The 57,671-nt window shown below is 48.7% G+C and carries 54 protein-coding genes and 1 other annotated feature (2 of these 55 cut by a window edge); of the genes, 4 read left to right on the top strand and 50 right to left on the bottom strand.

Annotated elements, in window-relative coordinates:
- From rodA to ACKKE8_RS10315, 19 genes are all read right to left on the bottom strand, one after another.
- On the bottom strand, window positions 1-26 hold the beginning of the coding sequence (gene rodA / locus ACKKE8_RS10405) for a rod shape-determining protein RodA (RefSeq protein ID WP_409178111.1). It extends 1,105 nt beyond the left edge of the window; the window shows 26 of its 1,131 coding nt (coding positions 1-26); the start codon lies at window positions 24-26; its stop codon lies beyond the left edge, outside the window.
- A 57-nt stretch (window positions 27-83) separates the two neighbouring features.
- Window positions 84-878 carry a septum site-determining protein MinD gene (minD, locus tag ACKKE8_RS10400; protein WP_048032107.1) on the bottom strand — a complete coding sequence of 265 codons (795 nt, stop codon included), beginning with the start codon at window positions 876-878 and terminating at the stop codon, window positions 84-86.
- A 20-nt stretch (window positions 879-898) separates the two neighbouring features.
- Window positions 899-1,576, bottom strand: a complete 678-nt coding sequence (gene minC, locus ACKKE8_RS10395) for a septum site-determining protein MinC (protein ID WP_026042972.1) — start codon at window positions 1,574-1,576, stop codon at window positions 899-901.
- A 92-nt stretch (window positions 1,577-1,668) separates the two neighbouring features.
- Window positions 1,669-4,101: a peptidoglycan D,D-transpeptidase FtsI family protein gene (locus ACKKE8_RS10390; protein ID WP_409178110.1), complete on the bottom strand. Its 2,433-nt coding sequence runs from the start codon at window positions 4,099-4,101 to the stop codon at window positions 1,669-1,671.
- Between the two features lie 21 nt (window positions 4,102-4,122).
- Window positions 4,123-4,647, bottom strand: a complete 525-nt coding sequence (gene mreD / locus ACKKE8_RS10385) for a rod shape-determining protein MreD (protein ID WP_409178109.1) — start codon at window positions 4,645-4,647, stop codon at window positions 4,123-4,125.
- Window positions 4,647-5,606, bottom strand: a complete 960-nt coding sequence (gene mreC / locus ACKKE8_RS10380) for a rod shape-determining protein MreC (RefSeq protein ID WP_409178108.1) — start codon at window positions 5,604-5,606, stop codon at window positions 4,647-4,649. The genes mreD and mreC overlap by 1 nt, the downstream gene beginning before the upstream one ends.
- Before the next feature lie 14 nt (window positions 5,607-5,620).
- Window positions 5,621-6,664 carry a rod shape-determining protein gene (locus tag ACKKE8_RS10375; protein ID WP_409178107.1) on the bottom strand — a complete coding sequence of 348 codons (1,044 nt, stop codon included), beginning with the start codon at window positions 6,662-6,664 and terminating at the stop codon, window positions 5,621-5,623.
- 155 nt (window positions 6,665-6,819) lie between these two features.
- A complete protein-coding gene (gene radC / locus ACKKE8_RS10370; protein WP_007726662.1) occupies window positions 6,820-7,518 on the bottom strand; it encodes a RadC family protein in 699 nt (232 codons plus the stop codon).
- 101 nt (window positions 7,519-7,619) lie between these two features.
- Window positions 7,620-8,207 carry a Maf family protein gene (locus tag ACKKE8_RS10365; protein WP_409178106.1) on the bottom strand — a complete coding sequence of 196 codons (588 nt, stop codon included), beginning with the start codon at window positions 8,205-8,207 and terminating at the stop codon, window positions 7,620-7,622.
- Window positions 8,208-8,215: 8 nt separating this feature from the next.
- Window positions 8,216-8,455: a DUF4321 domain-containing protein gene (locus ACKKE8_RS10360; RefSeq protein ID WP_409178105.1), complete on the bottom strand. Its 240-nt coding sequence runs from the start codon at window positions 8,453-8,455 to the stop codon at window positions 8,216-8,218.
- A gap of 159 nt (window positions 8,456-8,614) precedes the next feature.
- Window positions 8,615-9,907 (bottom strand): hypothetical protein, encoded by a 1,293-nt coding sequence (locus ACKKE8_RS10355; protein ID WP_409178104.1) that lies wholly within the window; start codon window positions 9,905-9,907, stop codon window positions 8,615-8,617.
- A gap of 117 nt (window positions 9,908-10,024) precedes the next feature.
- On the bottom strand, window positions 10,025-10,459 hold the full coding sequence (locus ACKKE8_RS10350) for a prepilin peptidase (RefSeq protein WP_409178103.1): 435 nt from the start codon (window positions 10,457-10,459) through the stop codon (window positions 10,025-10,027).
- 107 nt (window positions 10,460-10,566) lie between these two features.
- Window positions 10,567-11,562 (bottom strand): ketoacyl-ACP synthase III, encoded by a 996-nt coding sequence (locus ACKKE8_RS10345; RefSeq protein WP_409178102.1) that lies wholly within the window; start codon window positions 11,560-11,562, stop codon window positions 10,567-10,569.
- 389 nt (window positions 11,563-11,951) lie between these two features.
- Window positions 11,952-13,334 (bottom strand): UDP-N-acetylmuramate--L-alanine ligase, encoded by a 1,383-nt coding sequence (gene murC, locus ACKKE8_RS10340; RefSeq protein WP_409178101.1) that lies wholly within the window; start codon window positions 13,332-13,334, stop codon window positions 11,952-11,954.
- 1 nt (window position 13,335) lies between these two features.
- The gene (locus ACKKE8_RS10335; RefSeq protein ID WP_409178100.1) at window positions 13,336-14,709 is read right to left on the bottom strand and encodes a bifunctional folylpolyglutamate synthase/dihydrofolate synthase; all 1,374 of its coding nucleotides are present in this window, start codon (window positions 14,707-14,709) and stop codon (window positions 13,336-13,338) included.
- Window positions 14,710-14,752: 43 nt separating this feature from the next.
- The gene (locus ACKKE8_RS10330) at window positions 14,753-17,425 is read right to left on the bottom strand and encodes a valine--tRNA ligase (RefSeq protein ID WP_409178099.1); all 2,673 of its coding nucleotides are present in this window, start codon (window positions 17,423-17,425) and stop codon (window positions 14,753-14,755) included.
- Between the two features lie 57 nt (window positions 17,426-17,482).
- Window positions 17,483-17,724: a binding site (T-box leader), on the bottom strand.
- A gap of 58 nt (window positions 17,725-17,782) precedes the next feature.
- Complete coding sequence (locus tag ACKKE8_RS10325; protein ID WP_007726674.1) at window positions 17,783-18,109, bottom strand: STAS domain-containing protein; 327 nt, start codon at window positions 18,107-18,109, stop codon at window positions 17,783-17,785.
- A 107-nt stretch (window positions 18,110-18,216) separates the two neighbouring features.
- Complete coding sequence (locus ACKKE8_RS10320) at window positions 18,217-19,455, bottom strand: ATP-binding protein (protein WP_409178098.1); 1,239 nt, start codon at window positions 19,453-19,455, stop codon at window positions 18,217-18,219.
- Window positions 19,456-19,480: 25 nt separating this feature from the next.
- Complete coding sequence (locus ACKKE8_RS10315; RefSeq protein ID WP_409178097.1) at window positions 19,481-20,683, bottom strand: PP2C family protein-serine/threonine phosphatase; 1,203 nt, start codon at window positions 20,681-20,683, stop codon at window positions 19,481-19,483.
- Window positions 20,684-20,932: 249 nt separating this feature from the next.
- Between ACKKE8_RS10315 and ACKKE8_RS10310 the strand changes: the two genes are divergently transcribed.
- The gene (locus ACKKE8_RS10310) at window positions 20,933-21,115 is read left to right on the top strand and encodes a hypothetical protein (RefSeq protein ID WP_007726679.1); all 183 of its coding nucleotides are present in this window, start codon (window positions 20,933-20,935) and stop codon (window positions 21,113-21,115) included.
- Between the two features lie 39 nt (window positions 21,116-21,154).
- Here ACKKE8_RS10310 and ACKKE8_RS10305 read toward each other — a convergent pair whose 3' ends face one another.
- From ACKKE8_RS10305 to ACKKE8_RS10255, 11 genes are all read right to left on the bottom strand, one after another.
- Window positions 21,155-22,150 (bottom strand): hypothetical protein, encoded by a 996-nt coding sequence (locus ACKKE8_RS10305; protein WP_409178096.1) that lies wholly within the window; start codon window positions 22,148-22,150, stop codon window positions 21,155-21,157.
- Entirely contained in the window at window positions 22,137-23,135 is a 999-nt protein-coding gene (locus ACKKE8_RS10300; RefSeq protein WP_409178095.1) for a phosphotransferase, read from the bottom strand. Before ACKKE8_RS10300 ends, ACKKE8_RS10305 begins: the two co-directional genes overlap by 14 nt.
- A gap of 14 nt (window positions 23,136-23,149) precedes the next feature.
- Window positions 23,150-24,634, bottom strand: coding sequence for a LysM peptidoglycan-binding domain-containing protein (locus ACKKE8_RS10295; protein ID WP_409178094.1), 1,485 nt, complete (start codon window positions 24,632-24,634; stop codon window positions 23,150-23,152).
- A gap of 92 nt (window positions 24,635-24,726) precedes the next feature.
- Window positions 24,727-26,136 (bottom strand): protoporphyrinogen oxidase, encoded by a 1,410-nt coding sequence (hemY, locus tag ACKKE8_RS10290; RefSeq protein ID WP_409178093.1) that lies wholly within the window; start codon window positions 26,134-26,136, stop codon window positions 24,727-24,729.
- Window positions 26,137-26,148: 12 nt separating this feature from the next.
- Window positions 26,149-27,081, bottom strand: coding sequence for a ferrochelatase (gene hemH / locus ACKKE8_RS10285; protein ID WP_409178092.1), 933 nt, complete (start codon window positions 27,079-27,081; stop codon window positions 26,149-26,151).
- A gap of 16 nt (window positions 27,082-27,097) precedes the next feature.
- A complete protein-coding gene (gene hemE / locus ACKKE8_RS10280; protein ID WP_409178091.1) occupies window positions 27,098-28,135 on the bottom strand; it encodes a uroporphyrinogen decarboxylase in 1,038 nt (345 codons plus the stop codon).
- Between the two features lie 138 nt (window positions 28,136-28,273).
- Window positions 28,274-29,122, bottom strand: coding sequence for a DUF4097 family beta strand repeat-containing protein (locus ACKKE8_RS10275; RefSeq protein WP_409178090.1), 849 nt, complete (start codon window positions 29,120-29,122; stop codon window positions 28,274-28,276).
- A 1-nt stretch (window position 29,123) separates the two neighbouring features.
- A complete protein-coding gene (locus ACKKE8_RS10270; RefSeq protein ID WP_409178089.1) occupies window positions 29,124-29,675 on the bottom strand; it encodes an HAAS signaling domain-containing protein in 552 nt (183 codons plus the stop codon).
- Window positions 29,662-29,991 (bottom strand): PadR family transcriptional regulator, encoded by a 330-nt coding sequence (locus tag ACKKE8_RS10265; RefSeq protein ID WP_012685531.1) that lies wholly within the window; start codon window positions 29,989-29,991, stop codon window positions 29,662-29,664. The genes ACKKE8_RS10270 and ACKKE8_RS10265 overlap by 14 nt, the downstream gene beginning before the upstream one ends.
- A 105-nt stretch (window positions 29,992-30,096) precedes the next feature.
- On the bottom strand, window positions 30,097-31,971 hold the full coding sequence (locus ACKKE8_RS10260) for a bifunctional metallophosphatase/5'-nucleotidase (protein WP_409178088.1): 1,875 nt from the start codon (window positions 31,969-31,971) through the stop codon (window positions 30,097-30,099).
- A gap of 88 nt (window positions 31,972-32,059) precedes the next feature.
- Window positions 32,060-32,851: an alpha/beta fold hydrolase gene (locus ACKKE8_RS10255; protein ID WP_409178087.1), complete on the bottom strand. Its 792-nt coding sequence runs from the start codon at window positions 32,849-32,851 to the stop codon at window positions 32,060-32,062.
- Window positions 32,852-32,955: 104 nt separating this feature from the next.
- Here ACKKE8_RS10255 and ACKKE8_RS10250 point away from each other — a divergent pair, with 104 nt between their 5' ends.
- Complete coding sequence (locus ACKKE8_RS10250; protein ID WP_409178086.1) at window positions 32,956-33,642, top strand: alpha/beta hydrolase; 687 nt, start codon at window positions 32,956-32,958, stop codon at window positions 33,640-33,642.
- Here the strand turns inward: ACKKE8_RS10250 and ACKKE8_RS10245 are convergent.
- The 8 genes from ACKKE8_RS10245 to hemA all read right to left on the bottom strand — a co-directional run bounded on the left by ACKKE8_RS10245 (window position 33,639) and on the right by hemA (window position 41,447).
- Window positions 33,639-34,448, bottom strand: coding sequence for a hypothetical protein (locus ACKKE8_RS10245; RefSeq protein ID WP_409178085.1), 810 nt, complete (start codon window positions 34,446-34,448; stop codon window positions 33,639-33,641). The two genes, ACKKE8_RS10250 and ACKKE8_RS10245, sit on opposite strands and share 4 nt — an antisense overlap.
- A 133-nt stretch (window positions 34,449-34,581) precedes the next feature.
- The gene (locus ACKKE8_RS10240; RefSeq protein ID WP_409178084.1) at window positions 34,582-35,058 is read right to left on the bottom strand and encodes a GyrI-like domain-containing protein; all 477 of its coding nucleotides are present in this window, start codon (window positions 35,056-35,058) and stop codon (window positions 34,582-34,584) included.
- Window positions 35,059-35,178: 120 nt separating this feature from the next.
- The gene (hemL, locus tag ACKKE8_RS10235; RefSeq protein WP_173608503.1) at window positions 35,179-36,468 is read right to left on the bottom strand and encodes a glutamate-1-semialdehyde 2,1-aminomutase; all 1,290 of its coding nucleotides are present in this window, start codon (window positions 36,466-36,468) and stop codon (window positions 35,179-35,181) included.
- A 7-nt stretch (window positions 36,469-36,475) separates the two neighbouring features.
- Window positions 36,476-37,450, bottom strand: a complete 975-nt coding sequence (gene hemB / locus ACKKE8_RS10230) for a porphobilinogen synthase (RefSeq protein WP_056497623.1) — start codon at window positions 37,448-37,450, stop codon at window positions 36,476-36,478.
- Window positions 37,434-38,246, bottom strand: a complete 813-nt coding sequence (locus ACKKE8_RS10225; RefSeq protein ID WP_409178083.1) for a uroporphyrinogen-III synthase — start codon at window positions 38,244-38,246, stop codon at window positions 37,434-37,436. Before ACKKE8_RS10225 ends, hemB begins: the two co-directional genes overlap by 17 nt.
- A complete protein-coding gene (gene hemC / locus ACKKE8_RS10220; RefSeq protein WP_409178082.1) occupies window positions 38,243-39,172 on the bottom strand; it encodes a hydroxymethylbilane synthase in 930 nt (309 codons plus the stop codon). Before hemC ends, ACKKE8_RS10225 begins: the two co-directional genes overlap by 4 nt.
- A gap of 24 nt (window positions 39,173-39,196) precedes the next feature.
- The gene (locus ACKKE8_RS10215) at window positions 39,197-40,015 is read right to left on the bottom strand and encodes an inner membrane protein YpjD (protein ID WP_409178081.1); all 819 of its coding nucleotides are present in this window, start codon (window positions 40,013-40,015) and stop codon (window positions 39,197-39,199) included.
- Between the two features lie 67 nt (window positions 40,016-40,082).
- Window positions 40,083-41,447, bottom strand: a complete 1,365-nt coding sequence (gene hemA, locus ACKKE8_RS10210; protein ID WP_409178080.1) for a glutamyl-tRNA reductase — start codon at window positions 41,445-41,447, stop codon at window positions 40,083-40,085.
- A 233-nt stretch (window positions 41,448-41,680) separates the two neighbouring features.
- On the opposite strand from hemA, the gene ACKKE8_RS10205 reads away from it, so the two are divergent.
- The gene (locus ACKKE8_RS10205) at window positions 41,681-42,622 is read left to right on the top strand and encodes a DMT family transporter (protein ID WP_409178079.1); all 942 of its coding nucleotides are present in this window, start codon (window positions 41,681-41,683) and stop codon (window positions 42,620-42,622) included.
- Between the two features lie 48 nt (window positions 42,623-42,670).
- On the opposite strand, the gene ACKKE8_RS10200 is transcribed toward ACKKE8_RS10205, so the two are convergent.
- From ACKKE8_RS10200 to racE, 12 genes are all read right to left on the bottom strand, one after another.
- The gene (locus tag ACKKE8_RS10200) at window positions 42,671-44,023 is read right to left on the bottom strand and encodes a protein O-GlcNAcase (protein WP_409178078.1); all 1,353 of its coding nucleotides are present in this window, start codon (window positions 44,021-44,023) and stop codon (window positions 42,671-42,673) included.
- Between the two features lie 39 nt (window positions 44,024-44,062).
- Window positions 44,063-44,710: a ribosome biogenesis GTP-binding protein YihA/YsxC gene (gene yihA, locus ACKKE8_RS10195; protein ID WP_409178077.1), complete on the bottom strand. Its 648-nt coding sequence runs from the start codon at window positions 44,708-44,710 to the stop codon at window positions 44,063-44,065.
- Window positions 44,707-47,046 (bottom strand): endopeptidase La, encoded by a 2,340-nt coding sequence (lon, locus tag ACKKE8_RS10190; protein ID WP_409178076.1) that lies wholly within the window; start codon window positions 47,044-47,046, stop codon window positions 44,707-44,709. Before lon ends, yihA begins: the two co-directional genes overlap by 4 nt.
- Before the next feature lie 247 nt (window positions 47,047-47,293).
- Window positions 47,294-48,991, bottom strand: a complete 1,698-nt coding sequence (gene lonB, locus ACKKE8_RS10185) for an ATP-dependent protease LonB (RefSeq protein ID WP_409178075.1) — start codon at window positions 48,989-48,991, stop codon at window positions 47,294-47,296.
- Between the two features lie 195 nt (window positions 48,992-49,186).
- Window positions 49,187-50,452 (bottom strand): ATP-dependent protease ATP-binding subunit ClpX, encoded by a 1,266-nt coding sequence (clpX, locus tag ACKKE8_RS10180; protein WP_007722243.1) that lies wholly within the window; start codon window positions 50,450-50,452, stop codon window positions 49,187-49,189.
- Between the two features lie 20 nt (window positions 50,453-50,472).
- Window positions 50,473-51,054, bottom strand: coding sequence for an ATP-dependent Clp endopeptidase proteolytic subunit ClpP (clpP, locus tag ACKKE8_RS10175; protein ID WP_007722241.1), 582 nt, complete (start codon window positions 51,052-51,054; stop codon window positions 50,473-50,475).
- A gap of 132 nt (window positions 51,055-51,186) precedes the next feature.
- Complete coding sequence (gene tig, locus ACKKE8_RS10170; RefSeq protein WP_409178074.1) at window positions 51,187-52,479, bottom strand: trigger factor; 1,293 nt, start codon at window positions 52,477-52,479, stop codon at window positions 51,187-51,189.
- A gap of 125 nt (window positions 52,480-52,604) precedes the next feature.
- Window positions 52,605-53,144: a metallophosphoesterase family protein gene (locus ACKKE8_RS10165; RefSeq protein ID WP_409179090.1), complete on the bottom strand. Its 540-nt coding sequence runs from the start codon at window positions 53,142-53,144 to the stop codon at window positions 52,605-52,607.
- Window positions 53,145-53,174: 30 nt separating this feature from the next.
- Complete coding sequence (locus ACKKE8_RS10160; protein ID WP_409178073.1) at window positions 53,175-53,768, bottom strand: XTP/dITP diphosphatase; 594 nt, start codon at window positions 53,766-53,768, stop codon at window positions 53,175-53,177.
- Entirely contained in the window at window positions 53,761-54,522 is a 762-nt protein-coding gene (rph, locus tag ACKKE8_RS10155; protein ID WP_409178072.1) for a ribonuclease PH, read from the bottom strand. The genes ACKKE8_RS10160 and rph overlap by 8 nt, the downstream gene beginning before the upstream one ends.
- A gap of 249 nt (window positions 54,523-54,771) precedes the next feature.
- On the bottom strand, window positions 54,772-55,824 hold the full coding sequence (locus tag ACKKE8_RS10150; protein ID WP_409178071.1) for a GerMN domain-containing protein: 1,053 nt from the start codon (window positions 55,822-55,824) through the stop codon (window positions 54,772-54,774).
- 96 nt (window positions 55,825-55,920) lie between these two features.
- Window positions 55,921-56,733: a glutamate racemase gene (gene racE, locus ACKKE8_RS10145; protein ID WP_409178070.1), complete on the bottom strand. Its 813-nt coding sequence runs from the start codon at window positions 56,731-56,733 to the stop codon at window positions 55,921-55,923.
- A gap of 170 nt (window positions 56,734-56,903) precedes the next feature.
- Between racE and ACKKE8_RS10140 the strand changes: the two genes are divergently transcribed.
- Window positions 56,904-57,671, top strand: the 5' portion of a protein-coding gene (locus tag ACKKE8_RS10140) for a superoxide dismutase (protein ID WP_409178069.1). 264 nt of this gene lie beyond the right edge of the window; only the first 768 of its 1,032 coding nucleotides appear in the window; its start codon is at window positions 56,904-56,906; its stop codon lies off the right edge, out of view.

Genomic DNA, 57,671 nt, shown 5'->3' with positions numbered 1-57,671 from the left:
TTTAAATGACGTTTTTCCAGGTCCATCCGTTTCCTCCTAGAAAACGTGACTCCCCTCTATAGAAGAAGGGAGCCATGTATTACCTATTTTAATCCAAAGAATTTACGCATTTTGTGGAACACGCCCGCTTTTTCTTCCAATGGTTGCAATGGAACAGCTTCACCCAAAAGGCGACGAGCCACGTTCCGATAAGCGATGGAAGCACGCGATTCGTGATTCATTACAGCCGGCTCACCTTGGTTCGCGGATTTAATGATATGATCATCATCCGGCACTACTCCAATTAAGTCAATGGCTAACAAATCCAAAATGTCCTCTACATCCAACATGTCGCCATTTTTCACCATATGGGAGCGAACACGATTGATGACCAGCTTCGGCATTCCGATTTTTTCTCGCTCTAATAGGCCAATAATCCTATCAGCATCACGCACAGCGGCTTTTTCAGGTGTAGTCACGACGATTGCTTGATCAGCCCCTGCCACTGCATTGCGGAAGCCTTGCTCAATACCCGCAGGGCAATCGATGATGACATAATCATATTCCCGCTTCAGTTGCGTAATGATTTCCTCCATCTGCTCAGGAGTTACTGCTGATTTGTCTTTGGTCTGAGCAGCCGGGAGCAATGCCAGATTGTCAAACCGCTTGTCTTTGATCAGAGCTTGCGGCAGTCGGCATGCGCCTTCTGCAACGTCTACCAGATCATAAATAATTCGGTTCTCAAGTCCCATGACTACATCCAGATTGCGCAAGCCAATATCGGTATCTACCATGCACACTTTTTGTCCCAACAATGCGAGCGCCGTTCCCAAATTGGCGGAAGTGGTCGTCTTACCCACGCCGCCTTTACCGGAAGTTACGACAATTCCAATCCCCACGTCCGTTCCTCCTCTTTCCCTCAACCCTCACGCTTTTTCTCACCCAAATCAGGGCGAATTCGCGACAAGTAGTTCATTTTCGCTACCAGCATGATTTCATTTTCCAGATAGGCAAATTCTGTGCCTCCGGAATTATTCGTCCATTCCTCACCCGGCTTGCTGATCACATCTGCAATCCGCAACTGGGTAGGACTCATGACTGCAGCCGCAATAATTACCTGTGAGTCACCGGAAATACCTGCGTGCGCGTACCCTCTGAGATGCCCCAGCACGTAGATGCTTCCTGTACTGCGAACCGTCCCCCCGGGATTGACATCTCCCAATAAGAGCAAATCACCGTCAAACTCCAGTACTTGCCCAGAGCGTACCGTATTTACCTGTATGGAAAAATGGGTTTTCAGGCGTTCAGCCATAGCTTCTTCCCGCGTGATCAAATCAGATTCGATTGTATGGATCACCAGGTTGCCCTTCGTTCGAATAATTTGAGTCAACTGCTCTTGTTGCTCGGGTGAGCAGTATCGTTTTCCCAATTTTATAGATACCCGAATGAGTGGTCCCGACAAAATCTGTTGGTGGCTATGCTCTATTTTTTCACGCATATCGGCCAGCAGTTCGTCGAAGGAACAGGTATCATCCATAAAGAAGACGAGACCCTCTTTAGTCCCTTTGATCGTGACCTTGCTTTTCACAGTCGTCACCGGTTTCACCTCGACCGATACCATTCGCCATGCAGAAAGATTTTTCCTGCTCTGCGTGAAAAAATTGCCGAATCGGGTCAGATCGTGGAATTTTACTTCGCGGACGTTGGATTTGGCTTCGGAACCCCACCAGTAAGGACACCTGGATTCAATTCATTGTAAGCTTCGAGCAATCGACGCGAGATCGGACCAGTCGCATCAGAACTGGATGTACCGTCTCTCAAACTGTTCGGCGCAATGACGACGAAAACTAGTTGAGGATTTTCATAAGGCGCAAAGCCGACAACCAGTGCATTTTCCGCTGGTTGCGATGTTTGTGCCGTACCAGACTTGGCTGCAACCGTGAAAGGTAACCCATTGAATCGTTGAACGGTACCACCTGGCTGAGTAACCATCCGCATCCCTTCTTTTACCACCTGTATATGCTTCGGATCGATATCAACCCGGTTGAGCACTTGTGGTTCAATAACCGAGAGCGTTTGTCCTGGTTTCTTCGGATCGGTGGTTCCTTTACGAATTTCTTTCACAAGATGTGGGCGTACCCGATATCCTCCATTGGCAATAGTCGATACGTATTGGCCCAGCTGCATCGGCGTGAACAGATCGTATTGACCAATCATTACGTCTGCCAAATTTCCGTAGTAAAGGTTTTGGTTTTCCCAACCGGTATGTTCATTCGGCAGATCCACACCTGTTTTCACACCAAGACCAAACTGGGCATTGTAGTAATCGTAGACAGAAAACTGCTTCTCCCAGCCTTCTTTCCCTTTTCTTGCCAAGCGAATCGCCATTTCGTACATATACGTATTGTTCGATACCTGCAAGGCACGACGAGCGTTAACAGGTCCATGACCACTTGCCTTCCAGTTGCGTTTATACGTGTTACCGACATTCAAACCGCCTCGGTCATAGATCACTTCGTTCGGTGTAGTCAGACCCTCCTGAAGAGCAATCATGACAGACAGTGGCTTGTAGGTAGAAGCAGGTGGATACGGCGTATAAATGAATCGGTTTGATTCGTTCGGCAAAATGAGCGAGGCGTAATTCTCGTTGAATTTCTTACGGTCGTAATACAAATTCAAATTGTAATCTGGATAACTCGCCATCGCCAATATTTCACCCGTATTCGGATTCATCACCAATACGTGTGCGTCCTTAAATTCTTTTGGTGTAGTAGGGCGCTTCTTGAATGCTTCAAACTCTTCTTTCAAGATGGCCTCTACCTTGCTTTGATAACGCCAGTCCATAGCCAAAACGAGATCGTTTCCTGGCTCAGGGGCTTGGCGCATCTGCTTCTCTACCGTCTCCGAATTTTTGTTCACGTGCACTTCCATAATCCCGTTTTTACCGCGCAAATAACGTTCATAGGAGCTCTCCAGACCGGTTACACCGACACGGTCGATAGCGTTGTAGCCCTGTGCCTGATATTCTTTCAAGCTCTCAGGTCGAATCGCATTGATGTACCCAAGAAAGTGAGTACCAAATGCTGAACCATCCGGATCTTCGAAAATTTGGCGAACAGGCTCCAGCTCCACACTAATTCCCGGCAGTTCGGTACGTCGTTCTTCGATTTGGAACATTTCCTGCTCCGTGATGTTGACCTTGACACGTCTCGGAATGTAGCTGGCCATCTGCGGTGAACGCATCTCCTGCAGCAACGAGAGCTTGTGCCATTGAAATTGGCGTTGCTGCTCTGTCAACGGCAGTTTGATATCCATGTCGAACAACGAGGCATAGCGAAGCAAATCCATGTCGGACTTTTCTGCTAAGCCTTCAGGGGTTGGCAAAACTCCGATCTGATCCTTCACTTTTTTGGCAAGGTCATTGCGATCTTCCTTGTCCAATTTTAGAGTGAGGGTCATATTAGCGTTTATCGCCATTTTTAACAATTCGAAATCCGTAGTGTTTGCTTCCGTAATAGCGGGTGTACCCTTCTTGGCAGCATTCAGTTTCTTTATAAGGTCTGCTCTCTCCCTGTCATCAAAGGGAGAACGAACGCGCATCCCGATATACACAGCCGTTTTTACCAGCTCAAAGTCCGACATCTGATCGACGGTCTCTACTTTTGGAACGGCTTTTAACTTCGCCGCAACCTTTGTCTTGAGATCGTTTGTTTCTTGCGCATTGAAGGCAACGGGCAAGGTTGATCTCAGTTCAATCGTCTTCTTTAACAGTTCCTTATCCGTACCAATTTTGCCGCCATCGGGGATGAGGATTTTTGCCAGACGATCCGCGACTTTCTCTTCATCAATGTCCTGCCCTTGTTCTTCAACGTATTGAACGGTGTACACAGGTTTATTCGAAACGAGTACCTCGCCATTTTTATCCAAGATACGGCCACGAGGAGCGGAAATCGGCAGTTCACGAATACTGAACTTTTCCAATTCATGCTTGTACTGTTCGCCTTCCACCAGTTGCACAAAGGCTAGCCGTAAAATAATGGCGGCGAAGAACAAAAATACAATCACAAACAATATATTGAGCCGAATAGGTATGTCTGATTTCGGTTCTTTGACTTCTTCCACGAACTCTCCTCTCCTTTGCCCTTACTGCATGTGCATTTCCTTTTTCGCCAGAATCTTGTTGCATACATTCTTGATCGGAAAGTATACCAGTAAGCCAAAAGCGAGATTAAACAGCACACTAGGCAAAATTTGATGTGTCAAAATCCATTGAACATCGAAGGGGGCAGCGGAAAACAAGCGGAACAAGGAATACAAAAGCCACTCATGTCCGAACAAAATCAGGAAGCTGGTAATGAAAACCATCCCGAATCCTCTCTGGAACAAAAGAACGATCATCCCTGCAAAGTAGCTGGCCACCATCATGGACATGGTATAGATTCCAATTAGTTGCCCAAACAGGACATCCTGTAAAAATCCGAAGGCGATCCCGTAATACAAGCCCTCGCGCCTGCCGAGATACATCGAAATAAAGATGCAGCAGACAAGCGCAAACCGGGGTACCGTCATCCAAGACAGACCCCATGTACCAGGTGCAAATACTTGCATCACAGTTCCTTCCAAAACAAACATGACCACGACGCCCAACGTCAATAAAAACCGAGCCATTACTGACCACCCCCGCTAGCAGGTGGAGCCGGAGGTACAGTTGTCTGTGTTTGTGTCTGGCCGGCTGGCTGTTGCGGGATCAATTCACCATTAGGAGCGATTGTAAAATCTCGTTCCACAACCATGACTTCATTCAATTGTGAAAAATCAGCGCTTGGCTGGATGTAGGCGGTTTGAGTCAAGCCATAATCATCTGGCTCTACGCGAACAATATAGCCAATCGGCAAATTGCGAGGGACAACTCCTCCCAAACCGGATGAAATAACTTGCTGATCTTTTTTAATGGCCTGTCCCCAAGGGATTTTGCGCATGACGAGCAATCTCTTTTGCGGGTCGTACTCTTCAATGACACCACTAATTGGACGGAACACTGGCTTGCCATCGACTGTCTGCTCCGTCAAAATATCTGCTGAGATATGGTCACGTCGCTCGTAGCTCGTCAACAATTCAACTGTAGCTGAAAAATTGGCTACACTCTGTACGCGGCCGATCATCCCTTTAGCTGTTATAACCGCCATATCCTTCTTGATGCCATGTTTCAGTCCCTTGTCGATCGTGATGACGTTGTTCCATGTATCAGGGTTTCTCGCTACGACTTCCGCATAGCGGAGGCGGTAAGACTTGAGTGAATCTTTTGCCTGCAGCATTTCTCGAAGGCGATCATTCTCAGCCTTGAGCGTGTGCAGTTCAGCACTTAGTTGGGCGTATTGATCCAACCCTGCTTTGAGTGCCTTGTTTTCTTCATATACGCCGTACGCTTCTTCAATTTCCTGAAAAAAGCCAGAAACAGCCTGGGCAGGGCGATAGAAAAAGCCCTGCACCACGCTGAAGGTATCCTTGAAGAACATTTCTGGCCAGGTCAGGCTAACCCGTTCACGAGAAGTGAAGCCCACGACGGAGATAAGCAGGACCAAGCCTACAAGTACAATGATAAGCCGCTTATTCCCGAAAAACGACATGCCCTACCCTCCGTTTATTTACCCCGTTTTAGTCGGGAAGAGGTGATGCCTTGCTTGGATTTGAACAGGTGAATGTTCTCCAATGCACGACCTGTTCCGATCGCTACGCAATCCAGTGCGTTCTCTGCGACATGCACGGGCATACCCGTTTCCTTACTTAACAGGCGATCCATGTTACGCAAGAGCGCACCGCCGCCTGTGAGTACAATTCCACGATCCATGATGTCCGCCGCGAGCTCAGGCGGGCTTTTCTCGAGAGTCACCTTCACCGATTCCACGATAGCAGAAATGGTTTCCGCCAATGCTTCGGCAATCTCTGTGCTGCTTACCGAGAGCGTTTTTGGCAATCCAGTTACAAGGTCACGACCACGAATGTCTACGTTTTCGACCTCTTCAGGAGCAATCGCAGAGCCGATCTCCAGCTTCAATGTTTCTGCTGTACGTTCCCCGATCATCAAGTTGTAACGGCGCTTGATGTACTGAATGATCGCCTCGTCCATCTCATCCCCGGCCACACGAATGGAGCGGGATGTAACAATCCCCCCGAGCGAAATGATAGCAACTTCTGTTGTACCGCCGCCAATGTCAACGACCATACTACCAGTCGGTTCCCACACCGGCAGGTCTGCACCGATCGCAGCTGCAAACGGCTCTTCAATCGTATATGCTTCCTTCGCCCCAGCCTGCTTCGTAGCGTCTTCGACCGCGCGCTTTTCCACCGCAGTAATTCCCGAAGGTACACAGACCATTACGTTTGGACGACGTGTAAACAGCCCTTGATTTTTTTGTGCTTGATTGATGAAATAGCGCATCATTGTCGCAGTTGTATCAAAGTCAGCGATAACCCCATCTTTCATTGGGCGAACCGCTACGATATTACCTGGCGTACGACCGATCATACTTTTCGCTGCATTTCCTACTGCTTCAATGGAATTGTTATTGGTACGAATCGCTACAACAGAAGGTTCGCGCACCACAATTCCTTTACCCTTCACAAAAACAAGTGTATTGGCAGTGCCGAGGTCAATCCCCAAGTCACGTGTAAATCCACCAAACATAAAAAAACTCCTTCCAAATATTAATCCAAATGACAAGCATGAGAGAACCTCTATCGAGGCCTCTCCAGATAGCGCGACCGCGTTTTTGTGGAAGGTTTTCATGCGCACAATAATTTATAGACGTATCGATGATAAATCTTGCGCGAAAAAACATGCTACAAGTACCCTTGCTCTTTGAGACTAACGTACTTGCCTTCCCCGATAATAACATGATCCAACAATGAAATCCCCACCAGTTCACCAGCGTCACGCAATGTATGCGTAATCGCGATGTCTTCCCTGCTAGGTGTCGGATCACCGCTCGGATGGTTATGTAGGCATATCACCGATGCGCTGCTACGACGGATCGCTTCTTTAAAGACTTCTCTCGGGTGTACGATGGAAGCGTCCAGACTGCCTACGAAAATCGTCTGCTTGCCAATCACGTGGTTCTTGGTATTCAGAAAGAGACAGACAAAATGTTCCTGTGTCAAATGAGCAAGCTCTGGCGACATCAAATCAGCTACGTCCCGTGGTAAACGGATAGAAGCCCTATACTCTCGAGGGGCTCCCATCAATCTACGCCCAAGCTCAAACGCAGCATGCAATTCAATCGCTTTGACTGGACCAATTCCTTTTAGCTCTGTTAACTCAGCATGAGAGGCTTGGGCTAAACCACGCAGGTCTCCAAACCTGGCTAATAAGCGCTGAGCCAGCTGATGAGCCGTCTCTTGTTCCCTGCCTGTCCGCAGTAAAATGGCAAGAAGTTCAGTATCAGACAGATGGACCGCTCCTTCGCGAAGCAGTCGTTCACGTGGACGGTCATAGTAAGGGACGTTTTTCAACAGCATTTTGTTACAGGTATTTGTTGCCATTTTATATCCGCCTCCAGCCATATTCACATTATCGAAAACGGCTGACATGGAGAGGTTCATGAGGCGTATGGCCGTCGTCGCTTGCTTCAAGCATGACAACTTTACAATATCGGCATCCCAAAACGTGTCAAAAGAGTAGACGTCAGGCCTAACGGTAGACCAACAACTGTGAAGTAGTCTCCAGTTATTCCTTCCACGATCGTGGCTCCAATACCTTGAATGGCGTATGAGCCCGCTTTATCCATCGGCTCACCTGTCGCAATGTACGACTTGATTTCTTGCTCTGTTAAAGCTCGAATTCTTACGTGTGTTAGACTATGTGAGACTTCCGCACGGCCTGTCTCCACATCTATCAAGGCGACTCCACTATAAACGGTATGCTCTTGCCCCTGGAGCATGGACAACATACGATATGCGTCCATTTCATCAACAGGCTTGCCCAATATTTGGCCATCAAGCACGACTACCGTATCAGATCCTAAAACGACGCCTTCCGTCAAGCGAGAAGCCACTTCCTTGGCCTTGCGCAAAGACAATTCTTCTACTACTTCGTTCGCAGATAAATGCTCTGCTGTTGTCTCATCTACATCACTGGTGATGATGGTAAATGATAAGCCTAAAGTTTGCAGAAGCTCCCTTCGACGCGGCGAAGATGAAGCCAGAATGAGAGGAACATTTTTTTTCGTCATTTTTCAACCTACTTTATTCGTCGATGTATCCAAAATGCGAGGGCTAAGCCTCCGATACTGGCTAGATTTAGTTTTACCTGAAAGTTCAGTTCGTACTTCAAAATTTCTAAATCTGCCGCAGGCGACCAAGTAATCAATTTGCTCTTGGTCAAAAAAGGTAGCCAGGGACTTAAAATCTCCCCGATAATGCTGCCAAACAAAAGTCCACTCACCAACAGAAACACGAGAGTAAGCGTTTCTTTCCCCATTTTCCCAACTCCCTTTTTATAAGGGATTCTCTTTTTGCCAAACATAAGTTTAGCAAATGGGGAGAAACGAAACAATCCCTGATTGCTCTTGGTAGTTACTGTATAGAAAGAAAAGGCCTCCTGCAAGAAAACCTTGCGGAAGACCATATAAACATGCATTTATGTGGATGAACGTGCATTTTGAATCCAGCTCGCGTAGCTCTCGAAAAAGGCAAGGACACCCGCCTGTACTTGCCACGCATAGGATTCGGCACTTTCCACCTTTTTGCCCGCGCTCGCTTCTGCCATTTTGTCCCTTGCTGCCAGCGCTTGATTCACCCCATTTACCATCCCGTCTAGCAATGGCTTCCAGACTTCCTTGGCTTCCATTTTACGACTTTCCTCCAGAAATTGGCGGTGAATTTCTTTTAATTCTGCCGTTTCTTTTGCCGTTGGCGATAGTTGACCCGTCGTAATAATCAGTCCTGATTGTGCCGAAAGTGTTTGAACGAGTTTGACTCCGTGGGTGAAAAAGGCATTCACATTAGGGTCACCAGATGCGTTGGCGGCTTTTCCAACAGAGACAGCCCCTTCAAAAGCGGGAAAGGAAAATTCTTTGACGTATATATCCATGCCTTTGTTTTTCAGGCTGGCAGCAAAGCCTAGCACAGCATCTCTTGTTGGGGCAGCGGCGGCGAACATGTACTGCTTGCTTGCGTCCTTATAAAGCAGATGAGGAATGCCAGCTTTCTCCAGTGGTTCTACAGCTGTTTGCGGGGATGCATCCGGTTGGAATACACCTGCTTGTGCAACGTACATGTTTACGGCTGGCAGTTGTAAAGCTATCGAATTTTGACCCACTGCGTTACCATTCGTCGGCGTCTCTTGTGTTGGCTGGCTTTCATTAGGCAAAGCGGGACCTGCCACGCCATTTTTCCCAGCCGTTTGTTCATTGCCTGCACCCGGCGCGGTCAATGTCTGAACCGTTTCACTCAGAACATTTCCGTACGACTCGGAAAACTCCTTTTGGGAAAAGACCGTCAAAACAAGAAATCCGAACAAGAGGCCAATTGCCACAGCCCCACCTGTTGTTAAAGTCGTGCGCCAAAAGGGCCCCTTTGGCCATAACGCGGCAAGCCGACTCACCGGAATACTCCTGTATCCCTTCTCTTCGGTATCCTCGAAGGAATCATCGGATTCATAGGAGTCGTTTGTCGTCTGATCGAATTCAATGTTCGGCTTCGTTTCTTTCGCGGCAGCTCCACGTAGCTGCATCATGCGTTCCCATGCTTCGTTGCCCTTCTCTTTAAACGGGTCATTAAACGGCAAGGGAGGCGCTTGAAAACGAACACGAGGCGTGTCATCCTTTGGGGTGCGCTTTCTACTTGCTTCCTTTGGGATGTCGTCCCGCTTTTCATCCCAGTACCTTCCGTTCATTTTGACCGTCACACGATTTTTATTTTGTCCGCTCATACGCTTGCCCTCCCAGTCACAGGCTCTTTGTACTAGCATACGTTTCGCTCGGACGGGTTATGACTTCTATCTAGTGATTCTATTACATTTGTTTCTACTACTATTCCCTATGCCATTTCAAGAAGCTTTGCTCATATACAAAATGACAGCTAAACCAATCGTCACAAAAGGCGCAAACGGCACTTCGCATTTGGTACTTACTTTTCGTATCAGCAATAAAACGAGAGAGACCAGCAAGGCTGCCATACTCGCAATCGTAAGAACGAGTACAAAATCGCGGACCCCAAGTCCATAGCAGACCAGAGCGAACAGCTTCACATCCCCCATTCCAAGCGCAAGCGGCCTGTGCCAGCTAATCCATCCAAATACCAGTAAACAGAGAATCGCAAAGAGTCCAGCCATCAGCCATTCCATTGGCGAAGAGAGAACATACTTCATAATAGAAATCAGCACAAACCCTGCACCCAGTGCGCGATTGGGTATTCGACTATGACGAAAATCTACCCACGAGAGGTATAGGCAGAGTCCGAATAATATCACAGCGTTGGCCATTTCTTCTTCCCCCAGTCAAAAAACTGACTTTAAGAATACCTTCCATTCCTGGGACAAAAAAACTGCCCAGAACGGTTCTGGACAGCCTCTCGATTTATGAACATGGTTTACGGATTCCAAGTGAACAATAGGCCAGCGTGGACGAGACCACCGCCAAACCCATACAGCAGGATCGTATCCCCTGCCTTTACTTTGCCTTCCTTGATCCCCAAGGCGAGCGACAATGGTATGGTAGCCGCTGATGTGTTGCCGTAGTGCGTCAGACTGTACAATGTCTTTTCGAGAGGGAACTGACTCTTCTCGCAAATGGATTCGATCATGCGCAAATTGGCACTGTGCGGAATGAACCAGTCGACATCTTCGAGCGTTTTTCCCGCCCGGCTCACTACCTCCTGCATCCCCTTTGGAACAGTTGTTACAGCCCACTTGTACACTTCTCTCCCGTTTTGAACCATGCATCCATTCCCGCTCAATTCTCTTCCGTCCATATGCGTTGACAAGCCTGATCGGTATACATGTATCCCTCCGTCCCCCTTTGAGCCTAAATAGGATGACAAAAAACCAGGAGCTGTAGAGTCCTGCTCAACCAGCACCGCACCCGCTCCGTCCCCGAACAGGATGCACGTCGTACGATCCGTATAGTCGGTTACTTTTGTTAAGGTTTCTGCACCTACCACCAACACTTTGCGATGTAAGCCAGAACTGATGAGCGCATTTGCTGTATGGAGCGCATACGTAAATCCTGCACAGGTAGCGGAGAGATCCATTGCACCCGCCTGCTCGACTTGAAAATGTGACTGAATTTTACTTGCGACGCTTGGAAATGGATAGTCTGGCGTACTGGTCGCCACCAAAATCATATCGACATCGCGGACATCCTTCCCATAATTCGCGATCATATCGTGGATAGCAGCGATGGCCAGATCACTGGTAAATTCATCTTCCCTTGCCATACGGCGCTCATGAATACCCGTCCGTTGTAAAATCCACTCATTCGATGTATCCACTAGCTTTTCCATATCTGTATTGGTAAGAACGCGACTCGGCACATACGTACCGATGGCGGTAATTCGCGACTTGAAGGGGCTTGCATTTGTCATCATCCGATCATCACCTTCCGTTTTTATGATCTGATTATAACACTAGATATTAATATCTGGTACTAATTTTTGAATCAACATCGTGGAGGAGAAGAAAAAGCACAGTTCTCTTCGACTCTGACACGCCAGCAGGGGGATTCACTGCCCGTCTCCACTACAAAAAGGGACCTCGAGCCAAAGCCACCCTACGGGCGGATGTTTCTCAAGGGAGAAGTGTTCGACAAGCGTGGTCCCCTTTTTGTAGTTCCGACTGGGTTGGCGTTGTCAAGGTCTACGAGACCTGTGCTTTTTCTTCTCACCAGCATTGTTGGTTTATCGATACCTTTTAAAACTTTAGAAATAGAAAAAGACTTGAAACCCGTAGGTTCCAAGCCTTCATATGCCTCTATCCGTTATTTCTCTAGCTTTTCAGCGAGCCAGTAAGCGGATTTCCAAATATCTCCTGCACCCATTGTCAACACGAGATCGCCCTCTTGCAATCCTTTGAAGACATGCTCCTGCATTTGTTCCTTCGTCGGAATGTACTGCGCACGCGGGTGGCTGTTGGTGCGGATTTTTTGCACCAGCACCTCGGAGGTGACTCCTTCGATTTTTTCTTCTCCCGCTGGAGAGTAGATGTCCGTGATGATCACTTCGTCTGCTTCTGCAAAGGCACGGCTGAATTCATCCATGAGGAAATACGTGCGTGTGTAGCGTTGTGGCTGAAACACAGCGATCACGCGTCGGCCAGATGCCCTTGCACCACTTAGTGTGGCGATAATTTCTGTCGGATGATGCGCGTAGTCGTCTACGACCAGGACGCCTCGTGCATCCCCGATAATTTGAAATCTGCGCTTGGCACCACTAAAAGTAGACAGTGCCTGTGCAATTTTATCGAAGGAAAGGCCAATATCCAGGCAAACAATGATCGCAGCCAGTGCATTTGCAATATTATGCTTGCCTGGGACTACGAGACACAATTCACCCAACCGCTCATCCTTGTGATAAATCTGGCACGTGCTGCAACGATCTCCACATTCAATGGAAGTGGCAGAAAACTGCGCTTGTGCCACAAAGTTTGGATCGACTGCATACGTCACGACCGTTTTTTCTACGGACGGCATGACTTCACGCACATGTGAATCATCGATGCACAAGATCGCTTTTCCAGCCGGTTTAAGGTGGCTCAAGAACTGGACGTACGCCTGTTTCAAATTGTTGAAGTCGCCATCGAAATGCTCCAGATGATCTGGTTCGATGCTCGTCACAATTTCATACATCGGTCTGTATTCCAAAAAGGAACCGTCGCTCTCGTCTGCCTCGGCAATGACATAGTCACTGGTACCTGCCTTTGCGTTGGTACCAGCACTCATCAATTCACCGCCGATGATGAAAGTCGGGTCTACACCGCACTCTTCCAGCACGTGAGAGATCATCGATGTCGTGGTCGTCTTGCCGTGTGCTCCGGCTACTGCTACTCCTGTGCGTTCATTCAATATGCGAGCAAGCATTTGAGAACGGTGCATGACCGGAATTCCTAATGCTTGACCTGCGATCACCTCAGGATTGTCTTTGGAAATACTGGTGGAGTATACGATGCTGTCTGCTCCCTCCACGTGGGCAGCATTATGGCCAATATGAATGACCGCCCCTCTTGCTTCCAGCTTTTTCGCCAAATCGTTCATGGCGACATCGGAGCCGGTTACCTTGTATCCAAGGTCGATCAAGACGCGGGCAATGGCACTCATGCCATAACCGCCGATGCCCACAAAGTGGACGTGTTGGGCCTGATCCACCCTATTCACCTGCCTCTTCTACTATAGTGGGAAAGAATGCGCGTACTTGGGCGATGAAGTAGAGCGAACCGCAGACGACCAACCAGTCATCCGCCTTCGCTGATTGCTTCTCCCGCATCCAAGAAAGGAGAAACGCCCGCCAGTCTGGGACTGCATCGAGAAACTCTTGCTCCCAGCCACCGGCTAAAAACGACTCTTGTAAGCTATTGGCTTCGGCTGCACGCGGGAAGTCAAAGGTTGTCACATGCAGCTTTTTGATTTTTGACTTTACTGGTGCGAGCGACTCTGCCATTTTGGCAAGCGGCTTATCTGCCAATCCAGAAAAGAGCAAATGCAACTGTACTCCATCCGGCAACAACCGATCCAGACTGCTTACAAGCGCCTCCATTCCTTCCTGATTGTGTGCCCCATCCAAGATAACCATTGGTCTTGGAGAGATGACTTCTAGACGACCAGGCCAACGCGTTTGTTGCAAACCGCGAGATATTTCTTCTTCCTCCAGCAAGAACGAGAAGTAATTTCGCAGGATATCGATGGTCATTAAAGCAACGGCTGCATTGGTTGTTTGGTGAATGCCATTCATGGTAAGACGGTAGGATGCTTCTGCACGACGGTGAATGCTTTTGTAACGAAACTGTTGGTCACCCAGCTGCTCCTCTACCTGCTCTGCCTGGAAATGTTCACCCATATGGTATAACGTACTCTTCGTTTGTCTTGCGCGCTCCTCAAAAACCGCGAGAAGTTCCGGCCTAACCTCACCTGTGACCACAGGAACACCCGGCTTGATAATCCCCGCTTTTTCCCGGGCAATGTCTTCCAAGCGATCTCCCAACACTTGTGTATGGTCCATGCCGATATTCGTGATGACTGAAACAAGCGGGAGGACGACATTCGTCGAATCCAATCGCCCGCCTAGTCCTGTTTCCCATACGACTACCGCTGGTCTCGCCACTCTTGAAAAATAGAGAATGGCGATCAGCGTAATCACTTCAAATTCGGTAGGAGAACCGAACTCTGTTTCTTGTTCGCATCGTTGCACCCATACCTTTACTTCATTCACCAGCTGCAATAGATCTTCTTCCGCGATCATGCTGCCGTTGTAACGGATGCGCTCACGGAAATCAACCAAATAAGGGGAGGTAAATGTACCTACACTATATCCGGCTTCCATCAGCATTTGCGTCAGGAATGCGCAGGTTGAACCTTTTCCATTGGTGCCAGCCACATGAATAAATGGGATTCTCCGCTCAGGATGTCCTACTTGCTCCAAAACCCACTGCATTCTCTCAAGCCCCGGCCTTTGACCGAACCTGAGCAGTCCATGCAGCCAGTCGAGCGCTTGCGTGTATTCTACAAACCCTTCTTCTGCATGCATACCACAATGCTCCATTCTCAAAAATATGCGATGGTATGGCGGATCATTCGCCCTTCAATTCGGCAAGTCGTGCAATCACTTTATCCCGCTTATCCATGTAGTCTGCCATCTTTGCTTTTTCCTCTGCGACTACTTTTTCAGGTGCTTTGGCCATAAATCCAGCATTGTTGAGCTTTTTCTCAATGCGCTCCACTTCGCCGTTGAGTGTCGCCACTTCTTTTTCCAGACGCTTCAACTCTTGCTCGATATCGATCAAGCCTGCTAGTGGAAGGAACAATTCTGCTCCTGTGATCACAGCAGACATCGCTTTATCAGGCGTAGCCAGATCCAGGCTGATTTCCAGACGCTCAGGGTTGCAGAAACGGGTGAGGTAGTGCTCACCGCGTGTCAGGCGCTCAGCGGACAATGCATCGCTTGGCTTGATCAAGAGCTCAATTTTCTTGGACATCGGTACGTTTACTTCTGCACGGATGTTTCGTACGCTGCGGATGATATCCATCAACTGGTTCATTTCGCTTTCTGCTTCAGCAAAAATCCATTGCTCGTTAACGGTTGGCCAAGGTGCTACTGTGATGCTCTCGCCTTGGTGCGGCAATGCCTGCCAAATTTCCTCCGTGATGAACGGCATGAACGGATGCAACAGCTTGAGCGTTTGATCCAGAACCGTCACCAGAACGGATTGGGTTGTTTTCTTCGCCGCTTCATCTGTACCGTACAGCGGCAGCTTCGCCATCTCGATATACCAGTCACACAGATCATCCCAAATGAAGTTGTAAAGCACACGACCTGCTTCACCGAATTCAAATGCGTCAGACAGACGAGTTACATCTGCAATTGTCGCTTGCAGGCGGGAGAGAATCCATTTGTCTGGTGTGGACAGCTCACCGCTCAAATCGATTTCTTCGTATTTGAAGTCAGCCAGGTTCATCAAGGCAAAACGAGACGCGTTCCAAATCTTGTTCGCGAAGTTTCGGTTTGCCTCCACCTTTTCCCAATAGAAGCGTTGGTCATTTCCTGGGGAATTCCCTGTCGCCAGTGTGTATCGCAGCGCATCCGCTCCGTACTTCTCAATCACTTCCATCGGATCGACACCGTTGCCAAGTGATTTGGACATCTTGCGGCCTTCAGAGTCGCGAATAATGCCGTGGATCAAGACGGATTCAAATGGACTTTTCCCGGTAAATTCAAGACCTGAGAACATCATGCGAGCAACCCAGAAGAAAATGATATCGTAGCCTGTTACCAGGACATTCGTTGGATAGAAGTACTTCATGTCCTCGGATTCTTCCGGCCAGCCCAGTGTCGAGAACGGCCATAGACCAGAGGAGAACCATGTATCGAGAACGTCGTTGTCCTGCTCCAGCTTGTGGCTGTGGCAGCTTGGGCACTCAGTCACGTCCGCGCGAGATACAATCGTTTCGTTACAGTCTCCGCAATACCATGCAGGGATTCTGTGACCCCACCAAAGCTGACGGGAGATGCACCAGTCGCGTATGTTTTCAATCCAACGCAGGTAGTTTGTCTTGAAGCGCTCTGGGACGAATTTCACACTCTCAGGGCTATTTGCATTAGCCAGTGCTTCGTCAGCCAAAGGCTGCATTTTTACGAACCATTGGGTAGAAAGGTATGGTTCTACAACTGCATCGCTGCGCTCACTATGTCCAACCTGATGAATATGCTCCTCAACCTTGAACATAACGCCTTGTTCGGTCAAGTCTTTGATGATCTGCTTGCGGCATGCAAAGCGATCCAAGCCTTTGTAGATACCTGCCAGCTCGTTCATCGTGCCAGTCTCATCCATGACAACGATTTGTGGCAACTGATGACGAAGACCCAATTCAAAGTCATTCGGATCGTGTGCTGGCGTAATTTTTACAGCGCCAGAACCAAACTCAGGATCAACGTAGTCATCTGCGACGATTGGAATTTCGCGTCCTACGATTGGCAAAATAACGGTTTTGCCGATCATGTCCTTGTAACGCTCATCTTCCGGATGTACAGCTACAGCCGTATCACCGAGCATCGTTTCAGGACGGGTTGTAGCTACTTCGATATAACCGGTGCCATCTGCCAATGGGTAACGCATGTGATGCAGCGCACCTTTTACTTCCTTGTAGATTACTTCAATATCGGACAGAGCTGTGCGGGCAGCCGGGTCCCAGTTAATAATGCGGTTGCCACGATAGATCAAGCCTTTTTCGTAGAGGCGAACAAATACTTCGCGTACAGCTTGGGACAAGCCTTCATCCATCGTAAAACGCTCGCGGGAGTAATCCAGGGCAAGACCAAGCTTTTCCCACTGCTCACGAATATGCGAAGCGTAAATGTGCTTCCACTCCCATACCTTTTCCACGAATTTTTCGCGGCCCAGATCATGGCGAGAGATGCCTTCTTCACGCAAGGTAGATTCTACGCGCGCTTGGGTTGCAATACCAGCGTGGTCCATACCTGGCAAGAACAAGGCGCTGTAGCCTTGCATACGCTTTGTACGCGTAATGATATCTTGCAAAGTCGTATCCAGCGCATGGCCCAAGTGCAATTTACCAGTTACGTTCGGCGGTGGAATGACAATCGTAAACGGACGTTTATTCGGGTCACGTTCTGCCTTGAAAAATTGTTTTTCGATCCAATACGGATACCATTTGTTCTCTGCTGCTTTTGGATCATAGTTTTTCGGCAGCAATTGGTCGATGTCGGGTGTTGGCTGTGTAGACATGTACGACTCCTCCTATTAGCATAACTTGCTTTGCAAAAAATAAAAAAACCCTTCATCGCAAAGGACGAAAGGATTATTTTCGCGGTACCACCTTTGTTAACACACGATAAACGTCATGCTTATGGTGTGTTCACTCTGACAAGATAACGGTTGCGAACCGGTCTCGGCTAGGCACATGCTTTCACCGAAAAAACTCCTGGGCGACCTTCAGCCATTCATGACCTTAGAGAATCTCGCAGCAACTGATTCTCCTCTCTGCCAAGGCGTCCTGACTTACTCTTCCCACTCATCGTTCATATCGTATGTAGTTGTCATATGATTAGCTTTCACTATTATATACAATCACGCTGTTTGGCGTCAAACCCGGGTTTCGCCCACTTTTCCAACTGCAATGCCCAGTGCTTCGGTAAAACCGAGAACACCCAAAATATCGAGAATTTCTTCTCGGACATTGACGATTTCTACCTGTTTGCCCATGGCCAACAGTTCTTTCGTGGTAAAAAACAGGCTTCCAATACCGGAAGAATCTACAAAGGAGACACCTTGAAAATCGACGGTAACGGATTGATTTCGCCCTCCATACTGCTGGAGCAATTCACCTACTCGATCTCCTACAGCCATGTCCAACTCTCCGACGAAAAACAATGTAGCCTGTCCGTTCGCCTCTGTTGCGCGGTAGTCCATGCTCAAACTCCTCTCAATAGGTATCGGTACACCCAATCTGCTCGTCCTTTTACTATATTACCCATTTTCATTCACTTGCAAACATTTGGCTTTTTGGAAATGGTTGCTTAACGTGAAAGGATACATTCTAAAATAAGCTTAGTACCTGCCAGAGAACTACTCAAATAAACACGATCACAGTATTGCAGGATCACGTGAAAACCGGCCCCAAGCGAGTGACGCGTAGAAAATCCTTGCTGTAGGGTAGCTCGCGGGAGATCCTCGAGCAAAATCCCTTGTCCTTCATCATGGATTACAGCCCGGCACATTTTCCTGTCATTCGATAGGTATAACGTTACCACACCGCCATTTCCGTGCTTCAACGTATTGGAAGCAGCTTCGTTGACCGCAACGAGAAACTGCAGCAAGCGCTTATCAGAAATGCCTTGTGGTTCCAAAGCTTGCTTAAACAATTTTCGCAGTTCTGCCAGCTGCTCCGGTAAACGGATGTCGATTGCCAAGAGCTTATGCCCTTCCCGAAGCAAGAAAAATAATTCTTCATCACTAAGCAACAATAGCTTACCTTCTGTGACCACACCCAGAATATCTCTGTAGATCTCCCATTCCCGTCTTTTGCGTTTTCGTTCTTCTGCAATGACGGCGGTGACATCAATCAAAGCGATTCCACAGGTTCGATCTGGCAATACAGATGTGTATAATTCAAACACCTTTGTGCCATCCGTGGTGACAATTTGCTCCCTTACAGGACCACCCCATCCAGCCGCCTCTTCGACCAGTCGTTGCATTTCTCGCTCTACTTCCAAACTCGCCCGAACGTCACCCAGCGGACGCACTTTCCCTTCATCGTAAAGATAGAGGAAAACGGTCTCGATCTGACGCAGTATCGATAGCTTTTGAATCTCTTGTTTTATTAATCGCCCCCGCTCATCGTCTCGATCCTTCCAATGTAACAAGACGTCTGCCGGGTCCAATTCGCCACTCATGTGCCATGTATGAAATTCTTCCAGAAGCAATCGCTCCAGAACATCTTCCCGTCGCAAAACTTTTTCGATATCGATAATGTGGTAAGGATCACCTGCTATACCACGCAATCCGCTACCGATAATTCGGAAATCATAGGCGAGCTCTATCTCTATGCGTCCGTGCAAATCATGATCAGAACTGCTTAACCCAATGGTCGTCCGGCTCACTGCTACCAGCTTCGCCTGGAACGATTCCATCGTTGCTAGGTTCGTCACCTTTACAGTGCGGGGCGGAACAACTTTGTTCGCTGAACCGCCAGAACGTAGCGCGACAAGGCAATTATCACAAGTGGGATTGTCCGGACAACGCTCACACAAAATCACAGTTCATCCTCCTATTCACGCGCAACTACACGAGGGCTATACTCTCTTCAGGCTCAAATTGAAGAATCAACACAGAAATATCATCTGTTTGGTTTGGCTGCTGTGTTATCTCCATTAAGTAGGACTCAACTCGATTCATCGATTCCTGCTTACTATCACCTGGCAAATTTAATAAGGAGGATAGTTCTTCTAGCCAATGCCTGCTGCCTCGAATCACTTCTTTTCTCCCTGTATCCAGCAAACCATCTGTGTAGAGCAATAGCATGCCCTCTTCTTCTAAGGGTACCTCCTCCATTTGATACGTGCTATCGGGCAAAAGCCCTAGGCCGACCCCACCCTTGCTAGCTAAAATGGTTTGATTCGACTTGGACAAATAAAAAGGCTGTGGATGTCCTGCCCTGCCAAATCGAATTTTGTGTTCCACCTCGTCATAGACAGCAACGAGCATCGTAATGTAAGAACGGGTTTTCACTAAATCTGCATAAAGCAACTGATTGAGTCTTTCCAAAATCTCATCCGGCGAATAGCTGGACTGCAAAACCTGCCGTACAGCAATCCTAATCCCCGTTGCCCAAATACTGGCCAAAAAACCGTGCCCGGACACATCCGCAATGATAAAACAGGTGTAACGATCATTGATTTGTCTATAATCGATGTAATCTCCGCCTACATAATCGACTGGTACGTAAACCGTTCTTGTTCGCAAACTGGTTAACTGCAATTCTTCTGTGGGAATGAGCATCGACTGCATACGTCTAGCCAGCTTCATCTCCATCTCGATTTCTCGCTGCCCTGATGACTGGTCCTGTTGACATCTGAGGATCAACGCCCGAATGTTCACGAGGAGCAGCCCATAAAAAGATTTCTCCAGTTCCTTTAGATCACGGTCATTGACGTTACTCTGGGCAAACAAGCGGACATAGCGCGGTGTTTGAGCGGTGTCACACTGTTCCGAGACAACAATGCGCTCTTCTACTTCGCGCTGCACGTTTGCGCTCTCTTTGTTGCCGCGCTCGATCCGAAAATAGACAGCACCTAGAGCCGATTCAAACGTGATCGACAAGAAGCAAGGCTTGTCCATTTTCACGAACCACGTATCGACCAACTCTTCTATAAATGGCATGAGACTCTCGTAATTGACTTGGCGCTGGCTTTGCTCATTGCTGGTCATCACCAGATACTCGTAATTCTGTTTCAATTCCATTAGTTTGACCAATTGATGATTCATCCCATAGCCACTCCCATACACACTTTAGCATAATTCTTTCTTTCGGGAATTGCGAAAAGGGTTATGGCAATTTTCAAAAACATTGTGATCACCTTTATTCGTTTCGTCCTAGCCTTCCTGCCCTACACCTTCCCTTTTCAAGCACCATTCAAACCACTATCTCCTTTCAATAAAATGTTTTAGGCATTTGCTCAAGGTTGTAGACACTGTCCAAAGTTGCCGCGCATATGCTGGAATGAGGTGATTGTGATGAATTTCCGTTGGAAGTATAACCCCACGTATTTACGGATCAAATACGGATGCAAACAGGTGCTCTTTCCGCTGTTGGTTTTTCAGTTTATCCGAACCGTTGTGTTTCCTACCTCTTTTGATGTCGTCCTTCTCGGTTTGCTAGCCATGCTCTATGTTGCCATCTCCCTTGAATGGCTATAAAAAAGAAAAACAACGCCCCACGCGGTGAGACGTTGCTCATTAAAAGGCTTGCTGGACCCAACGATGCAGGCGCATCAGGCGGTCCATATCTTTTTCAAAACGTTGGACAGCGTAAAACTCACTCCACTCGCGGGGATGATGATAATAAATATCCAAGTCTCTCATGATCCTCTCCGGATAGGACAGAAACGAAGCCATCAGCTCAATTTCTTCTGGTCGCAGCGGAAATATCTCGGCGTAGCGATGGAATAGTTGAGAAGCCCCAGCCTCATCCCCCGCCATTTGAAAATAAGTACGATAAAATAGCGTCAAGTCGCGCACTGGTGTATCAAAGCTGGCACGATCAAAATTGAGCAGCCGTCCTTTTCCCGATCGATCTGGCACAACATGCTCAGGATTCGGGTTACCATGGATCAACGATAAGCGAAAATGCGCGTGCGTCTCATGTCGCTCTCGCCAATCGGTCAATAAGTCTGTCGCTGTTTGAGCCATTTCCTCAAGAAACTCCTTGTTTGCCAAAAACACCAGGTCAAAAGGGGAAGGATATTTGCGTTCCTGCGCAAGGGTTGCCGCCTTATTCATTTGGTCTTGCCAATATTGCCAACGGTTCAGCAAGGAGTCGACAAGTGGCTCTACCTGTCTCGGATCATCGTAGCGATAGTTTTGTGTCAAATGATGAAGCTCCGCCAAGCGCTCCAAGGCAGGAGTCGCCCAAGACAAAGGCTGCTCGGCCCATTCCTCACTTCCTGGCTGCCAAGGGGTTACGTAAAAGGCGGTGCTACCCTGTTGGACAAAAGGATCATCGTATTTTGTATACGTAAAAGGAACGGCCCCATCCCATCCGCGGTGCTGCAATTGACGCAGCATATCGCTGACGAAAACAAGACGTTGAGCGGGTATTTGCGCTCGTTTGCATACGAAGGAACCGTAGGGAGTCGTCGCCTTAAATACATTTGGCTCCTTTAAAACGTCAATGCTCTGGGCATACATGTCATACTCTTTGAACAAAGGAGCAATGTCATCATACCGACTCATAGACTCCCTCCTTCCTCGAACGCTCGGCTCGCTCTGCAATATGCCGAAGCAGCAAGTCAACAGATTGTTGGCTCTGCAAAGCGTGCTCAATACCAGCGATCGACGCTTCTTGATCCGGCGATACGCGCTTCACGTACGATTCGATACTCCTGTACACTTCACGAGGACGAGCCATAAAGGCGAGTATCAAAGAATAGTTTCCATAGGTGAGTGGCTTGATTTCTTCATAGCCGTCAAAGTAAGCGTCAATCTGCTTCAGATCCTTGTGGGTTAAAAAGTGATCGCGCAAAAAGGTGGCAACGTCGCGTTGCTGGACTGAAATTCCCGGCCTGAAAAAACCTCTCAAGTACAGCTTCCCGTTTATCATTCCCCAGTTGTCACGCAAAAGGTCCCGATGGGATACAGCAACCGCCTCCGGAGTAATTCGCTCATGGGCAAGCATCGCAGCGGAACGGTCCATTCTTTGCAGCATAGGGGTCATGAGTTCCGATACCCAACGATTTTCCTTAGAATCCCGCCCAGATTTGGCTCGAAAAGATTCGACCAGCTCTTTGGCACGTCTTCCTTTTTCTTCTACCTGCTGCTTTTCCTGCTTGAGCAAATCACTTCCGGACAGTAAAGGACTTTCCTGCTGAGACTGATGCATCATCGCGATCACGCGTCCGCATTGCCTCGCAATGTCCTCGCCGGGCTGATAGTCCTCGAATTGTCGGTGATGGTCGGTCATGGTAACGCCGCGTTTACCCAAAATCAAAAATGGCTTGGTGTCTCTCGTCCGAATAAACCGCTCCACTTCTCGAAACCCCTGACGAGCCAGTCGTTCGCGCCAAGCAAACGACCAGCGCATCACATCTACACGCGGCCAAACGTGGAGTTCTTTGGGGCCCCGGTTTGTCTCCAGTAAATAGCAATCATCTAGGGGCGTAATTCGGATTACGCGCGCCCGATATTGCTGGCAAACCTCGGAGAGATCAATTTTATCCACGGTCCCCCACTCCTCTATTGTGGGATGTACAGAATCTGCCCTGCTACAAGCTGCTCGGAAGCTAAGCGATTTACTTCCACGATTTTGGAAACAGGCAAGGAGTATCGTTGTGAAATATGCTCTAACGTCTCATCTCGCTGAATAATGCACATTTTCAGCTGACTCGAACGCTCTTCTTTTCTCCGGACAAACGACGTGAGATTTTGCATGGCCTCCATCGTAGACGCGTTGACATTAGCCCCAGACCCATGTCGCGAAGAGCTAGATGAAGATTCCGCCTCCAACGCCATCGCTTCCTGTTTGGCACGAGTCGCTTGTGAGAAGATGGAAGTAATGTTCACACGACTTCTTTCCTCCTGGGAGGGTTTCCCTGAAATCGCCACTCGCACTTCTACATCTTCCGCGGCAGCCTCTGGTTGTGCAACGACTGGTTCTGCTTCTTGCTCAGCTTCTTGCTCAGCTACAACAGTGGCTTCCACCGCTTCTTGCACTGCTTCCTGCGACTCTGTTTCGACTGATGAATCAGTAGGTTCGTTGGAAACTTGCTCGTATGCGATTGCCTGTTGATCGTGTATAGCCAGTACAGGCTCCTCATGTCCTTGTTGTTTTTCGGCAATTTCTCTCATCTGCTCTTGCTCATCTGCCAATACTGACTGCTCGGAATAGGCGACAGAAGAATCGTACGAAACAGATTGTTGGGAATCTAAGTCATACGAAATAGGATCAGTCTCCCAAGACTCTGGAGGGGTGGACTGTGCCACTTCCAGCACATCACCGTATTGCTCGTAGTATTCTTCCTCATCGGATTGAGCAATAGCTGGAGTATCGAACATGGAAGGAGATTCGGTTGATTCATAGGATGCTGGCAATGCCTGCCGCTCCAATTCTTCCTCCAGCGCACTCAGCTTTTGATCAATGTCCTCGAGGGATGTCTGCTCCGTATATTCTTGCTCATCATCCCCAGCAGCGAAGGTGTATTCCCATGCTCCTTCTCCTGGACCTGCAGCCTGCGTTTCAATCTGCTCTGCTTGTTCAGCTCTATCCCCGAGGACTATCCCCAAAATCTTCAGATCGGCATCGATTAGCATTTGATGTGGTGATTCCAGTTTGTAGTCAAAGCTGTCCACAATTGCGTAGATGTCTCCGATCTCGGTAATCCGATCCAATGGAATGGTGATATTCAACGGAATGCGATGACCGATCTGTTCCTCCCAGCCATAAAAGGCTTGATCCGATGCTTCCTGGCGAAAGGGCGTAAAAGTCATGGCCTCAACCAGCGATTCTCCTTCGCCGCCTGTCGCTTCTGCGGCTTCCCTGATTGGCTCGTACTTCCCTACTAATTGCAAGCAACCCGTGATCGAGATGTAGGAATCGTTTTCCAACACTTCCACATCTGGAACCAATTCCAGCTCTTGCAATTCACCTATTCCAGCTCTATCGGATGAGAGGAAAATGGTCTCCTTGATGGCAAAAGAGAGTTGCCCATCCTGTAATGCCATTCGTGCTCCTCCTTTCAAGTGCAGGACATTTCCCTATACTATATGGACAGGACGAGCCGTTTAGCACCGAAAAAAAGAAAAACCGGGGTTATCTATCTCCCCGGTTTTACAGACGCTATCCATTCCGCTATTGCTTTTTTCCCCTGATCAATACAATCTGGTACACCTACACCACTGTACGACGCACCTGCCACAATGACACCAGGGAGTTTTTCTTTCAATTGATTGTTCACATCCTGCACCCAAGCCTGATGTCCGACCACATACGGTATGGCATTTTGCAAGCGTGATACGTTATAAAAATCCGGCTCTGCTCGAATCGTCATGATCTTGCGCAGATCGCGGAGGACAACCTCCAAAATTTCCTCATCCGTTTGCTCCATGAAGGATTGCTCTCCTGCTCTCCCTATGAAGCTACGCAGCAAGGCTTTGTTTTTCGGCGTCGTATGCGGCCATTTGCGATGCGCCCACGTACATGCGGTAATTTTTGCTCCAGAATGCAGCGGTACAATAAATCCTGTCCCTTCCATTCCTAAATCAATGGCTGACTCTGGAAACGCCATAGCGATGGTTGCGACCATATGCGGCTTCGCTTGTGGCAAGGTAGGAACTTGTACATAAGGACGAAACAGCGGTTCTGCGACAGCATGTGGCACGGTAAACAGTACCGTATCCGTCTCGATCGTTTCCCCATTCTTCAATACCAAGTTGTACTTCCCGTCTGGCCGTTTCACCAGTTCTTTGACACCGGTATTCTTCGAGATGACTTCTTCAGGCAGGCTCTTTTCGATTGCCTCTACTAAGGACTGCAAGCCGTTCTTCAATGTCAGGAAGATGCCTTTTGGCTTTTCTTGCGTTTTTACTTGCGGGCGAGAATGCTTCATCGCTACGATCAAGCTGCGATGCTGCTCCTCCATTTTGGCGAATTGAGGAAAACTCGCAAGCAAGCTGAGTTTGTCGAGATCCCCGGAGTAGACACCGGACAATAAGGGCGCTATAAGATTATTAATAACTTCATTACCTAGCCTACGCCGAAAAAAGTCACCCACGGAGATATCGCCGTCTCCTTTTGATGCAGGAAGAACGAGATCCAAAGCTGCCCGAAGCTTGCCCGGCCAAGAAATGAGATCGGTCGTAACAAAAGGCATGAGCTTCGTCGGTACGCCCATGACCGCTCCTTCTGGTATAGCCTTTAGGCGATCCTGATGCCAAATATAAGCTTGGCCTGTACTGTTGCGAACGAGATCATCCGCAAGTCCCAAGTCCCTCGCCAGTTCAGCCGCACTTGTTTTCCGCTCAAGAAACGAATCGGGACCTTGCTCAATCACAAACCCTTCGTGACGCCATGTCTTGATTTTCCCACCAAGTCGTCCCTGCTCTTCAATCAGTTGAAAACGGATTGGCAAGCCTTTTGCTTCGATTTCCTTTTGTAAGTAAAATGCAGCGGTCAACCCTGTGATGCCGCCGCCTATAATCGTAATATGATAGGTATTATCGCTCATATGATCGATCCCCTAATTGGCCAGCTTCTTTCCCACTGCATCAGCCAGACAGGAAATGAACGCAGGTCTGGCGTTAGGCATCGCTGGACGATAGTAATGTACCCCTAACTCATCTGTAACCGCTTTGCATTCCACATCATTATCAAACAGAACTTCCAAATGCTCCGCAATAAATCCGACAGGACAGTAAACAAATGCTTGGTAGCCTTTTGCTTCGTACAGCTCTCTCGTCAAATCCTGTACATCTGGTCCCAACCACGGATCAGGTGTATTCCCGGCGCTTTGCCATCCGATTGCATAGGAAGTGATCCCTGCTTGCTCGGCAATGAGCTTTGCCGTCTCTTCTAGTTGCAGTGGGTACGGATCACCTGACTTCAGGATTTTTTCCGGCAGGCTGTGCGCGGAGAAGATCACGACTGCTTGTCCACGCTCTTTATCCGTCATCGTAGCAAACGTCGCTTGAATGGCATCTGCCCAATATCCGATGAAGCCTGGTTCCAGATACCAGCTCTCAATGCTGTGGATGACAGGTCCGCCAATTGCCGCGGAATGCTCCTGTGCTCGTCCATTGTATTCTTTGACGCTATAGCTGGAATAATGAGGCGCCAGAACAAGGCTGATCGCTTCTGTAATCCCATCCCGCTTCATTTGCTCTACTGCGTCTTCGACGAACGGAGCGATATGCTTCAAGCCAAGGTACCCTACAAATTCACGGTCTGGGTAGCGTTTGTTCATTTCCTGCTCGAGAGCGCGCACCTGCTCATCCGTAATGTCTGCAAATCGATTCAATCCATCTACAGCCTCGTAACGCGCCATCAAATCATCGAGCAGTTCTTGTGGTGGCTTACGACCACGGCGAATGTGCGTATAGTATGGTTCAATCTGTTCAGGACTACGTGGCGTTCCATACGCCATTAACAAGAGTCCGATCTTCTGCTTTGACATGTAAGCGCCCTCCTGATTAGACGTCCCTTTTGTAACTATGGATGAACTTCGTCAGTTGTTGCAGCGTTTCTACTTTGGCGTCAGGGAATACACCGTGTCCCAGATTGAAAATGAAACCTGGCTGTTTTGTGCCTTCATCCAAAATTTCCTTCGCCTTCGCTTCGAGCTTCTCCCAAGGAGCCAATAGCAGCGTTGGGTCCAAATTGCCTTGCAGCGTCTTCGTCACACCCATTTCACGAGCAGTCGTAATCGAAGTACGCCAGTCCAGACCAACCACATCAACAGGCAAGCGGTTCCAATCCATCAAAAGATGACCAGCGCCGATACCAAAATAGATCGTTGGGACGCCAGTATCTTTTAGCGCGTTGAAGATACGCGTCATGACTGGTGTAATGTACTCGCGGTAATCTTCGTCATTCAATGCACCGACCCACGAATCAAATACTTGCACAGCTTGTGCGCCTGCTTTAATTTGCGCTTTGAGGTAGGTGATAGTCATATCGCCCAGTTTTTCCATCAGCGCCTGCCAAGCAACTGGCTCGGTATACATGAATGCTTTTGTCTTATGATAGTGCTTGGAAGGGCCGCCTTCGATCAAATAGCTGGCCAGTGTAAATGGTGCACCTGAAAAGCCGATCAATGGAACAGATAATTGCTGACGCAAAATTTTAATGGACTCAAGAATGTACGGCACATGTGTTTCCGGATCGAGCTCAAGCAGACGTTCAACATCCTTCAAGGATTCGATTGGGTTTGCGATTACTGGACCAATGCCCGATTCGATATTCACATCCACGCCAATCGGTTTTAGTGGCGTCATGATGTCTGCAAACAAGATTGCAGCGTCAACGCCCAGTTGCTCAACTGGCAGACGTGTCACTTCCGCGCAAACTTCCGGTATGTAGTTCATTTCAAAAAAGCTATGCTTCGCGCGGATGGCGCGGTATTCTGGCTGATAACGCCCTGCCTGACGCATGTACCAAACCGGAACATGCTCTGTCGCTTCACCGCGACATGCTTTCAAAAACGTATCGTTAAAAGTTTTTGCGGTCATGAATAAACCTCGCTTTGCACAATTATGTTTCCTTCAATATGATACCATTCGTCATTCGACAAGGCATGTCTCTTTTGTGTCAAAATCTTTTCGTTTCTTCCGCTTCCAATCCTATCCATCATTGTTTCCAAACTTCTCCTATTGAATGCGAACGTCCCCGCTAGAACTTCGCACAGTCATTTTGGGTCCACCTGCTCCAATCGATGCCTTCACTTTGTATTCCTCGTCCTTCTCATAGGTGAGGTTAGACCAGGTGGTTTCGATGCCTCCTGTATCTGTCGTTACTTCAAGCTGTGCTGCAGCAGGCTCCTTGGCTACTGTCACTCGAATATCCCCCGTATCCGTTCGAATGGAAACGTCATGGGTCAACTCTGGCATTGTCAGTTTATCAATCTCGCCTGTAGAGCTTTCAATTACAACGGCCGAGCGAACATTCGCCAGATTGATATCTCCTGTAACGGTCTGGACGTTAAGCTCTTCTCCTTCATAACCCAACACGTCCACATCTCCATTGCTGCTGGATATTTTCGTGTTCTTTGCACGCAGCATTCCGCTCTTGATATCCCCTGTCATCGTTTCAAGCTGGACGTGCTCATACACTTTTTCTGGCAGGAAGAGCTCCAGCTTTACCTTCCCGTTGCGAGGATAAAACATATTGACGTGAGGGCGTTCACGCAGTTCTACTAGCAGCGTACCATCTGGTGAGACTACACTCCGAAACTCTAGTCGCTCCTGCTGTTGTTCGGATACTTCCCCGACCATCCGTACGCTCGCTTTTGGCTGCTTGCTTGCCATGATTTCCACATCAGCCACTTCCGTCAGCAACTCAATCGCTTTTACCTCTTGTTCGATCATGCGCTCTTCATTGACTTGTTTTAACGAAAAGGAGAAATTTTCTTGCTTTGTAAAGAGCCAGATGATTCCACATACGCCGATAATGAACAAAAGAAGACTGATTCCAAAGAGTCTTTTCCCCAAATTTCGCATCTCATTTCCCCCTGATCATCTTCACGTTGAACTGGAGATAACGCAAGAACTGGCGATACAGCCATTTCGTCAATCGCAGCAAGCCGATCGCAAACATTCCGCCCAATCCTACGGAAACCATGCTGGAGAACAACAAGAAAAGTCGCTCTTGAGAAGGGGCAGGAATCCCGTAATCCAAGAATATTCCGACTGGCGCTACCAAAAGCGCCGCAGTCATTGCATACAACCCCATCAGTATACCAATCAGGCCTAAAAATGGCCCCAAAACAAAGACGAGATTGAAAAATCCCAAGCTGATCGTCGCGACAATCGCTCGCGTCATATTCCCTACCGATGCGTTGGACTGTGCTTGATCAATTCGGTAGCCAGCCAAAAGCTCGCGTGCCACTAGCTTCGGACTCCCCAATCCTTCCGCAATTTCAAACTCCGTCTTCCCTTGTTTCATTCCCACGAGAAAATGCTCTGTATAATCGGCAAGGATGTCTAAGCGCTCTTTATCAGGCAAAGCGCTAAGCAAAGCATTTAACTCATCCATAAACTCACGCCTTGTCATATCCGAGTCCCTCCTCTATGATCTCATTTACCCCCCGGTTAAATATTCGCCACTCCAAGATGAGGTCATTCATGTATTGACGACCGCGATTTGTCAGCTGGTAATATTTCCGTGGGGGTCCCTCTTGTGATTCCGCCAAATAGGTCGTAAAAAATCCTTCCTGAGTCAAACGGCGAAGCAAGGGGTAAACCGTTCCTTCAGAGATATGGAATTTTTCTGAGATGCTCGCAACCAGTTCGTAGCCGTATCTGTCCTGCTTAGCTGTCAAGACGAGAACACACAGCTCCAGAACCCCTTTTTTAAACTGTACGTTCATAACATCACCCATGTCAAAGCTTACCAATAGCTACTCTATATTGCAAGGTACTTCATAATAAAAGACGGACAGGGAGGTTTTTCTCCATCCCTGTCCGCTCAAACCCTATTTTACTTCAACAATGCGGCCTTCTACTTTTGGATTGACAGTTTTACGCTTGATCAAGCCTTCTTCCACAATGCTGTACATGGACAATCCTGTGTTAAAGAATGGCTTTTTCAACGATTCGTAACCATCTCCACCTGCTGCCAGGAAGTCGATCGTTGCCAATTTATACGTTTTGGTCAGGTCAAGCGGCTTGTCGCCAACTTTTATTTCTACTACGCGCTCGCCAGCTGGCTTGGATGGGTTGTACGTAAAGCTCATGCCGCTCACTTGCGGGAAGCGTCCTGCTCCCTCTTCTACCTTGCTCACGCCGTTTTCGAGGGCTTTCTTCAGCTCTTCGCCTGTTACTTCTACGACTGCCAGTGTATTGTTCTCGAATGGCAGGAGCGTGTACAGACCTTTTTTCGTGATATCGCCTGCTGGCAGCTGTGTACGGATTCCACCGCCGTTAGCCAGTGCTACATCTGCCTCATAGCCTTTGATCGACTGTGTGCGCTCCAGCATGATATCTGTGATCAGGTTACCTACGTTTGTTTCTTTCGTACGGACCAGTGCGCGGTCACCATCGAGTGGCACTTCGGATTTCGCAATGACAACATTCATTACCGTATCGATCTTGCCCACGATTTCTTTTACCATTTTATCTACGTCTGGATCAGCCACAACTGCTTCATCGTACTCTTTCAAACCGCCGCTGAATGCTACCAGTTCCTTGCCGAGGTAGTAGAGGTCAGCGCGTCCGAGAGACTTGCCATACTCCCAGTCTTGTACGATGTACGTGCCGTTTACGAGTTCAGGTGCTTTCAGCGGAGTATGGGAGTGACCACCAACAATCAGGTCAATGCCAGGAACGTTTTTCGCGATTTCACGGTCTACGTTCACTCCTATATGGGAAACAACAATCACGTGATCTACTTCTTTTTTCAGCTCAGGTACAAGTACTTTCGCCACTTCTACCGGGTTTTTGAATGTCAGCCCTTTTACGTTGTCAGGGTGAGTCAATACAGGTGTGTCTTCCGCTACGAAACCAACAAAGGCGAATTTCTTTCCGCCAATCTCTGCTTTGAAAACAGGGGGCAGCAATTCTTTTCCATCTGACTTGAACACGTTAGCAGAGATAACTGGATGCTCGAGCATGTCACGCAGCTTGAGCAATTGCTCATAACCGAAGTCAAACTCGTGGTTACCGGCAGCCATTACGTTGTAGTCGAGGCTGTTGAGGATCGGAACAACAGATTCGCCTTTGAATTGGTTCACGAAAACGGTACCTTGGAAGGTATCACCAGCGTCCAAGAGCAAGAAGTTTTCGTTCTCTGCACGCCATTCCTTGAGCAGGGTTGCGATTTTGGCAAAGCCGAATTCTTTTTGGTTCTTGTCTTCTTGAATATGACCATGTGTATCGTTGGTATGGGCAATCGTTACATGTGTGGTAGCCGCATCCCCCAATGCTTGGAAAAATTCACCGCGCGTAACAGTCGCTTTGTTCTCGAGCTTCACTTTGTAGCCCAGTTTGTCAGCCATTTGTGTCAGCTTGGCAGATGTTATCGCTTGCGCAGGGTTTTTATAGTCGTCTTGTGTGAGAGCACCTTGGCTCTTTGCCCAGTCGAAGTAAGGAGCAGACCAATGAGCACCTTTAGCGGCAGCTCCCACTTTTGCCTGTTTCAATTTGGAGAAAACAACAGTAGCTTCTGCGAGAGTCACGGCACGATCCAAAGCAAGATCGCCATTTTGACCCGCTGATACAATTGCCTTTTTCACCATCCAGTCTACGTGCTGTACAGGATGCAAGGGTGCCGCAAAAGCTGAGGAAGACATCAGCGATGCAAATACGATAGATGCAAACGCCGTCATCGTAATCCGACGTGCCTTTTTCATGATAATTTCCCCTCTCGTCTATGTATAAATAAATAGGATAACGTTTTCATTATAGCAAAATTTGCTAGGACTATGGTGTGATATTTGTTTACTTTCTGTTTAGAAAGCTCTTGAAGGCTTCTGCCATTTTCTCTGGTGCCTCTGTCATGCCCATATGCCCAACATCAGGCAACAGCACTTGCTCGACGTTATTTTTATCTACTGTAAAAGTTTTTTCAGCAGGAATGATCTGATCCTCTGTACCTGCGACTAATAGCACAGGTAAAGTCGTTTCTTGCAGCACATGATTGCGATCCACTCGATCACGCATGGCGATTAATGTTTGGATGGCTCCAACCGGGCTCGTTGCAAAGCCAATCTCTTTTGCCAGCTGGACTTCTTCTCTCATCGTTTCGATATGGGAAGGTGCGAACAGCTTTGGTACGAGGGCTTTGATAAACGGCTCCATTCCATTTTGGCGGATGTTGTCTGCGCCTTTATCCCGATTGGCTTTGGCAGCGTCGTCATCCGGATATGGCGTCGAATGGATCAAGCCAAAGCTCGCCAGCTTGTCCGCGTATTGATTGGCAAATGCCAGGGTCACATAACCACCGAGCGAATGTCCAAATAGATGAATCTTCGCTAGACCCAGCTCATCTACAAACAAAGCCAGATCGTCTGCAAAGCGCTCCATCGAATACGGTTCATCAGGGGCGGAGCTGTCTCCATGACCACGCAAATCGATCGCAATGACACGATTCGTTTTAGACAGGAGCGGCACTAACTTATGCCAGTAAGATGAGCTCCCGCAAAAACCGTGGATCAAAACAAGCGACTCCCCCGTTCCTTCTTCTACGTAGGCTATTTTGATACCGTTACTTAGTTGAACTTCCTTTTTCATCGAATCATACTCCTTTATTGTTTGTTTACTTCTTGTCAACAAGTGCTACTGACCCTTACGATTGGAAAATGACCCCCGTTTCGAAAAACTTGAAAGAGGTGCATATGAAGATGGTATACCCAAAAACAGGTTCTGTGATCGTCAGAGACGGGAGAGAGCTGACGTACACGCACATTCAGGCAAATCAGACGCCATCTCGCTCCGTCTGTTTTTTCTTTCCCGGAGCCAGCTATTCGTTTGACAGGCCTTATCTGTATTATTCTACCATGCTTTTTTTGAACAAACAGATCGATCTCGTCCATGTGCACGCTGCCTATGGAAAAGACGTCCCAGATTTCGAAACCAGCTCATTCGCAAAACGCAGCGCTTGGATCAGCGAGGATATGAAAACGGTTGTCTCCCAGGTACTAGATCAGCAGGAGTATGAACGAGTTTTCTTTCTTGGAAAATCACTCGGCACAGTTCCGATTGCCTGTTCTTTGCTCAAGGAACCTCGTTTTTCCCGTTCGTCTGCGATCCTGTTGACTCCGTTGCTGAGAGAGGATTTGGTCGTGGCAGACTTGCTTACGCTGGAGCAAAATGTCTTTCTCGTCTCAGGTACTGCCGATCCCCACTACCATCAGCCTACACTCGAAACAATCATTACTTCCAAGCCAAATATTCATCGGTATTTGCCACAAAACGCAATGCACTCCCTAGACATCGGTCTGCAGGTTGACCTTTCCCTACAAGTCTTGCAGTCTACTATGGAAGAACTTGGTCGTTTTTTAGACAAGTCGCTGGACGTTTAAGCAAAACGCTTTGATACCCGCTTCAACGCTTTTTTCATTTGCTTGCGTCTACATTGCAACACTTTTTGGATGAATTTTTTTTCGGACTTTTTCAAACACCCGTTCGGTACCCTTTTGATCGCTTTTTTGATTTCTGAGGTAGGCAAAGATTGGATTTTTTTCACCATCTTGTCAAGCTGCTTTCGATTTTCCCGTGTGAACCTCTTCAAACCGTAGGGAATTCGTTGCTTCTTTTTGTCTCCGGTATGCAAGCAAAATTTGTATGCTTTTTTACAGGAGAACCTATTCTTTGCTCTGCGAAGATTCCATTTATCGGGATTGCCAAACAATGATATGCCGTGATCGATGCCATACCATTTGTATTTCTTCCATGATTTTCTTCGGTAGAGAATCAAGTTACGATTCGAACGGTCCGGGTTAAGAATCCATGCATCGAAAGCCACCAAACGCGCTAATTTTTTGGCATTCTTGATATATTTTTGCGGTTTTTTCTTTACGTACGATTTCGCCTTTTTCCAAGGAATAACCTTCCTGGCATTAGCTTTGACTGAGACGAGACCGCGCTTAATGTACCCTCGTGGTCCTCTTACACGAGCCTGTAATACTTTTGCAACGGGTAACCCGAGTTTTTTGGCCAAGTAAGCAGCAATGTATTCGTTTGCGACAAGAATGCGATAACTCTTGCGATGATGTGCCCAGACATTCGATTTAAAGTATCCTTTCCGATTTTTCCTTTTGCGAACACTCCAAATCAACCGACCGTAACGCTTGCGCAAGTGCTTTCGATAATGCCATTTCAATTTCACCACACTTGTCACCCCTGTCCTGTTTTCTACAGTATACGAGTCTGGATTCCAATTGGTGAAACCAAACAGCCAACACCTACCGCTTTTGGGTATAAGAGGTGTTGGCCGTTTAGAGGTGTTGTTCTCTCGTCTATTAATGAAGCGGGATAAAAATATCGTACGAATTTTCGACCCGAGCAGACTCATGCACAGAAGGAACGTACCGTTGATCGTAACGCTCCATGCGAAGAGCTTGCTCGTCCACCTCATGGCCATTCTCGTTGAGCCAGCCAAACAGGCCGTGGTATGTGCTTTGCACCTGTTCCATAGGTCCTGTGTGGGTAAAGCGGGCGTATGTCTTCGCTGGAATCGTGAACCCGACCATGCTCGCAGGGATATGCTCGAAACGCTCTACTTCCACCACAATGTACTCGGTATACATTTGGTACGTCCGATTCTCGTCGCTGAAGTCGTAACGAACATCTGGTGAAATCACGAGAGGAATCTCATCCTGGCGCTTCAAAAAAGTCTCCCACAGCTTTGGCATGTATTCCACAAGCATGGGAAACGAACCAGAGAAGCTAAGGCCAACTAGATGCTTTTGCGGTACGTGAATGATCGTCCCTTCCATGTCTCCACCTCATTCATCTGCATTTTCCTTCGTATTTTGACAAGGGGTGGAAAAATCCTGCAAAAAATCAAAAAAAGCACTTCCTGCATCAGCAAGGAAGTGCCTTCTTCTTTTCATTCTTTATTCAAACGCTTTTTTCATCGCTTTGTAGCTTGCTTCAATCGTCCGTTCGATATCTTCATCAGTATGAGCCAAGGAAACGAACATACCCTCAAACTGGGACGGTGGGATCATGATGCCTTCCTCCAGCAGATAGCTAAAGTACGCCGAGAAACGCTCCAGATCGGAAGTTTTCGCTGTTTCGTAGTTGATAACCGGCGTCTCTGTGAAGAACAGGCAAACCATGGAGCCTACGCGATTCAGCGTATGCGGAATGCCCAGCTTCTTGGCATTGTCAGCCAGGCCTTCAGCCAAACGAGCGGACATCTTCTCCAAGCGTTCGTATGCGCCTGGTTTGCTGAGCTCTTGCAAGGTAGTCAAGCCTGCTGCCATCGCCAAAGGATTACCCGACAGCGTCCCTGCCTGATAGATTGGTCCTGCCGGAGCCACTTGCTGCATGATCTCACGTTTGCCGCCGTATGCACCTACTGGCAAGCCACCGCCGATGACTTTCCCCATCGTTGTCAAATCCGGAGTAATGCCGTACAGCTCTTGTGCACCGCCCAATGCTACACGGAAGCCAGTCATGACTTCATCGAAAATCAGCAGTGTCCCATGTTTCTCCGTAATTTCACGCAGTCCTTCGAGGAAGCCTGGCTGTGGAGGAACGACCCCCATGTTGCCGCCGATTGGCTCCACAATAACTGCTGCCAGATCATCGCCAAACGTTTCAAATGCGAGCTTGACGCTTTCCAGATCATTGTAAGGAACCGTAATCGTGTTGTGTGCTGTTCCTTCAGGTACACCTGGGCTGTCTGGAAGTCCGAGTGTAGCCACACCGGAACCAGCTTTGATCAACAGGCTGTCGGCATGACCATGGTAGCAGCCTTCGAACTTCATGATTTTGTTGCGTCTGGTATAGCCACGCGCGAGGCGCAGAGCGCTCATCGTCGCCTCTGTACCGGAGTTCACCATGCGCACGACTTCTACAGATGGCACGATCTCACAAACGAGCTTTGCCATTTCTGTTTCCCGCTCAGTCGGTGCACCGAAGCTGGTTCCAAGCGCAGCTACTTCCGTAATCGCTGCAAGGACACGCGGATGTGCATGACCCAAGATCAGTGGACCCCAAGAGCCGATGTAGTCAATATAGCTGTTTCCATCCACATCAAAAATGCGGGAGCCTTCTCCTTTTGCGATGTAAACAGGATTGCCTCCCACGCTCTTAAAGGCACGAACCGGACTGTTTACTCCACCTGGTATGTAATGCTGTGCTTCTGCAAATAACTGAGTAGATTTTTCTCTATTCATCTTGTGCTCACCTCGCCAGCCATTTTGCAACATCTTTTGCATGATACGTAATGATCAAATCTGCACCTGCACGTTTGAAGCCAACCAATGTTTCCATAACGATACGCTCTTCATCGATCCAGCCATTCAGTGCTGCCGCTTTTACCATGGAATACTCGGCACTCACATTGTAAGCCACGATCGGCAGGTTGAAGTTCTCGCGCAGACGAAGAACCATGTCCATGAAGGCAAGACCTGGCTTCACGATCAAAAAGTCCGCGCCTTCTTTTACATCGGAAGCTGCCTCGCGCAGACCTTCACGTGCATTGGCCGCGTCCATTTGATAGCTTTTGCGATCGCCGAATTGTGGAGTCGAGCCTGCCGCATCGCGGAATGGCCCGTAGAAAGCAGAAGCGTATTTCACCGCATAGGACATGATCGGAATGTGCTCAAAACCAGCCTCGTCCAAAGCTTCACGGATTGCAATCACGAAACCGTCCATCATGTTGGAAGGTGCGATAATGTCTGCTCCGGCTTTTGCTTGGGAAACGGCGGTCTGACCCAAAAGCTTCAATGTTTCGTCATTCACAACTTCGCCTTCGTGAATAACACCACAGTGTCCATGATCGGTGTATTCACACAGGCATGTATCTGCAATCACGATCATTTCCGGATGGGCTTCCTTGATCAGACGCATCGCCTGTTGGGTAATCGCATCATCATTGTACGCCTCTGTTCCGCATGCGTCTTTATGTGTTGGTACCCCAAACATCAAAACAGCTTGAATTCCCAGAGCTACGATTTCCTTCATCTCTTCAGCTAGCGTGTCCAAGGAGAGCTGATACACGCCTGGCATGGACGGAATCTCATTCTTAATACCGGTTCCTTCCACTACGAACAACGGATAAATCAAGTCTTCCACCCGTACGTGGTTCTCCCGCACCAGATTGCGCATAGCCGCGCTTTTGCGAAGACGGCGATGACGGTCAAATGTTTGTGCCATGTCGATTCCCTCCCAGATTCTCTATGATAGCTGCTAGTAATCCTTCCACGGTGTACTCACTCGCTACCACATGAACAGAAAGCCCGTTTTGTTTTGCAGTATCTGCCGTTATTGGTCCGATACAGGCTATCTGAACGTGCTTGAGCCAGTCAAACGATGCATAAGGCTCCATCGCTGCCATGAAATGCGTCACCGTTGAAGAGCTGGTAAACAAGATGATATCGATGAGACCTTGCTGTAGCTTTTCCGCTGCGTCTGGAGCCTGCTCTGCATCAATGACAGTGTGATACACGTCTACCTCTGTAACAGCAAGCCCCAAGCGAGCCAACTCCTTTGGCAGTGCCTTGCGGGCAATATCTGCACGAGGCAGCAGAACGCGCTGACCAGGAAGCAGCTGATCATACAAGCTCGAAAGCAAGCCTTCCGCCACGTAATCAGACGGGATGACAGCTACTTCGAGCCCGTGATGCTCAAGCGCCTTGGCCGTCTTCGGGCCGACCGCAGCAATTTTGCCAGTGAACGCTTCGAGTCCTACCCCGACCTCGCGCATGCGCTCCAAGAAGAACCGTACGCCATTCACACTCGTGAAGACCACCCAGTCGTATGTTGGCAACTGGGTGATGGCTTCGTCGAGCTTGGCAGTGTCCGTGGGCGGCATCATTTTTAACAGGGGAAATGCGTACGCTTCTCCACCTAACTGCTCGATATGTTCAACGAGCTCGCGAACTTGACTTCTTGCCCGCGTGACCATGATGCACTTGCCAGTCAGTGGCTTGTGCGATCCGTGGACAATCATTGCTCATTCTCCCGCAATACTTGCGCAAGTACTTCTCCCGCTCCTTGCGCCAGGAGGGCTTCCGCCACTTGAATACCCAGCGCTAATGGATCTTGGCCAGTCGCCGTGTTTTTGAACATTTGCTTCCCATCTGGGGAGCCAACCATTCCCGTCAAAGTAACTTCATTGGTCTCTCCAACTGTCGCATATGCGCCAATCGGCACCTGACAGCCGCCTTGGAGTTTGTGCAGGAAGCTGCGCTCTGCTGTTACCGCCAAACGCGTCGGTGCATCATCCAGCTGCTTCAAGAGAGCAAGTGTCTCCTCATCGTCTGCACGGCATTCGATGGCAAGCGCTCCTTGACCGACTGCTGGCAAGCTGATTTCAACAGGCAAAAACTGCGAGATGTTCCCTTCAAAATTCACGCGCTCAAGTCCAGCCGCAGCGAGGATGATGGCATCAAAATTGCCTTCTTCCAGCTTGCGCATGCGCGTGTCAATATTTCCACGCAAAGATTCGATCTGAATGTCAGGGCGATGTGCGAGAATTTGTGCAGAACGGCGCAAGCTACTGGTTCCTACCAAAGCTCCTTGCGGCAGTTCATCCAACGTTTTGCCGTCCTTGGAAAGCAGAACATCCCGAGGATCAACACGCTTCGGGATCGCGCCGATTACCAAGCCCTCTGGCAATTCAGCCGGCATATCCTTCAAGCTGTGTACCGCAAAATCGGTTTCCTTATCGAACAAGGATTGCTCGATTTCTTTGACAAACAACCCTTTTCCGCCTACTTTGGATAAAGTCACATCGAGGATTCGATCGCCTTTTGTCACGATTTCATGCAATTCAAAATCAGCTTCAGGTGCGAACCCCTTCAGTTTTTCTACGACCCATTTCGTTTGGGTGAGCGCCAATTTGCTGCGACGCGTTCCCACTTTCCATTTTCCCATGACAGCCTCCTTGATGAACAGCCCCTACCACCAGTCGTGAAATGTAGAAGTAGTGAAGCCTAAAAAATTGATAAGCAGTAACAAAAATGCCAGGACGTTCCATTGCGCGAGTCTGCGCATCTGCACCGTATCCCGATAGCGTTGGTACAGCCACAGCGAGTAAATCGCAAGAACCAGCACGGAGAGCACTACTTTTGAGTCAAACAAAAATTTCTCCGCCAAAACCATTTTACCCCAAATGATCCCTAATACAATCGAGAGCAAGAGCATTGGTACACCCAGCATGTTCATTCGGTACGCGTAGCCTTCCAATTGATCGAGGCTAGGCAAACGCCTGAGCAACGGCGACCAACGTCTTTCCTTGAGCATTTTGTGCTGAAGCAAGTACATCGCCGAGAAGATCATGGAGAGCGAGAATGCCCCGTAGCTAAACATGGCCAGTGTCACATGCGTCAACAATAGCTCAGAGGTCAAGATACTCGATACAGCCTCAATCGGCGTTTCCGGTAAAAACATCGACATGACGAGCACGACGAACCCGATAATATTAGTAAAAAAAACCAGTAAATCAATCCGAAAAAAATAGTGAATGGCAAGCGACAAGCCTACCAGCACCCATGAATAAAAAAAGAGCGTCTCAAACAGCGTAATGACCGGAAAATACCCCTTCATGACTGCCTGTGAGACAAAAAATGCGGTTTGCAAGGCCCAAACGACAACAAGCAACCCGAAAGCCAGACGATTGACTTTCCGGTTGCTTTGCAAGAAGTCGTTAAAATAGAAGAGAACACTTGCAGCGTAGAGAAAGATCGTCAAGTCGTAGATCCATCTCACCTCGGCCATGCACTCTCTCCCCCACTTTCCCAATCGGTTTCTAACAGTAGCAGATAGATTGTCAGGTCAGGTCAGCTTATTCAGGGAACCGGGAAGCCAATACCTGCTCCCGAGAAGAAGATGTCTGTTTATTTTTATCGTTAGCCCAGATTGCTTCCTGTTCTTTTCGCTCCAGGATCTCCTCCAACGCAAACATTTTCTCGAAAATATCCAGTACTTCTTCCCCATCTTTGGTAGCTGCCATTTCTTTTAAACGCACGACCGGATCGTGCAACAGTTGATTGACAATACCCTTGGTTGTCTTGCGGATGATGTGCATCTCCCGCTCAGACAGGTTCGGTAGCTTGTTTTCGATTTTTCGCATCGCTTCGCTTTGGATCGTGTTTGCCTTGTCACGCAGTGCAGCGATGAGTGGTGCCACGCCAAGCGTTTGGTACCAGGTCGTGAATGCCACGATTTCTTCTTGAATCATGACATCCAGACGTTCCGCTTCACGAGAACGTTCCGCAACGTTACTCGCAACGATTCCTTCCAGATCATCAATATCATATAAAAATACGTTATCAAGATCATGCAAATCAGGATTCAGGTCGCGAGGAACTGCGATATCCACCATGAACAACGGACGATGCTTCCGTTGTTTCATGATCGGAGCCAGTTCTTTTTTGCTGAGGACATAACCTGTCGCTCCGGTCGAGCTGATGACGATGTCTGCTGTGAGCAGTGCCTCTGGCAGCTGCTCCATCGTACAGGAGTCACCCTTGAACTTTTCTGCCAAAAGCTGCGCTCGCTCCAATGTACGATTTGCTACCATGACGCGTTCTGATCCGTTTGCGTGCAGGTGCTTTGCTGTCAACTCGCTCATTTTGCCCGCTCCGACGATCAGGACAGACTTCCCTGCGAAGGAACCGAAGATCTTTTTCCCCAGTTCGACAGCAGCGTAGCTGACTGAAACCGCATTTTGTCCAATCGCTGTCTCTGTATGGGCACGCTTGGCGAACGTAATCGCTTGCTTGAATAAAGTGTTGAAGACAGTCCCTGTCGTTTGACGCTCCTGCGCCAACAGGAACGCATCCCGGACTTGTCCGAGAATTTGTGTTTCTCCCATAACCATCGAATCAAGACCGGAAGAGACGCGGAACAAGTGCTCGATTGCCTGTTCGTTCTCTTTTATATAGAGATGATCCTTAAATTGTTCTTTCTCCACGCCGAACCATTCAGCCAAAAAACGGCGGGTATAGTCTCGGCCAATATTCGCCTGGTCGCAAACAACGTAAATTTCCGTCCGGTTGCACGTCCCCAGGATGATACATTCTGCGATACTCTTCGTCTGGGAGAGAAGATGAAGAGCGCGTGCTGTCCCATCGTCGCTAAATGTAAACTTTTCACGAATTTCGACAGGAGCTGTTTTATAGTTTAGACCCAGCAAAAGAATATCCATAATGTCCTCCCAGAATAACAAACCTGTTAGCGGCATATGTAAAATGCACTATTATTATATCATTATGTCCCGAATCGGATAGGAGTAATTGTGAAAAGTTTATTAACGGAGTGCACTTTGGGTATATCCTGTATAATCCGCTTGCGTTCCTTCCGGGAATACCTTATGATGTCGGCTATATATGAAAACAGAAGAAAAATTGCGAAAATGCCAGAAAGGAGAGGAAAGAAGCTTTGAGAAAACCTTGGATGGCAGACATAACGCTGCTCCTCGTCGCTTTTATCTGGGGAACCACGTTTTTGATCGTACAGCAGGCAATCGCTTCGCTGCCTCCCAATACGTTTAACGCCGTTCGTTTTACCATTGCCGCCTTATTTTTATTGATCATCTATTTCATCCGCAATCGTCATCGTGGGCAGACCTCTGAATGGAGAGGGCCACTCCTTCGTGCAGGCGTCATCCTCGGTTTTTGGCTCTGTCTGGGATACGCCTTGCAGACCGTAGGACTTTTGTATACAACGCCTTCCAAAGCTGGCTTTATCACTGGTTTATCCGTCGTATTGGTGCCGCTCTTCTCGTTTTTGCTCTTGCGTGAGCGCGTCAAGCCTTTCGCTATCGTCGGCGTGATTCTAGCAGCATTCGGCTTGTATTTGCTGACACAGAACCAGTCGTTCTCCTTTAATCTCGGTGATGCCCTGGTCTTCGGCTGTGCAATCTGCTTCGCCATGCAAATCATCTTTACCGGCAAATACGCACCTCGCTTTGCAACGCTGCCCCTTGCCATTACGCAATTGGGCACGGTAGGTGTTATCAGCTGGCTGTACGCCTTTTTCTTTGAAGATTGGAGTCGTGCCTTTGATCCGGCGATCTTGTTCAAGCCTGAGGTAGCCTTTGGTTTGATCGTCACTTCCATTTTCGCCACGGCACTGGCCTTTCTCGCTCAGACTGCCTTGCAAAAACAAACCAGCTCGACGAGGGTCGCTCTCATCTTCGCTTTGGAGCCTGTATTTGCTGCACTCACCTCCTACGTCTTTATTCATGAAGTATTGAGTGGAAGACAGTTGACCGGATGTCTCCTGATTTTCACCGGCATGATTCTCGCTGAGCTTCCCATTCAAGAATGGTTGCGGAATTTCCGTCAGAGAAAACCAAAAGACGGTCGTGAATCCGCCTGATACGAAAAGCAAAAAAGTTCCTTCTCCCCTGCGGGAAAGGAACTTTTTTTATGAGCTCTTCTTGACCTCTAGCATTACGGCATCCACAAAAAGCTGCATGACCGGTCCACACACTTCTTGCGGGTAACGCTCCGTTCGTTTGAGCCATTGTTTGAGTCGGAGCAAGTGATAAGCTGCCTGTGGAAGTCGCCCTCTTGTCCCCTGATCAATGAGAGCGACTGCCGACAGGCCTACCTTAGTCCACAGATGGAACTTCTCCACCCACGGCCTCGTTTCTTCTGCAAGCTTCTGATTCGTCATCCTTGCCAACAGCTTGTCTGCCGCCGCCTCCATCTTCTGAAAAAGAGCCGTCAAGTCAGCAATCGCTTTTTGCCGATCTCCTTGCAAAAAATGAAAGCGGAAGGTCAGGATCGCTTCTAACAATCGCGGCGATTCTATCTCGCATAAAAACGAGCTTTGCACGTTATCCGCAAAGGTGAAGAAAGCATCTGCATCCTTTTGTCCCGCTATTTCCTCTACAGCTTGTTTCCATACCGTATCAGGATCGTAGCCGATCGGATCTCGCAAATAAGCTGCCGTCGTAATCAAAGGAATCTTCGAGCATTCTGGTCTAGACATCGCATTCGCCACATAACCTGCTGCGTATTGCCACAGGTCAGGATCTCGGTGACGCAATGGACCGATATGTAGTTCATTCGCCATAGCCAAATCATTCACCGGGTAGTTGTCCCAATAAAATGGCTGATGACCCGTATACTCATGAAAGCGAATGGCATCACCATCCGTCAGGTAGGGCGAGCAAACGAATCGTCCCGTCCAGAACAAATCGATTTCTGGCGGCAAATGCTGGCCGAGGTACATGATGTACGCTTCTTTTCCAATCCCGTTGTATTGTGTAGGACAGACAACCAGCTTGACAGGATCGCCCCAGCTACGTATCAAATCCCACACATAAAGCGTCGTATGGGCATGCGCCTCCGCCAAATGGGCAAACTCGGCTACATCCTTCTCATGCAATAGATGCATGGGGATATCATCGAACAATAGCGCAAAGTAACGCACACCACGATCATACAAATCCCGATACTTCCTGCCCAACAACTCCAAGTGCTGACGATTCGTATATTCCATGCTGAGTCCAGGACCCAGGCAATAAATAAACTGCATGTTGCGAGTCTTAGCATGCTGGATCAACTCATCCAACTGTTGATTGGCTTTTGCAGGAAGTGGCTCCATCCAGCGTTCCCGGAGATACTCGTCATCTTTTGGGGCGTAGAAATACGCGTTGTAATCATGTCGGTGCAAAAAGTCGATCATATCCAGCCGCTCTTCATGTGTCCAAGGTGTTCCATAGAAGCCTTCGATCACACCACGTACAGCAAAGCAAGCACTCCCGCTCACTCAGATGCTCCCTTCCCCACGACGAATTGGGTCTAAGAATTACTCATTGGCTGGAGCAGTCTCCTCAGACTTGGCAGCCGTCTCCCTGGCCATTTCCTCTCCAGCACGGATACGACGCATAATTTCTGCCCACAGTTCATCCTTGCCTTGACCAGTCTCCGAGGAAAATACAATGATCGTATCACCCCCGCGCAAATTCAGGCTTTGACGAATGACCTTCGTGTGCTGTAACCAACGCCCGCGAGCGATTTTATCACCTTTCGTCGCTACGACTACGGTAGGGATCCCGATTTGCTTGCACCAATCGTACATCGCAACATCGTCTTTACTCGGAGCATGGCGAATATCGACCAGTTGAATTATGAAGCGAAGCTCATTCCTGTTTTTCAAGTAGCCCTCGATCATTTTTCCCCATTGTTCCTTGATCGTCTTCGCTACCTTTGCATACCCGTAACCCGGGAAGTCAACGAAGTAGAGCATTTGATTAACACGGAAATAGTTCAATGTCTGGGTTTTACCCGGACGAGAACTAATCCGGGCAAGCCCTTTGCGGTTCATCATTTTATTAAGCAGGGATGATTTTCCTACGTTGGATCGTCCTACCAGCGCGATCTCATGGAGACCATCAGTCGGATACTGCTTCGGTCCAACCGCGCTGATAATAAACTCTGATGATGTTACTTTCATGCTTTGTCACCTACTGGCTGTTTAGTTAGCGCGTGACGCAGCACTTCATCTAAATGATCAACTGGATAGAATGTCAGTTCACCGCGTACGCTCTCCGGGATATCCTCGATATCCTTCTCGTTGTCTTTTGGCAAAATAATCGTGGTTAAACCTGCACGGTGAGCAGACATGCATTTTTCTTTCAGCCCGCCAATTGGCAGAACCCGACCTCGCAACGTAATCTCCCCGGTCATCCCCACTTCTTTTTTCACAGGGATTTTCGTGAGGGCGGATACGAGTGCGGTTGCCATAGTAATCCCAGCAGACGGACCGTCTTTTGGAATCGCCCCTTCTGGAAAGTGGATGTGGATGTCGTTCTTCTCGTGGAAGGTCGGATCAATTCCCCACTGATCTGCACGGGAGCGAATATAGCTGAATGCAGCCTGTGCAGATTCCTTCATGACGTCACCCAGTTTCCCTGTCAGGGTGAGCTTTCCTTTTCCAGGCAAAATGCTGACTTCTACATTCAGCGTATCTCCGCCTGCTTGTGTCCAAGCCAGTCCTGTAACGGAGCCGACTTGATCTTTTTTCTCCGCCAGTCCATATCGGTAGCGCGGTTTGCCGAGCAGTGCCTCCAACGTCTTGACCGTAACCACGACACGCTTCTTCTCGCCGCCCACAATCAGCTTGGCAGCTTTGCGGCATACGTTGGCTGCTTCGCGATTGAGATTGCGAACACCCGCTTCTCGCGTGTACAAACGAACGAGCTTCAGCATCGCATCGTCGTTCATTTTCAGCTTATCTTTGCCCAGGCCGTGATCCTGCATTTGCTTCGGCAAGAGGTAATCACGCAAAATGTTCAGCTTTTCCAATTCGGTATAGCTGGAAATCGAGATGACCTCCATGCGGTCCAAGAGCGGACGCGGAATCGTATCGAGACTGTTTGCGGTCGTAATAAACATGACGTTCGTCAAATCATAGGTCTCTTCGATATAGTGGTCACTGAATTTGTCATTTTGGTTTGGATCGAGTACTTCGAGCAGTGCAGACGCAGGGTCTCCACGGAAATCGGACGCGAGCTTGTCGATCTCATCCAGCAAAAAGACAGGATTAATCGTACCGGCTTGCTTCATTCCTTGTATGATTCGTCCTGGGAGAGCACCTACATACGTGCGGCGATGTCCGCGAATTTCCGCTTCATCGCGTACTCCACCCAAGGAAATGCGAACGAAATTGCGCCCAATTGCACGCGCTACGGAACGGGCCAGAGACGTTTTCCCGACACCCGGAGGACCTACCAGACAAAGGATCGGTCCACGCATGGAGTTTACCAGCTTTTGTACTGCCAAATACTCCAAGACGCGCTCCTTCGGTTTATCCAAGCCGTAATGATCTTCATCGAGAACTTGCTGTGCATGATAAATATCCAGATTGTCTTCTGTCGTTTTCGTCCACGGCAGCGCGAACAAGGTATCGATATACGTACGGATGACCGAGCCTTCCGCAGAAGTTGCCGGCATCTTTTCCAGACGCTCGAGCTCTTTCTCGATCTTCGCTTTGATCCGCTCAGGAGCGTCCGATTTTTCGAGCTGAGCACGCAGCTCATCTACTTCACCTTGGCGTCCGTCCTTGTCGCCCAGCTCTTTTTGGATAGCCTTCATTTGCTCACGCAGGTAGTATTCCTTTTGCGTGCGCTCCATCTGTTTCTTCACGCGGTTGCCGATCTTGCGCTCCAGCTCTAGTACCTCGCGCTCGTTGTTCAAAATGGTCAAAAGAATTTCGAGACGTTCCTTGATGTTGGTCGTCTCCAAAATTTCTTGTTTGTCCTTCATCTTGAGCGGCAAATGCGAAGCAATCACATCCGCCAAACGTCCCGGTTCCTCAATGTCCTGCACAGAGGTTAGCGTTTCTGGAGAAACCTTTTTGGACAGCTTGATGTACTGCTCAAAGTGGCCCAGCAAGGAACGCATTAAAGCTTCCACTTCGTTTTGCTCTGTTTTTTCATCTTGCAAATATGTAATCGACACGACGAAATAATCTTCTTGTTGAAGATACTCCTCGATCTTCGCGCGTTGCAAGCCTTCTACCAATACACGGATTGTCCCATTCGGCAGCTTTAGCATTTGTTTCACACGCGCAACGGTACCAATACTGTAAATTTGCTCAGCATCTGGCTCTTCTATATGGACCTCTTCCTGTGTCGCAAGCAAAATCTTGTTATCGTCTACCATGGCTTGCTCCAATGCGCGGATGGACTTTTCCCGTCCAACGTCCAAATGGAGTACCATTGTCGGATAAACAAGCAATCCTCGCAACGGGAGAAGCGGTAATTCTCGTTTACCGGAACGTTCGCCCAAGCGGATGCACCTCTCCTTGTTGATCTACCCTCTTACAAAGAGCCTTATAACAGACAAAAACGGCCCTCAAAGCCGTTTTTTTAACGCCCGCCCGGCCCCGAAAAACGAGACAAAAAAGATCATACGCAATCATTTTTGTGGAGCTCGATTCAGGCCGGGCAAGGCCTCTGGCTCTTTGCAAGCAGAAGCTTTTTTCCATTGTAGCGCAAACACAATCCGATGTCTAATCTGCGAGCATACCCGACTGTTACAGGGATAGCGGAGAGGAAGCGAGATCCTCTGCTGGGATTTGCAAAGTAAATCCCGTCGTTTCTTCTTCTTGCATGGCAGCTTGCGGTACAGCCAGCTCGATTACCTCTGTAACAGTTGACACTGGTATGATTTCGATCCCTTTCATATCGGCAAAAATGCTTTGCCAGTTTTCCTGTGGAATGAGCACTCTGGTCGCTCCCGCTTGTTTGGCAGCCTCTACCTTCGCGACTACACCCCCAACGGGCTTTACCTTCCCATGAATACTCACTTCGCCAGTCATGGCCAGTAAATTATCGACAGGCTGATTCAAAATCGCCGAGTAGATCGCAGTGGCAATGGTAATGCCCGCAGAAGGCCCATCAACAGGGATGCCTCCCGGAAAATTGATATGCAGATCATAATCATACGGACGGACGCCCATTCTGTTCAGGACAGTCAAAACGTTTTCGATCGATCCTTTTGCCATAGACTTCCGGCGGATCGTCCGGTTTCGGCTGCCCATCTCCTCTTCCTCGGCCATTCCTGTCATCGCCATTCGACCTTGACCAGGAACAGCAGCGGGGGAAGCAGTCACTTCCAGCTCCATCACACTGCCCATGTTCGGACCGTATACAGCAAGACCGTTGACCAATCCGACTTGCGGTGTATCATGCACCTGCTTTTCAGGGCGAGGCGATTTTTGACTGCTGTGCATCACCCATTCCACATCGGCAGCATGGATGTCTTTGCGTTCTTCCGTCAAGGCAATTCCCGCAGCGATTTGCAGTGTATTGATCGCTTCACGTCCATTGGTCGCGTAGCGCTCGATCACGGAAACAGCGCTGTCTTCAATATCCATATTCATTTTAGGCACGGCCGTACGCACGATACTCCCAATTTCTCCAGCCTTCAATGGGCGGAAAAAGATTTCCAGGCAACGGGAACGAAGCGCAGCAGGCAATTCTTCCGGCAGCCTTGTCGTCGCCCCAACCAGACGGAAGTCGGCAGGCAAACCGTATTTGAAAACGTCATGAATATGCGAAGGAATTTGGTTATTTTCCTCGCTGTAGTAAGCACTCTCCAGCATAACTTTGCGGTCTTCGAGAACCTTTAGTAACTTATTCATCTGAACAGGATGAAGTTCCCCTATTTCATCAAGAAAAAGCATGCCACCATGCGCTTTCGTCACAGCTCCTGGCTTTGGCTGCGGAATCCCTGCCTGCCCAAGCGAGCCTGCTCCTTGATAAATCGGATCATGTACAGAGCCGATTAACGGGTCAGCAATCCCGCGCTCATCAAAACGAGCAATCGTCGCATCGATTTCAATAAACTTGGCATCAGAAGAAAACGGCGACAACTGATTTTTCTTCGCTTCTTCGAGCACGACCCTAGCCGCTGCGGTCTTGCCTACACCAGGTGGTCCATAAATAATGACATGCTGTGGGTTCGGACCACACAAAGCGGCACGCAACGCACGAAGCCCATCTTCTTGCCCTACAATTTCTTCCAAAGTCGCTGGTCTTGTTCTCTCTGACAGAGGTTCTGTCAACGCAACCATTCTCATTTTACGAATGGAATCAAGATCCTTGCGCGATTCCTTTTCGGTTGAGGTTTTCGTGTTTCTCTGCGCTCGCAGCAAGTTCCAAAAGTAGGTGCCGATCACGATACCAACAACCACTTCAATGACAGCAATGACCAATGTCGTATAGTCCATATGCAGTCCCTCCCATGCGTCTTCGCTTGCAGTCAACTTTTGTCCCCCGAAGAGAAGGGAACCTGTTCCTGACCGTTTTGTGCATATGTAAAGCTTCTCTTGAACGATATCAAGTAGTATTGCCCCGCAAGCGTAGACATAAACCAACAACAAAAAAACCACCTCGTTTATAACGAGATGGTTTGTGTACAATACTTATGCTGTTTCTTCGTGCAATTCCTGGCCTTCTTTGGTCAACAGTTGCGGCTTCACTTTGTCGCGAACCGTTTCTTCGGTAATCACGCACTTGTTGACGTCTTCTCTAGAAGGAAGCTCATACATCATGTCGAGCATGATTTGTTCGATAATCGCACGCAGTCCGCGCGCACCAGTGTTGCGCTTAATCGCTTCTTTGGCGATTTGCATGAGCGCACCGTTATCGAACTCCAGCTCAACACCGTCGAGACTCAGCAGTTTTTGGTACTGTTTCACCAAAGAGTTTTTCGGCTCTGTCAGGATACGCACGAGCGTCTCCTCATCCAGCGGCTCCAAGGTAGCCAGCACTGGCAAACGACCGACAAACTCTGGAATCAGACCAAATTTCAGCAGGTCTTCCGGCAAAATGTATTTCAGGTATTCTCCGGCTTTCAGATCGCCTTTTACGCCATCGCCGAAGTCTGCACCGAAACCGATGACTTTTTTACCCAAACGACGCTTAATAATCTGCTCGACGCCATCAAATGCACCACCGCAGATGAACAAAATGTTCGACGTGTCGATTTGGATGAACTCTTGGTGAGGATGCTTGCGTCCGCCTTGTGGTGGAACACTCGCAACAGTACCCTCCAAAATTTTCAAAAGCGCTTGTTGAACGCCTTCACCAGATACATCACGCGTGATGGATGGGTTTTCCGATTTGCGGGCTACCTTATCAATCTCGTCGATGTAAATGATTCCTTTTTCAGCCTTCTCAACATCATAATCAGCAGCCTGGATGAGCTTGAGCAAAATGTTTTCAACATCTTCGCCCACATAGCCTGCTTCTGTCAGAGAAGTTGCGTCTGCAATCGCGAAAGGTACATTCAGAATGCGCGCCAATGTTTGCGCGAGCAACGTTTTCCCGCTACCAGTTGGACCGATCAGCATGATGTTGGATTTTTGCAGCTCCACATCCTCGATCTTCGCCCCGGAATTAATCCGTTTGTAGTGGTTGTACACCGCTACAGACAAGGACTTCTTCGCCATATCTTGACCAATGACATAGTCGTCCAAGATTTTGCGAATTTCCACTGGCTTTGGAATTTCTTTCATATCGATTTCTTCTTCAGTGCCCAGTTCTTCCTGTACAATTTCATTGCACAGTTCGATACATTCGTCACAAATGTAAACACCAGGACCAGCTACCAGCTTGCGCACCTGTTCCTGGGACTTGCCGCAGAAGGAACACTTCAGTTGGCCTTTGTCGTCGTTAAACTTAAACATGCGCTTCACCTCACAACGGGTCAGTTTTTGCGTTCGATAATAGAGTCAATCAATCCGTAGGCCTTTGCTTCTTCTGCGCTCATGAAATTGTCGCGGTCTGTATCCTGCTCTACGCGTTCATAAGGCTGACCTGTCCGCTCAGACAAAATCTCATTCAGCTGGCGCTTCGTTTTCATGATCCATTCCGCATGAATGCGGATGTCTTCAGCTTGCCCACGTACACCACCGAGCGGTTGGTGAATCATTACCTCGGCATTTGGCAGTGCGAAGCGTTTGCCTTTTGCACCAGCAGCCAACAGGAACGCACCCATGCTGGCAGCCATGCCCACACAAATCGTGGACACATCCGGTTTGATGTACTGCATGGTGTCATAGATGGCCATTCCTGCTGTAACAGAACCACCTGGAGAGTTTATGTATAGCGATATGTCTTTGTCCGGATCTTCTGCCTGCAAGAAAAGCAGCTGAGCAACAACCAGATTGGCGATTTCATCATCAATCTCGGTGCCCAAGAGAATAATCCGGTCTTTCAGGAGGCGCGAGTAAATATCGTAGGAGCGCTCGCCCCTGCTTGTTTGCTCAATGACCATAGGGATTAGCATTATGTATTTTCCTCCTTTGCCGAAAAAAGTCAATGGTGGAAAAACAAGGCACGATACACTCGTGCCTTGTGGTCTTGACAGTCAGCGCTCAGGGTTAGCCTGCCCACTGACCAATCATGCGTTCTTCTAAGCTTATGCTGTTACTTTGCTTTCTGCAACCAGCAAATCTACTGTTTTGCGAGTTTGCACATCGCGATACAGAGCAGCCATGCCATCTTGTGCGGAGAAGATTTTGCGCAGCTCGTCTGCTGGGCGGCCGTATACGCCAGCCAGTTTCTCGAGTTCTGCAGTTACATCTTCTTCTGTTGCTTCGATGTTTTCTGCTTTGCCGATTGCTTCCAAAGTCAGGGAAGTGCGAACGCGGGATGTTGCGTCTGCACGCAATTGATCACGCAGTTGGCTCTCATCCATGCCGGAGAACTGGTAGTACAGTTCCAGCGTCATGCCTTGGTATTGCAGACGTTGACCAAATTCATTTACCATTTGATCCAATTCATGCTCAACCATTACTGCTGGCAGATCGATCTCAGCGTTTTCAGCTGCTTTCAGAACGAGCTGCTCACGAACATATTGATCTTTTTCTTGCGCAGTTTTTTCTTCGAGTTTTTTCTTGGTGTCTGCTTTCAGCTCTTCCAGCGTGTCGAACTCGCTCACGTCTTTGGCAAACTCATCATCCAAAGCAGGCAGGTTTTTGCGCTTCAGGCTGTTCAGCTTCACTTTGAATACCGCTTCTTTACCAGCGAGGTTAGGAGAGTGGTACTCTTCAGGGAAAGTTACGGTAATTTCTTTTTCTTCGCCGATGTTCAAGCCAGCCAGTTGCTCTTCGAACCCTGCGATGAAAGTACCGGAACCCAGTTCCAGAGAATAATCTTCCGCTTTACCGCCTTCAAAAGCTACTCCGTCTTGGAAGCCTTCGAAATCGATTACTGCGATATCGCCTGTTTGTGCGGCACCCTCTTCTACTGCTACGAGCTCAGCATGACGCTCTTGCATGCGCTTCAGTTCAGCATCAACGCTCTCTTCTGTTACAGAGAAGTCTTTTTCTTCGATGGACAGACCTTTGTAGTCGCCCAGCTTCACTTCAGGCTTCACAGTTACAGTCGCTTTGAAGATCAGGTTTTTCCCTTGTTCCATTTGCGTTACGTCTACTTCTGGACGATCTACTGGCTCGATACCAGCTTCACGAACAGCTTGTCCGTATGCAGTTGGAAGCAGAATGTCAAGAGCGTCTTGGTACAGAGATTCTACACCAAAACGGGATTCGAACATTTTGCGTGGTACTTTTCCTTTACGGAATCCTGGAACTTGAACTTTTTGAACCACTTTTTTAAACGCTTGATCCAATGCTGCGTCTACTTGCGTAGCATCTACTTCAATCGTCAGGACTCCCTGGTTATTCTCTACCTTTTCCCAATTTGCTGCCACGTAAACTTCCCCTCCTAAATCGAATCAACAGAACATCGCCAGCCGCGCCATGGTATCTTCGCAGGCTCGGATGATAATATTCTAGCCATTATAACCATTCTAGTATAGCACAAATCTTTTAGTTTTCAAGAAGACCTCATTGGTCGACGAACAGAATAGTTCCCTCCCAATTGTGAAACCAGGTTGCCCAAATGGTCATAAAACGCCACGGATATGTAAACTTCTGTCGGGCTCGTTCCTGTCTCTTCTACAAGAGCATATGTCGGTACGTGAAAACCGCGCGGCATTTGCAGGCTGCCCGGATTCAGAAACAAGATGTCTCTTTCCACGCCACAGACAGGTACATGAGAGTGACCGAATACGACTACATTTGCTCCGACCTCTTCTGCACGGTAATGAAGACGCAGAAGAGAGCCTTTCACTCCGAAAAGATGCCCGTGCGTTTGCAGGATGTGAAGGTCTCGCCATTTGGTCTCTTGCTCAGTCGGCACCTCTTGTGTCGAATCGCAATTGCCCCGGACAAGCGTCATGTTGGAAAACGGCTCGCGCTTATGGTCGACACAAAAATCGCCACAATGCAAAATCTTTTCGACATGATGTCGTTTGACGACCTGGCTTACTTCCCGAACCAAGCCGTGGCTATCGCTCATGATGAGAATTCCCATCACGCCTCACTCTCCTGTTTTCTCTCTAGTCTACTTGATGATTTCGAGCAGTTGCTGCATGGCACGAGCGCGGTGGCTGATCTGATTCTTTTCTTCTGGCATGAGTTCGGCCATCATTTTGTCCATCGATGGGATGTAGAATACCGGATCGTATCCGAAGCCGTTTGTCCCTTTTGGCTCACGCGCAATCACACCCTCACAAGCGCCAGTGGCAATGATTGGCTCTTCGCCAGGAATCACCAACGCCAACGTACAACGGAAGCGAGCTGTGCGTTCCTGTGTCGACACCTCTTCCAGCTCTTTCAACAATTTACGCCAATTCTGCTCGTCTGTTGCATCTTCCCCGGCAAAGCGTGCGGAGTAAACACCAGGACGTCCTTCCAGCGCATCTACTTCCAGACCGGAATCGTCACCGAGGGCTGGCATTTTCAAGTATGTAGAGATTTCGATTGCTTTTTTCAGCGCGTTTCCTTCGAAGGTGTCTTTGTCTTCTACTACCTCGGGCACACCCTCAAATTCAGCGAGGCTAATTCCTTCCCAGCCTGCATCTGCGAACAGCCTGTTGAATTCTTTCACTTTTCCTTGGTTACGTGTTGCGAGAACGACTCTTTTTCGATTAGGCATGACTTTCCTCCGCTACTGATTGTGCAAAAGAGAGCGTAACATCAGCGAGCGCCTCTTTTTGACTGTTAATCAAGTTGTCAATGCCGACTTTTGCAAGGGCAATCATTTCTTGTAGCTGCTCAGGCGAAAACGGAGCATCCTCCCCTGTTCCTTGCAGCTCGACAAACTTTCCTTTTCCCGTCATGACGACATTCATGTCCACAATCGCTGAAGAATCTTCTTTGTAGTTGAGATCGAGCACGGCTTCCTCGCCAACTACCCCTACTGAGGTCGCTGCCAGGAAGTCATTGAGCGGCAGCTGCTTCCAGGTGCCACTATCCACCAGCTTTTGCATCGCGTCTACCATTGCCACGTAGGCTCCGGTAATCGAAGCTGTCCGCGTACCTCCGTCTGCCTGAATGACATCGCAATCCAACCAAATGGTGCGTTCACCCATTGCTTCAAGGTTTACAACGGAGCGCAGAGCACGTCCGATCAGACGCTGAATCTCCATTGTTCGTCCACCGACTTTTCCTTTGGACGACTCACGCGCGTTGCGGGTCGCTGTTGCTCGGGGAAGCATGGAATACTCGGCTGTGATCCAGCCCTTCCCGCCACCACGCATAAAAGGTGGCACCCGGTCCTCCAAAGTCGCCGTACAAATCACCTTTGTGTCTCCGACTTCAATCAGGCACGATCCTTCTGCGTGTTTAATGTAATTGCGCGTAATGGTTACAGGGCGCAATTGATCATGGGCACGGCCATCCACTCTCATTCCAAGTTCCTCCTAAATCGCTTTGATACACTCCGCTCATTATACCAGAGGCGGGAAACGATCTGCCACTGCACAAACGCCTCTTCCTTATTTACATTAATTGCAAATATTCTTGTCACTTTACTCTTTCAATAAAAATTTCATGCGGACATCGGTTGCTCCTTGGCGGCTGGAGGACTGTACGTGCTAGTGACAGCAGGCAAGTGGCGAACAAAAACCACGCTCGTTAATACGGGCGTGGCTCGTTCATTACATCTGAATGGGATTTAGTTGAACGGGACGGCTCACTGGCTTGGTGAACTCGCCACTGGCTAGCGGTTTTCCTTCCACTAGCAGCTGCACTTGCTTGGCTCCTGTCGTTTCTGTCAATGACAAGACGAGCGATTGCAAGGCTTCTGGACTCGCTTCCTTGCCATCGTCATACTTGAGGATGTCACTACTCAAATTGACTGTCACCAAATCTTTTTCCTGCTTCACATTCAGAACACGTGTCGTACGCAGCAAGGAACTAAAAAGCTGAGATCCTTGTTTCGGTCCTTTGATCAACTCTTCAACGGTTGCCTTGGCGATGTCAGCCGTTTCAGGAACCAGGCGAGTGACTGGGACATAATACGTACGTGTGTCATCCAGCTGTCCTTGGAAATAAACCGTTACGCTGGAGGTATCTCCTGGTACCGCCCCATCACCCAATTCGAGATTGACTCCTTGATTGCGGTCTAATAGCGTAATGGGTGTTTTAGCTGCTGGCATTTCCGTCAACGGCGTTCCGTTCACCCAAATTTGCACAGTCTTGACGGTGTTAAATTCCGTCAACGCCCGGGTGACTGCATCGACTATTTTTTTCTCGTCTTTCTCCTCGTACGTTTTGAAGTCTTTGGAAAAATCGACAGTGGCTACGCCGTTTTTGATGACTAGTCCTTTTACTTCTGTCCCTTTCGGCAAGACAGCGGAGAAGCCGCCCTGGAGCATGCTTTCTACCGGGCCACCTTTTACCATGTAGTTCAATACTTGTTTGGCAGGACCTTCTGATTTCGGAAGAGTCATCGAGACAGGAACGATATATCCATTCGCATCCTGCAAGTACACCATTCTCTCTCCAGTCTCCTGAACGACCGCTTGTGCGCCTTCTTTTGCAGCATCCGGGGACGGCGTGCCGTTTGGCAAATCAACTGATACCTCTGACTGCGGTGGTGCATCAATACTAATTGTTTCCTTTTCCGGGCCAAAGAGACCGCAGCCCGACAAAAGCACTGCGCTAACCCCCAGCACGGCCGTCATTTTCCCGATGTGCCTTATCTTCATTTCCCCAGCCTCCTCCAGACACTTTGTACTACCATGTATACGAGCTAGGCTTGGGTTTATGCGTTGAAAGTTTGTCTCGCCAGACAAGGTCTTCTATCAGGGCTGGACGGATTTTTCCAATGAGTTGTGCTGGACGTTTACTTTGCAATCCAGCCACTCTTCTGCAATGGTCCGGAATTTGTGGGCGTCCCCACTCGTCACAAACAGATGTTCCGGACGCTCTATTTGCTTGCTTTCGGCGTCCGTCGCAATTTGCAGGGACAATTCTCGCGCTGTCTCTTCTGCGGAGTTGATCAAGCGTACTCGATCTCCCATCACTTCCGAAATGACTGGGGCGAGCAACGGATAGTGTGTACAACCCAAAATTAACGTGTCCAAATCTTCGTGCAAGAACGGGGCGAGCGTTTCTTTTACGACTCTTCTTGCTTCCTCCGAGTTCGCCATGTGGCTCTCCACCAGTGGCACAAATGCGGGACAAGCCATGCCTGCGACGTACAGATCCGGTTGAATCCGTAAAAGCGCACGTTCATACGCCTTGGTACGAATGGTCGTTTCCGTCCCGATGACACCGACCCTTCCGTTTTTCGTCACTTGAACAGCCGCACGTGCCCCTGGTTCAATCACCCCAATGACGGGCAGTGGCAAATCCTCCATCGCTTCCTCCAGCACGACGGCAGTCGCAGTATTACAGGCGATCACCAATGCTTTTAACGGTGTACGCATCACATAATCGATCATTTGAAAGCTGTAGGCACGAATCTCTTCCGGCGATTTGGAGCCATACGGACAACGGGCATTATCGCCTACATAAACAATCCGTTCTTCGGGTAGCTGACGCATGACTTCCTTCGCAACAGTTAATCCTCCCACTCCTGAATCAATAACGGCAATCGCTCGTTCTCTACTCATGCTAATGTGTCTCCCCTGTTGAAATGAATATAGTACAGCATACCACTCAAACATTTGTGCTACTACCATATGCCGAGATGAAATTTCTTGTACTCCGCAAATGTCGCACCTTCTCTAGGCGCCTTTCATAATGTGGGGAGAGATGATGTGCCCATGAGGAGGAGAATCTTTTGGTAGAAGAAGCCAAGAATTTGCTAAATTGGAGCCAATGGGGCCGACAATGGATCGAGCATTTGCGAAGACATAAGACCCTCAACCGAGAACTCGAACGGCATCTGCACAAATTCGAAGAAACATTTACACTGATCGGAAGGCAAGCATCGAAGCTTGATTCGACAAAAGAAAGCAACGAACTCCCTGCCCTCATCACTCGCGCAGAACAGGTGCAGGAGCAATTCCATCACTTTTTACGACTGGCTCAGTTGAGTGAAGATGAGCATCTGGAAGGAGAAGTGAGTGAACCTGCTCAGGAAACAATGAATGCACAGCCAGCGGTGGCGGAAGAAGTACAAGTGCCTGTAGTGCCAGAACCCGTTTCCTATCCCGGTGAACGCGAGCCAGTCCGTGCGGCACGCCCCGTGGCTGTCGGTCGACATACCCTCCCCCCGCTCCCTTATGGCTACAACGCTTTGGAGCCGTACATCGATGAAGCTACCATGCAAATTCATCACAACAGGCTACACCAAAAGTATGTAGACGATCTCAATACAGCAGAGCGAAAGCTAGCAGAGGCACGAGAAAGTGGCAACTTCGATCTCATACGCCATTGGGAACGTGAGCTAGCCTTTAATGGGGCCGGTCATTACTTGCATACGATCTTTTGGCCAGCCATGAGTCCAAATGGGGGTGGCACTCCCTCTGGTGATCTCGCAGCGGCAATCAATCGGTATTTCGGTTCGTATGAAGCCTTTAAGAGACAATTTAGTCAGGCGGCAGAA

The organism is Brevibacillus fortis, from assembly GCF_046196545.1.
GTDB lineage: Bacteria > Bacillota > Bacilli > Brevibacillales > Brevibacillaceae > Brevibacillus > Brevibacillus fortis_A.
This window is presented reverse-complemented; position numbering and strand designations above follow the sequence as displayed.

Bases quoted from the DNA above. Each gene is read 5' to 3' on its own strand.
- mreD (WP_409178109.1), bottom strand. From the start codon at position 4,647: ATGGCTCGGTTTTTATTGACGTTGGGCGTCGTGGTCATGTTTGTTTTG.
- mreC (WP_409178108.1), bottom strand. From the start codon at position 5,606: ATGTCGTTTTTCGGGAATAAGCGGCTTATCATTGTACTTGTAGGCTTG.
- ACKKE8_RS10375 (WP_409178107.1), bottom strand. From the start codon at position 6,664: ATGTTTGGTGGATTTACACGTGACTTGGGGATTGACCTCGGCACTGCC.
- radC (WP_007726662.1), bottom strand. From the start codon at position 7,518: ATGGCAACAAATACCTGTAACAAAATGCTGTTGAAAAACGTCCCTTAC.
- ACKKE8_RS10365 (WP_409178106.1), bottom strand. From the start codon at position 8,207: ATGACGAAAAAAAATGTTCCTCTCATTCTGGCTTCATCTTCGCCGCGT.
- ACKKE8_RS10360 (WP_409178105.1), bottom strand. From the start codon at position 8,455: ATGGGGAAAGAAACGCTTACTCTCGTGTTTCTGTTGGTGAGTGGACTT.
- ACKKE8_RS10355 (WP_409178104.1), bottom strand. From the start codon at position 9,907: ATGAGCGGACAAAATAAAAATCGTGTGACGGTCAAAATGAACGGAAGG.
- ACKKE8_RS10350 (WP_409178103.1), bottom strand. From the start codon at position 10,459: ATGGCCAACGCTGTGATATTATTCGGACTCTGCCTATACCTCTCGTGG.
- ACKKE8_RS10345 (WP_409178102.1), bottom strand. From the start codon at position 11,562: ATGATGACAAATGCAAGCCCCTTCAAGTCGCGAATTACCGCCATCGGT.
- ACKKE8_RS10335 (WP_409178100.1), bottom strand. From the start codon at position 14,709: ATGCATGCAGAAGAAGGGTTTGTAGAATACACGCAAGCGCTCGACTGG.
- ACKKE8_RS10330 (WP_409178099.1), bottom strand. From the start codon at position 17,425: ATGTCTACACAGCCAACACCCGACATCGACCAATTGCTGCCGAAAAAC.
- ACKKE8_RS10325 (WP_007726674.1), bottom strand. From the start codon at position 18,109: ATGGACTACCGCGCAACAGAGGCGAACGGACAGGCTACATTGTTTTTC.
- ACKKE8_RS10315 (WP_409178097.1), bottom strand. From the start codon at position 20,683: ATGAATCATCAATTGGTCAAACTAATGGAATTGAAACAGAATTACGAG.
- ACKKE8_RS10310 (WP_007726679.1), top strand. From the start codon at position 20,933: ATGAATTTCCGTTGGAAGTATAACCCCACGTATTTACGGATCAAATAC.
- ACKKE8_RS10305 (WP_409178096.1), bottom strand. From the start codon at position 22,150: ATGAGTCGGTATGATGACATTGCTCCTTTGTTCAAAGAGTATGACATG.
- ACKKE8_RS10295 (WP_409178094.1), bottom strand. From the start codon at position 24,634: ATGGCATTACAGGATGGGCAACTCTCTTTTGCCATCAAGGAGACCATT.
- hemY (WP_409178093.1), bottom strand. From the start codon at position 26,136: ATGAGCGATAATACCTATCATATTACGATTATAGGCGGCGGCATCACA.
- hemH (WP_409178092.1), bottom strand. From the start codon at position 27,081: ATGTCAAAGCAGAAGATCGGACTCTTGTTAATGGCGTATGGAACGCCA.
- hemE (WP_409178091.1), bottom strand. From the start codon at position 28,135: ATGACCGCAAAAACTTTTAACGATACGTTTTTGAAAGCATGTCGCGGT.
- ACKKE8_RS10275 (WP_409178090.1), bottom strand. From the start codon at position 29,122: ATGCGAAATTTGGGGAAAAGACTCTTTGGAATCAGTCTTCTTTTGTTC.
- ACKKE8_RS10270 (WP_409178089.1), bottom strand. From the start codon at position 29,675: ATGACAAGGCGTGAGTTTATGGATGAGTTAAATGCTTTGCTTAGCGCT.
- ACKKE8_RS10265 (WP_012685531.1), bottom strand. From the start codon at position 29,991: ATGAACGTACAGTTTAAAAAAGGGGTTCTGGAGCTGTGTGTTCTCGTC.
- ACKKE8_RS10260 (WP_409178088.1), bottom strand. From the start codon at position 31,971: ATGAAAAAGGCACGTCGGATTACGATGACGGCGTTTGCATCTATCGTA.
- ACKKE8_RS10255 (WP_409178087.1), bottom strand. From the start codon at position 32,851: ATGAAAAAGGAAGTTCAACTAAGTAACGGTATCAAAATAGCCTACGTA.
- ACKKE8_RS10250 (WP_409178086.1), top strand. From the start codon at position 32,956: ATGAAGATGGTATACCCAAAAACAGGTTCTGTGATCGTCAGAGACGGG.
- ACKKE8_RS10240 (WP_409178084.1), bottom strand. From the start codon at position 35,058: ATGGAAGGGACGATCATTCACGTACCGCAAAAGCATCTAGTTGGCCTT.
- hemL (WP_173608503.1), bottom strand. From the start codon at position 36,468: ATGAATAGAGAAAAATCTACTCAGTTATTTGCAGAAGCACAGCATTAC.
- hemB (WP_056497623.1), bottom strand. From the start codon at position 37,450: ATGGCACAAACATTTGACCGTCATCGCCGTCTTCGCAAAAGCGCGGCT.
- ACKKE8_RS10225 (WP_409178083.1), bottom strand. From the start codon at position 38,246: ATGATTGTCCACGGATCGCACAAGCCACTGACTGGCAAGTGCATCATG.
- hemC (WP_409178082.1), bottom strand. From the start codon at position 39,172: ATGGGAAAATGGAAAGTGGGAACGCGTCGCAGCAAATTGGCGCTCACC.
- ACKKE8_RS10215 (WP_409178081.1), bottom strand. From the start codon at position 40,015: ATGGCCGAGGTGAGATGGATCTACGACTTGACGATCTTTCTCTACGCT.
- hemA (WP_409178080.1), bottom strand. From the start codon at position 41,447: ATGGATATTCTTTTGCTGGGTCTAAACTATAAAACAGCTCCTGTCGAA.
- yihA (WP_409178077.1), bottom strand. From the start codon at position 44,710: ATGAAAGTAACATCATCAGAGTTTATTATCAGCGCGGTTGGACCGAAG.
- lonB (WP_409178075.1), bottom strand. From the start codon at position 48,991: ATGGACTATACGACATTGGTCATTGCTGTCATTGAAGTGGTTGTTGGT.
- clpX (WP_007722243.1), bottom strand. From the start codon at position 50,452: ATGTTTAAGTTTAACGACGACAAAGGCCAACTGAAGTGTTCCTTCTGC.
- clpP (WP_007722241.1), bottom strand. From the start codon at position 51,054: ATGCTAATCCCTATGGTCATTGAGCAAACAAGCAGGGGCGAGCGCTCC.
- ACKKE8_RS10165 (WP_409179090.1), bottom strand. From the start codon at position 53,144: ATGGGAATTCTCATCATGAGCGATAGCCACGGCTTGGTTCGGGAAGTA.
- ACKKE8_RS10160 (WP_409178073.1), bottom strand. From the start codon at position 53,768: ATGCCTAATCGAAAAAGAGTCGTTCTCGCAACACGTAACCAAGGAAAA.
- rph (WP_409178072.1), bottom strand. From the start codon at position 54,522: ATGAGAGTGGATGGCCGTGCCCATGATCAATTGCGCCCTGTAACCATT.
- ACKKE8_RS10150 (WP_409178071.1), bottom strand. From the start codon at position 55,824: ATGAAGATAAGGCACATCGGGAAAATGACGGCCGTGCTGGGGGTTAGC.
- racE (WP_409178070.1), bottom strand. From the start codon at position 56,733: ATGAGTAGAGAACGAGCGATTGCCGTTATTGATTCAGGAGTGGGAGGA.